At 42.7% G+C, this 46,595-nt stretch carries 32 protein-coding genes; 6 read left to right on the plus strand and 26 right to left on the minus strand.

Features of this window, described 5'->3' with window-relative positions; translation table 11 throughout:
* Positions 1-114 precede the first annotated feature (114 nt).
* The gene (topA, locus tag ACVBJC_RS17770) at positions 115-2,796 is read right to left on the minus strand and encodes a type I DNA topoisomerase (RefSeq protein ID WP_447162075.1); all 2,682 of its coding nucleotides are present in this window, start codon (positions 2,794-2,796) and stop codon (positions 115-117) included.
* Positions 2,797-3,130: 334 nt separating this feature from the next.
* On the opposite strand from topA, the gene astB reads away from it, so the two are divergent.
* The gene (astB, locus tag ACVBJC_RS17775; protein ID WP_447162076.1) at positions 3,131-4,468 is read left to right on the plus strand and encodes an N-succinylarginine dihydrolase; all 1,338 of its coding nucleotides are present in this window, start codon (positions 3,131-3,133) and stop codon (positions 4,466-4,468) included.
* Positions 4,469-4,546: 78 nt separating this feature from the next.
* On the opposite strand, the gene ACVBJC_RS17780 is transcribed toward astB, so the two are convergent.
* Positions 4,547-7,858 carry an invasin gene (locus ACVBJC_RS17780; RefSeq protein ID WP_447162077.1) on the minus strand — a complete coding sequence of 1,104 codons (3,312 nt, stop codon included), beginning with the start codon at positions 7,856-7,858 and terminating at the stop codon, positions 4,547-4,549.
* Positions 7,859-8,075: 217 nt separating this feature from the next.
* Here ACVBJC_RS17780 and ACVBJC_RS17785 point away from each other — a divergent pair, with 217 nt between their 5' ends.
* Positions 8,076-9,404 (plus strand): dicarboxylate/amino acid:cation symporter, encoded by a 1,329-nt coding sequence (locus ACVBJC_RS17785; protein WP_447162078.1) that lies wholly within the window; start codon positions 8,076-8,078, stop codon positions 9,402-9,404.
* 480 nt (positions 9,405-9,884) lie between these two features.
* On the opposite strand, the gene ACVBJC_RS17790 is transcribed toward ACVBJC_RS17785, so the two are convergent.
* From ACVBJC_RS17790 to ACVBJC_RS17820, 7 genes are all read right to left on the minus strand, one after another.
* Positions 9,885-11,189 (minus strand): inosine/guanosine kinase, encoded by a 1,305-nt coding sequence (locus tag ACVBJC_RS17790; RefSeq protein WP_447162079.1) that lies wholly within the window; start codon positions 11,187-11,189, stop codon positions 9,885-9,887.
* 259 nt (positions 11,190-11,448) lie between these two features.
* Positions 11,449-12,444 carry a ferrochelatase gene (gene hemH / locus ACVBJC_RS17795; protein WP_447162080.1) on the minus strand — a complete coding sequence of 332 codons (996 nt, stop codon included), beginning with the start codon at positions 12,442-12,444 and terminating at the stop codon, positions 11,449-11,451.
* 150 nt (positions 12,445-12,594) lie between these two features.
* On the minus strand, positions 12,595-13,239 hold the full coding sequence (adk, locus tag ACVBJC_RS17800; protein ID WP_447162081.1) for an adenylate kinase: 645 nt from the start codon (positions 13,237-13,239) through the stop codon (positions 12,595-12,597).
* Between the two features lie 430 nt (positions 13,240-13,669).
* On the minus strand, positions 13,670-14,515 hold the full coding sequence (locus tag ACVBJC_RS17805) for a co-chaperone YbbN (RefSeq protein WP_447162082.1): 846 nt from the start codon (positions 14,513-14,515) through the stop codon (positions 13,670-13,672).
* An 88-nt stretch (positions 14,516-14,603) separates the two neighbouring features.
* Positions 14,604-16,523, minus strand: coding sequence for a molecular chaperone HtpG (gene htpG / locus ACVBJC_RS17810; RefSeq protein WP_447162083.1), 1,920 nt, complete (start codon positions 16,521-16,523; stop codon positions 14,604-14,606).
* Positions 16,524-16,709: 186 nt separating this feature from the next.
* Positions 16,710-17,309, minus strand: a complete 600-nt coding sequence (gene recR, locus ACVBJC_RS17815; RefSeq protein ID WP_447162084.1) for a recombination mediator RecR — start codon at positions 17,307-17,309, stop codon at positions 16,710-16,712.
* Between the two features lie 236 nt (positions 17,310-17,545).
* Positions 17,546-18,529 carry a DUF4862 family protein gene (locus ACVBJC_RS17820; RefSeq protein WP_447162085.1) on the minus strand — a complete coding sequence of 328 codons (984 nt, stop codon included), beginning with the start codon at positions 18,527-18,529 and terminating at the stop codon, positions 17,546-17,548.
* A 419-nt stretch (positions 18,530-18,948) separates the two neighbouring features.
* On the opposite strand from ACVBJC_RS17820, the gene nagA reads away from it, so the two are divergent.
* Positions 18,949-20,085, plus strand: coding sequence for an N-acetylglucosamine-6-phosphate deacetylase (gene nagA, locus ACVBJC_RS17825; RefSeq protein ID WP_447162086.1), 1,137 nt, complete (start codon positions 18,949-18,951; stop codon positions 20,083-20,085).
* A gap of 18 nt (positions 20,086-20,103) precedes the next feature.
* A complete protein-coding gene (locus tag ACVBJC_RS17830) occupies positions 20,104-21,009 on the plus strand; it encodes a dihydrodipicolinate synthase family protein (protein ID WP_447162087.1) in 906 nt (301 codons plus the stop codon).
* Positions 21,010-21,425: 416 nt separating this feature from the next.
* On the opposite strand, the gene nagB is transcribed toward ACVBJC_RS17830, so the two are convergent.
* The 5 genes from nagB to ACVBJC_RS17855 form a co-directional block, all read right to left on the minus strand.
* Positions 21,426-22,232, minus strand: a complete 807-nt coding sequence (nagB, locus tag ACVBJC_RS17835; protein ID WP_447162088.1) for a glucosamine-6-phosphate deaminase — start codon at positions 22,230-22,232, stop codon at positions 21,426-21,428.
* Positions 22,233-22,374: 142 nt separating this feature from the next.
* The gene (locus ACVBJC_RS17840) at positions 22,375-23,247 is read right to left on the minus strand and encodes an ROK family protein (RefSeq protein WP_447162089.1); all 873 of its coding nucleotides are present in this window, start codon (positions 23,245-23,247) and stop codon (positions 22,375-22,377) included.
* Entirely contained in the window at positions 23,244-23,999 is a 756-nt protein-coding gene (locus ACVBJC_RS17845; RefSeq protein WP_447162090.1) for an N-acetylmannosamine-6-phosphate 2-epimerase, read from the minus strand. Before ACVBJC_RS17845 ends, ACVBJC_RS17840 begins: the two co-directional genes overlap by 4 nt.
* A 23-nt stretch (positions 24,000-24,022) precedes the next feature.
* On the minus strand, positions 24,023-26,701 hold the full coding sequence (locus ACVBJC_RS17850; protein WP_447162091.1) for a sodium:solute symporter family transporter: 2,679 nt from the start codon (positions 26,699-26,701) through the stop codon (positions 24,023-24,025).
* 254 nt (positions 26,702-26,955) lie between these two features.
* The gene (locus tag ACVBJC_RS17855) at positions 26,956-27,660 is read right to left on the minus strand and encodes a transcriptional regulator NanR (protein ID WP_012154766.1); all 705 of its coding nucleotides are present in this window, start codon (positions 27,658-27,660) and stop codon (positions 26,956-26,958) included.
* Positions 27,661-27,860: 200 nt separating this feature from the next.
* On the opposite strand from ACVBJC_RS17855, the gene ACVBJC_RS17860 reads away from it, so the two are divergent.
* The gene (locus ACVBJC_RS17860; protein ID WP_447162092.1) at positions 27,861-28,673 is read left to right on the plus strand and encodes an alpha/beta hydrolase; all 813 of its coding nucleotides are present in this window, start codon (positions 27,861-27,863) and stop codon (positions 28,671-28,673) included.
* A gap of 90 nt (positions 28,674-28,763) precedes the next feature.
* Here the strand turns inward: ACVBJC_RS17860 and ACVBJC_RS17865 are convergent, their stop codons facing one another.
* The 5 genes from ACVBJC_RS17865 to ACVBJC_RS17885 all read right to left on the minus strand — a co-directional run bounded on the left by ACVBJC_RS17865 (position 28,764) and on the right by ACVBJC_RS17885 (position 38,673).
* The gene (locus tag ACVBJC_RS17865) at positions 28,764-31,613 is read right to left on the minus strand and encodes an exo-alpha-sialidase (RefSeq protein ID WP_447162093.1); all 2,850 of its coding nucleotides are present in this window, start codon (positions 31,611-31,613) and stop codon (positions 28,764-28,766) included.
* A 516-nt stretch (positions 31,614-32,129) separates the two neighbouring features.
* The gene (locus ACVBJC_RS17870; RefSeq protein ID WP_447162094.1) at positions 32,130-33,314 is read right to left on the minus strand and encodes a cyclically-permuted mutarotase family protein; all 1,185 of its coding nucleotides are present in this window, start codon (positions 33,312-33,314) and stop codon (positions 32,130-32,132) included.
* Between the two features lie 117 nt (positions 33,315-33,431).
* Entirely contained in the window at positions 33,432-36,326 is a 2,895-nt protein-coding gene (locus ACVBJC_RS17875; protein ID WP_447162095.1) for a TonB-dependent receptor domain-containing protein, read from the minus strand.
* Between the two features lie 569 nt (positions 36,327-36,895).
* On the minus strand, positions 36,896-37,855 hold the full coding sequence (locus tag ACVBJC_RS17880) for a hypothetical protein (RefSeq protein ID WP_447162096.1): 960 nt from the start codon (positions 37,853-37,855) through the stop codon (positions 36,896-36,898).
* Between the two features lie 2 nt (positions 37,856-37,857).
* Positions 37,858-38,673 carry a tetratricopeptide repeat protein gene (locus tag ACVBJC_RS17885; protein WP_447162097.1) on the minus strand — a complete coding sequence of 272 codons (816 nt, stop codon included), beginning with the start codon at positions 38,671-38,673 and terminating at the stop codon, positions 37,858-37,860.
* A 460-nt stretch (positions 38,674-39,133) separates the two neighbouring features.
* Between ACVBJC_RS17885 and ACVBJC_RS17890 the strand changes: the two genes are divergently transcribed.
* Positions 39,134-39,616 (plus strand): acyltransferase, encoded by a 483-nt coding sequence (locus ACVBJC_RS17890; protein ID WP_447162098.1) that lies wholly within the window; start codon positions 39,134-39,136, stop codon positions 39,614-39,616.
* Positions 39,617-39,751: 135 nt separating this feature from the next.
* Here the strand turns inward: ACVBJC_RS17890 and ACVBJC_RS17895 are convergent, their stop codons facing one another.
* The 7 genes from ACVBJC_RS17895 to ACVBJC_RS17925 form a co-directional block, all read right to left on the minus strand.
* Positions 39,752-40,081: a YbaB/EbfC family nucleoid-associated protein gene (locus ACVBJC_RS17895; RefSeq protein ID WP_012154758.1), complete on the minus strand. Its 330-nt coding sequence runs from the start codon at positions 40,079-40,081 to the stop codon at positions 39,752-39,754.
* A gap of 99 nt (positions 40,082-40,180) precedes the next feature.
* Positions 40,181-43,009: a DNA polymerase III subunit gamma/tau gene (gene dnaX, locus ACVBJC_RS17900; RefSeq protein ID WP_447162099.1), complete on the minus strand. Its 2,829-nt coding sequence runs from the start codon at positions 43,007-43,009 to the stop codon at positions 40,181-40,183.
* Between the two features lie 198 nt (positions 43,010-43,207).
* Entirely contained in the window at positions 43,208-43,759 is a 552-nt protein-coding gene (apt, locus tag ACVBJC_RS17905; protein ID WP_447162100.1) for an adenine phosphoribosyltransferase, read from the minus strand.
* Positions 43,760-44,014: 255 nt separating this feature from the next.
* Entirely contained in the window at positions 44,015-44,383 is a 369-nt protein-coding gene (locus ACVBJC_RS17910) for a YbaN family protein (RefSeq protein ID WP_447162101.1), read from the minus strand.
* A gap of 283 nt (positions 44,384-44,666) precedes the next feature.
* Positions 44,667-45,422, minus strand: coding sequence for an HvfC family RiPP maturation protein (locus tag ACVBJC_RS17915; RefSeq protein ID WP_447162102.1), 756 nt, complete (start codon positions 45,420-45,422; stop codon positions 44,667-44,669).
* Positions 45,422-46,273, minus strand: a complete 852-nt coding sequence (locus ACVBJC_RS17920; protein WP_447162103.1) for an HvfB family MNIO-type RiPP peptide maturase — start codon at positions 46,271-46,273, stop codon at positions 45,422-45,424. The genes ACVBJC_RS17915 and ACVBJC_RS17920 overlap by 1 nt, the downstream gene beginning before the upstream one ends.
* Positions 46,274-46,367: 94 nt before the next feature.
* Positions 46,368-46,595: HvfA family oxazolone/thioamide-modified RiPP metallophore (locus ACVBJC_RS17925; RefSeq protein WP_447170444.1), on the minus strand; the 228-nt coding region annotated here is incomplete at its 5' end.

Here is a 46,595-nt window from a genome sequence, read left to right on the forward strand (position 1 = left end):
GTTTAAAAACACTCGGATTTTGCCATCTTATAAAGATCGGTCAACCGATCAATAAACTGCTAAATGATCGGCATTACCGATAATACGGGGCTTTTTTACGGCTTATAAAACAAATTACTCAGCTATTTTCGCCTTAGCTTTTGGTTTAGCTTTGGCCTTAGGCTTAGCCTTAGCTTTTGCCTCTGTAACCCACTTGCCATCAACAAACTTAGATGACCAGCCTGTAGCCTTACCATCAACATCTGTTGCGACATACTGCTCTTTGGTCTTACGACTAAAGCGCACTGATGCTAAGTTACCGTCATCATCTGCCACAGGCGCATCGGCTAGATACTGATACTTAGGCCATAGTAGCTCACGATACTTAATCAGCTCTTCCACTAACGGACCACGTGTCTCTCGTGATTTAGGGAAGGTACTCGCAGCCAGGAAAATACCTGCTGCACCGTCTCGCAATACAAAGTATGCATCCGACTTAGTACATTTAAGCTCTGGTAAGTGAATAGGATCTTCTTTAGGCGGCGCCGCTTCGCCACTCTTGAGCAGTTTACGGGTATTCTTACACTCAGAATTAGTACAACCAAAGTACTTACCAAAACGACCGTTTTTAAGCTCCATATCGTTGCCACAGCGATCGCACTCGATAATCGGACCTTCGTAACCTTTGATCTTAAACTGACCCGCTTCGACTTCGTAACCTTCACACGTAGGGTTGTTACCACACACATGTAGCTTACGCTTTTCATCGATTAAGTAGCTATCCATGGCTGTACCACAAATACCACAACGATGTTTAGCACGCAGCGCTTCCGTTTCAGCATCTTCACCACCTTCACTTATCGCTTCTTCGCCTGGCGTTAAGTTCAAGGTCGTCTTACAACGCTCTTTTGGTGGTAATGCGTAACCTGAACAGCCTAAGAACACGCCCGTTGTACCGGTACGAATGCCCATAGGACGACCACAAGTCGGACACTTAATGTCGTCAGTGATCACCATTTCGTTCGGGCGCATACCGCCCTCTTCTGGTGGCAATTCAGCAAGCTCTAGCTGTTTAGTGAAGTCTTTATAAAAACCATCAAGGACTTTTTTCCACTCAAGCTTACCTTGAGCGACATCATCTAATGTTTGCTCCATGCTTGCAGTGAAATCATAGCTCATCAGATCTTCAAAGCTACCGACTAAACTGTCACTAACAATTTCACCCATCTTCTCAGCGTAGAAACGACGGTTTTCAACTTTCACATAACCACGGTCTTGAATGGTTGAAATAATCGTTGCGTAGGTTGATGGACGACCAATACCGCGCTTTTCTAACTCTTTAACAAGAGAAGCTTCACTGAAACGTGCTGCTGGTTTAGTGAAGTGCTGCTTAGGCAGTAACTCTTTAAGCTTAACAGCATCGCCTTCTGCCACGTATGGCAAGGTGTTATCTTCTTCGTTTTTCTTTTTGACAGCAGTTTGAACACGAGTCCAACCATCAAAACGCAAAGTACGACCCGTCGCTTTTAGCTCATATTCACCGGCTTTAACGGTCAAACGAGTGGCATCGTATTTTGCAGGAGTCATCTGACAAGACACAAACTGACGCCAAATAAGCTCGTAAAGGCGCTGAGCGTCTCGCTCCATGTCAGACAAAGATGCCGCGCTAACTTTTACATTTGAAGGACGAATCGCTTCGTGAGCCTCTTGAGCGCCTTCTTTGCTACCATAACGAATTGGAGATTCTGGCAGATACTTATCGCCATATTCTTTACCAATCATGTCGCGCACATTCTCTAACGCTTCTTGGCTTAAATTTGTAGAGTCGGTACGCATATAAGTAATATGGCCCGCTTCATACAAACGTTGAGCCATCATCATGGTCTTCTTAACGCCATAACCTAAACGCGTACTCGCAGCTTGTTGTAACGTTGAAGTAATATATGGCGCAGACGGCTTACTTGATGTAGCTCTATCTTCACGAGCTGCCACCACAAAGCTTGACTGAGACAGCTGACTAACCGCAGTTTGTGCTTGGGTTTCATTCACTGGGCTAAATGCTTTACCTTGGAACTTGACTACCTGCATTTTCAACAAGTCGTCCGTCAAAGTATTTAGCTCAGCATGCACGTCCCAAAACTCTTCTGGCACAAATGCTTTAATTTCGCTTTCACGCTCAACCACTAGGCGAACAGCCACAGACTGTACACGGCCAGCAGATAAACCACGTGCCACTTTTTTCCACAATAGTGGTGATGCCATAAAACCAACAACACGGTCTAAGAATCGACGTGCTTGCTGTGCATTGACCATATTGGTATCAAGCACTGATGGTTGGCTAAATGCATCTTGAATCGCTGACTTGGTAATTTCGTTAAATACCACGCGTTGATAGCGAGACTCATCACCACCGATTACTTGCTGTAGATGCCAAGCAATTGCCTCTCCCTCTCTATCCAAATCGGTTGCGAGATAGATGTGGTCAGCAGACGCTGCCAGAGTTTGAAGTTCCTTAACGACTTTTTCTTTGCCGGGTAAGGTTTGATAATTGGCTTTCCAGCCTTTTTCCGGGTCTACCCCCATGCGCGCAACTAATGCTTGCTTCGCTTTTAAGCTCTTATACTCAGCCTTCTCCTCTGGAGACATCTTCTTAACTTCAGCTGCTGTCTTACTGACAACTTTAGCGTCTGAACTCGATGATGTAGGCAGATCACGGATGTGACCTACACTCGACTTAACGATGAAATCTTTGCCTAGATATTTATTAATAGTCTTGGCTTTGGCCGGTGATTCGACGATTACTAGCGATTTACCCATAGATTACTTTGCGCCAACGAGTCTCAAAAATCGGAAATTTGGCTCCATATATAGAGGGTTGTGTACAGAGTTTCAAGCTAATCCCTCTTTTATTTGTACTGGAGTATCAATTTTTAACCGTTTTTGAAATAAATGTGAAAAAAATTAGTGCGTATTTAAAAACTAATATTTCATTATTAGTCATCAAGCAAGTATTAGTTGTGCATTTCGATTCAAATTCAGTATTTTTGTCAATTATCGTTCGCTTGTGTGGTACTCACGCTTCAGTATACTGACCACAATAATTACAACTCAGAAAAGATATTACAACCTGAGATACCCTTAAGGATAAAGAATGAAGCATTTTGAAGCGAATTTCGACGGACTCGTTGGGCCAACGCATAATTACGCTGGTTTATCATTTGGTAACGTCGCCTCATTAAATAACGCCGCTGCAACCTCAAGCCCAAAAGATGCCGCGAAGCAAGGGCTCAAAAAAGCAAAGGCCCTCGCTGATCTCGGTTTAGTTCAAGGAATGCTTGCACCTCAAGAACGCCCAGACCTACACACGCTTCGTAGAATCGGTTTTACAGGCACAGATGCAGCGATCCTCTCTAAAGCGGCAAAAGACGCCCCAGCGCTACTACGAGCTTGCTGCAGTGCATCAAGTATGTGGACCGCTAATGCCGCCACAGTCTCTCCAAGCGCAGACACACACGACGGTAAACTCCATTTCACCCCTGCGAACCTTGTCGACAAGCTTCACCGCAGCATTGAACCCATTACAACGGGCAATATACTCCAAGCTACGTTTAACGATAGCCGTTATTTCAAACATCACCAACATCTGCCAGAACATGCCAGCTTTGGTGATGAAGGGGCTGCTAACCATACTCGTCTTTGCCATGAGTACGGACATGCTGGTGTAGAGTTATTTGTTTATGGTCAAGAAGCCACGAACCCATCAGCACCTAGGCCACAAAAATTCCCCGCTCGTCAAACACTAGAAGCGTCGCAAGCTGTCGCCCGCCTACACCAATTAGATGATGATGGCACAGTTTATATTCAGCAAAACCCGGATGTGATTGACCAAGGTGTATTTCACAACGATGTGATTGCCGTCGGCAACCAAAACGTGTTGTTCTACCATGAGCAGGCGTTTTTAAATACTCAGCAAAAGCTCACTGAGATTAAGCGCAAATTTGGTGACTCTGCGCTGCACTTTGTTGAAGTACCAACCTCAAAGGTTGCTATTCAAGATGCCGTAAAGAGTTATCTGTTCAATACCCAAGTCGTTACCTTACCTTCAGGTGAAATGGCAATTATTGCGCCAACTAACTGTCAAGAGAACCCAGCGGTTTTCGCTTACCTTAACGAACTTGTCACTCTTGATACGCCGATTAAGCAAGTGCTTTACTTTGACGTTAAGCAGAGCATGCAAAATGGCGGTGGCCCAGCCTGTTTACGCCTTCGTGTTGCCATGAATCAAGACGAAGTTGCCGCAGTAAACCAGCACACCTTGATGAACGATGGATTATTCACACGCTTAAATCAGTGGGTTGATAAGCATTATCGTGACCGCTTACTCGTTGAAGACTTAGCCGATCCGCAGCTTATCATTGAGTCCCGCACAGCCCTTGATGAGCTAACCCAAATCATGAAGCTAGGCAGTGTGTACCAGTTCCAGAGGTAAATAATGACTAGATGATTTTGCTCCATAAAAAATGCCGCTAAGAAGCGGCATTTTTGTTTTATTAACTCACATTAGTGATTAACCATTATCTTTAACATTAACTGAATAAATAACCGGATCCCCATACTTAGTCTGTACCGTAATTGAAAGTAACCCAGAGGTTTTTTGGTTAGGTGTCCCTTCTCTCCCGAGAGTAAACTGATAAAGCAACGGTTTATTGGAACTATTATTGCCGATAGTGTATGCCTGAGTTGAACTAGCTAATACGCCATTATCAGTCTCCGCGGAAATGGTGGTGCCATTTGACAAGGTATTATTGTTTAAATCTGATACGAATAGATACACCGTTTTAGAAGATAGACCTACATCAACATCTGGAGTGCCTGGGTCATTATCATCATCTACCATTTGTATCGTTAAATCAATTTCAGACACAGGAGTTATATTTCCAGCATCATCAATATCAACCAAACGTCCGTATGGTGTAGAGCCAGACATCACTAACGTCATATTTCTAAATACGTTTAATTGCGCCTGAGCATTATCTATCCCGGTTTGTGTGCAATTTGAAGCAGAAGTTGCCGCACACAAAATACCCGTATAAAAGCCATCTTTATCAGAGAATGTTCCATCATTGTTATAGTCAATAAACTCCTCTTCAACAGCTCCTACTGGTACAGGACTACCACGGTAAACGTCATCTTCGTTATCATCAGTAAAGGCTTCACTGATATCAGTCCAAGGCTCGCCAAAGTCATACTGACCGTTACCATTTAAATCAACAAAACTTTCTTCACCAATCGCATAAGCGGTTACTGTTGAGCGTCCTGGACGAGGTTCAGGAATAATTGATTCAGTTCCATTCAAATATCCAGCTAAAGTGGTTCCAATACATGGTGGAATTGAAGAACCATTAAATTCTGCTGGACAAGTAACTGTCACTCCTTCAAATGGGCGAGGGTTTTGACTCTCCCAACCGACAGAACACGTACCAGTTTTATCTACAGTAAGACAGTTACCACCGATATCTCCACCTTCAGTAGTAAACACAATTGATGTTCCCGCTGGAACTGGATTATTTGAGTGATCAGAAGAACGGATAGTAATAGAGGTAGTTTCGCCATCATGCTCCCAACCTTCAAGGTTCAATACTGTCGAAGATAAGCTAAAGCTATTGTAATCAGCTAATCCTGTTGTCACAGTTAACCCATCTGATACATTGGCAACTATTGGCGAGTCAGTATTTTCACGGTCTTGCCAAACTGCAAAAACTTTCACTGGTGTAGCTATAGTACCAGAATTCACAGTGACACTAATGTCGCCATTTGCATCGGAGTAAGCAACTGCGTATTTATTTAGTGCGCTGATGTTAGTTGGATACTCTGGCTCACCTGGTTTAGGGAAATTTGCGCATTTAATATAATCTACCGCTGATGGAGATGGAGATAAAGTAATCCCTCCAACGTCTGTTGATAGTTCAAAACAAACAAGTTCAGAACCTGCAGCTTGGCCCACTTCATTTAATAATCTAAAAGACACTTTTGATGTTTCTGAACGAGAGCCTGCACCACTTAAACCACCTGATACTTTTATAGCAAGCTCTGATGGAATAGCACTTACAAACTCTATGGCACCAACGCTTACTGGGTTTACAGATATATCTGAAGTTGCACTTACACTCGAAGCACCTGTAATAGCTGACACAGTAACAGTATCCGTACCTTCACAATTAATACTTCTATAAGTAGCAAAGCCTTTGCCTGCATTTGTTACTACAGGAGAATCTATAACAGCTCTACCTGCTGCCATACATTGTGAAGTAAGTTCAAGAGTGAAGGGTTGACTCGTTTCTAACTTCCCACTTGAATTTTTAACTTTAACCTCAATGACTGTTGAGCCGCCAGCAGGTAGCACTCCACTACCTACATATGTAGAAACATCAAGACTGATATCAACTCGTCCGATTTCAAATGCTTTCGTACTAATAATATCTTTTACTTTAAGTGTTAACTCACCAGCACCAACATCACCATTTGCATATAGGTCTAAAACAGCCTTACCATCGGCATTCGTGATTGCTGTACCTGATGCAGGGCTTACACCACCTAAAGTCGTCGCAGCTGTGACTAGTACTTGTTGTAATGCCTGTGTAGTACCAGAACGAGTGACTGTAGCACCAATGATCCCTGGGTTATCATTATTGATATTGTCTGTAACCACACAAACTTCGAAGTTTTTAAGCGTTTTATCCCAAGCAGTAATACCATTACAATTGTAGATATTGAAACTAATCTCAGGACTGGCTTCAACTGGATCTATCTCATCACCCGCTGTTTGAAAGCCTATCACTGCAAAAGTATCGCCATATGAAGCAGTTACTTCTCCAGCCCCTTCAATGCTACCAGCTGACAAGATAATCGATGCCGAGCCTAAGTTATCAGTTAATGCTGTACCAATATTGGGTAAAAATATTCCTAATGTACTAGCGAATCTAACGACTTTCCCTTTAATTGGTGCGCCATCTTTGTCAGTCAAAGTAATATTGATACGACCAGGGTTCTCTGAGCTAATACCACTCGTTTGATTGCCTGAAATATTATCAGTAAGTGATATTGCTATTGTGTTCTCTTCGCCGTCCCCACCAGGAGCATCGCCGATAACGCTATAACTATAATTATCACTTACAATATCATCATTAGACTTGTACTTTGCGATAACTTTACCTGCACCTTTTACAGTTCCCGAAATAATATCTATTCGAGCTTCACCACTTGAATTAGTAAGTGCAGTTCCTGAAGATGGATTAATAATTCCTTCGCCTTCGATAGTAAATTCAATAACTGAGAACTTTACAGGCTTATCTTCTTGAGTAAGAGTAACTATTACTGTACCTGGAGTAGATTGTGATATCTCTCGAAGCTCTTGTTTAGTTGAGTCAACGACAGTTAACGATAATTCAAAAGGCTCAATAGCTGTTCCATCACCAATCATGGTAACCTGCAACGTTTCAGACTCTCCCGAAGAAATTGACGCTGTAACCGTCGCTCCAGTATTTATGGAGCCAGCCCTAAGGTCTATTGATGCTATACCTTCAGAGTCAGTGGAAACCTCACCAGTTCCAGGGGTAAAAACACCATAGGTTGCATTATTTAATGAAAATGAAACCAATGTACTTACAGGAGCCCCATTGGAATCGGTCACCTTTGCAGTAATTGTCGCATTTTCTGCAACCGATATAAGCGAATTTGTCGTGTTTAACTCTATTGAAATTGCAGTTGGGTCAGGAGTAGTTCCACCATCTTCATCTTCAGAAATACTACCTCCACCACTACAACCAACGAGAATAAACGACCATATAAAAGCAATAAAAATGCTATAAGCTGACTTCATTGTCAGACTCCCTGTTACTCAGATTATTATTTTTGATAACTATCAAGCTACCTAGCTACTCACATTACACAATTTTCCCATAACTTTTCCACAATAAACATCTATTTATTTGCAAGAACCCTGCAAAACTTAACTTTTACCCCATTTCCTCGGTGACACTTTCTTGCTAGGCTTTATGACGCAAATTGAAAAGCATAAAAATTATACAGGAAGCACTATGTCTGCTACGAAAACCAAAAAACTCGGCTTAACGAGTAAAATTATTATCGGTATGTTTACCGGTATTATTCTCGGGCTGTTATTACGCAATCTGTTTCCAGAGAGTGACTTTGTCAAAGAGTACATCACAGAGGGTGTGCTCAATGTAATCGGTACCATCTTTATCTCAAGCTTAAAAATGCTTGTTGTTCCTCTTGTTTTTGTTTCATTAGTCTGTGGTACTTGTTCACTGAGTGAGCCTTCTAAAGTGGGTCGACTCGGTGGCAAAACCATCGCGTTTTACTTGTTTACCACTGCGATTGCACTTTCAATGGCCATTTTAGTGGCTATTGCTGTCCACCCAGGTAACGCCAGTATGGTCACTGAAGGCATGCAGTTTGATGTCAAACAGGCACCAAGCCTTTCAGATGTACTGATTAACCTTGTCCCCACTAACCCACTGCATGCAATGAGTGAAGGTAATATGCTGCAGATCATCATATTTGCGGTGATCTTCGGTTTTGCTATCTCGCATATTGGCGAGCGTGGCGCACGTGTTGCAGCGCTGTTTAACGACCTTAACGAAGTGATCATGCGTGTTGTTACGCTAATCATGCAGCTTGCTCCATATGGTGTGTTTGCCTTGATGGCAAAACTTGCTCTAACACTGGGCATGGAAACCTTTGGTAGCGTGGTTAAATACTTCTTCGTAGTGCTTGGCGTATTACTTATCCATGCGTTTGTTGTTTACCCTGTGTTGCTTAAAGTATTCTCGGGACTTAATCCATTCACCTTTATCCGTAAAATCCGCGACGTACAGCTATTTGCCTTCAGTACGGCAAGTTCAAATGCCACATTGCCTGTGACGATTGAGACTGCAGAGCACCGTATGGGCGTTGACAATAAGATTGCCTCTTTCACCTTGCCACTAGGTGCGACCATTAACATGGATGGCACCGCAATTATGCAAGGTGTTGCAACCGTCTTTATTGCTCAAGTATTTGGTATCGAGCTAACCATCACCGATTACGCTATGGTTGTGGTAACAGCAACCCTTGCCTCTATCGGTACTGCTGGTGTGCCTGGTGTGGGTCTAATCATGCTTGCTATGGTACTAAACCAAGTAGGCCTTCCTGTTGAAGGTATCGCATTGATTATTGGTGTGGATAGATTGCTTGATATGGTCCGTACTGCGGTTAACGTCACTGGCGATACAGTCGCGACAGTGGTGATTGCCAAGTCTGAAAATGAATTTAACGAAGAAATCTTCAACAATACTCAAGCGGGTAAAGTCGCTCCTGGCTTTAACGCTCAAGTTCATGCTGAAGAAATGAACTTGAACAAATAAACATATTCGTTCAACCTAAAAAGGTAGCCTAACGGATCAATGCCGATCGTTTAAGCGTAAAATGAGAAATTAGCTAATATTCTAAAACGTTTAAAAGCAAAGAACCCAGTGAAAGCTGGGTTCTTTCATTGTAAGCCTTTAATCGAATCGCGGGATATAGGCTTATCCGAATAGCATTAATCCTAATGGATGCCTTTTTACTTTCTATTTACTGGCTAACTCGTCAGGTTGCAACCTTTACGGCATAGCATTGCCAATGCTGGCCCATTAGCTACAGCGATTGCTCAGTAGAATTGAGTTTCTTTAATCCTCTCGAAGGTACGCCGCCAACCATACAGTCTACCGGTACATTCTTAATGTATTCGCTCATATCATTAATTGTTTAAATTAAAATGATAGATTCAAAAAAGGCATAACTCGAATTAACCAAGTTATGCCTTTCAAAAAGATGTCGCTATTAGGCCATAAAGGCCGCTGTGCTTATCTTTCCCAGTACGACTCTTCTAAGCTATCTTCACGCTCTGGTAAGCCGCGAGAAAGTCTTGGGCTATGCTGCGCGAGTACTTCATAAGCAACGCGGTTTGCGTACTTACAAATTTGCGAGAACGACGAATAACACAGGCCATCACGCTTGTGCTTGCTCGAACCTGGCACATTGGTCTTATGGAAAGTGTTAGACGCTAAATCATGCAATAGCGCCGCTAATGCACCATCACCGGCGCCGTTAGTATTACGAATAATTTCTGGGCCGCCCATATAAGGTGAAATATGTGCGTACACCTTTAATGGTGATTCACAATCTACTTTTAATTTAGGACGTGAAAACTCATAACGGTTAAACTCTGGAATAGAGCCCGGTAGCAGAGTGTGGCTGGTTTCGCGCTTTTCAGAATCTTCAGTGTAACCCGCGGTATAAAGCCCTAAAGGACCCGCCGTTGTTAACACCATGTCACACCACTCAAGCGCTGCTTCACTGGCTTGCAGTGGATCGCTAAAGCCAGTTAACGCTTCACCTTCATCTTCATTCATCGCCAAAATGGTCACATGTTCGTTAATGAACTCCTGCCACCATTTAGGATCTTCTTCAATGAGGAAACGCGTACCAAGCGTTAACACCACAGGCACTTCAGCTTCTTTAGCATAGTTAATCGCCGTCATTGCCGCGTCAGTGATCTGATCGTCACCACTTGCGCGCATCAAATACGCGGTTAAGATCAACGCAGAGCCACCTTGAACCACTTCTTTATCGATATATTCCGGCGTCATTTTGTCCATTGAGCCTTTGCTGATAGCAAAAGTACGCTCGCCGCACTCAGAGATCAGCGTGAAGCAACGACCAATTGGGCCAGCGACTGGCTGAAGGTAGTTCAAATCGACTTTAGAAGAGGTATTACACAGGTAACGATAAGCATAACTGCCAATTTCAATGTTTTGGCTCATAACGCCAAACAGTACTGAGCGGTCGTCAGCTAAAATAGAATAGTTATGAACCGTATTACCAATGGTGCCACCCGCGAACTCGTCACTGATAAGCTCTTGTTGTTTCAACTCGGTATAAAGCGCGTGTGCTCTATCATCATCGATTAAAGTTGAGTTGCCTTTAGGTAACTCATATCGAGTCAATAGCTCATCTTCCACTTTCGCCTCAATATCTACAAGCGTCTGATCGATACCAGAGATGTAGGTTGAAATTGGCAGAGGCTGTTGGATCAACTGCGCAAGCAGAGGATCACGATTTTTAACGGGAAAATAGTGTTTAGACTTACGCTGACCTGGAAACTTCATATAGAGCTCTCTTTCATTCGGCATCCATGCAAAATATAAATTAAAACGGGTAAGTTATCTCAAGTTGTTTATTCTAATTCGAATAAACAAACTCTGCATCTCTAGCGACTAACGCGATAAAAATTTTGTCTTCAACGTTATAGCCTAGTCAAAAACCAAGCCTATAAGATAGATTCAAAAGGCTAGATGCACGAAAAGGTGGGCGATTTTACCACAACCCTCCTCTTTCGCTAGCTGAAATCACCCAATACAGCAGAAATTAATGCCAACCTTGAGTTTGTTTTTGAACAATTTGGGCTAATAGTTGAATATGTTGCTCTGAATCATTCAAACAAGCAATAAACTCGTAACGTTCACCACCAGCAGACAGAAACGCCTCTTTGCCTTCTTCAGCGATCTCTTCGAGTGTTTCCAAGCAATCACAAGAGAATGCTGGGCACATAATATCCACTGATTTTATCCCTTGCTTGGGTAAGTCCTCTAATAACTGATCAGTTGCTGGAGAGATCCATTGCTCTTTTCCAAATTGCGATTGAAAACAAACTCGCCATTGCTCTGCTGTTAATTCAAGTTGTTCAGCCAACAGTTCAGCGGTTCGTTGGCATTGCTGTTGATAAGGGTCGCCTTCGGTCACGTAGCGCAGCGGTACGCCATGAAACGACATCAATAACACTTCTGCCTGGCCTTTGGCCTGCCAATGGTTTTTAACCGACTGCGCTAAGGCTTGGATATAGGCGGGATGATCAAAGTACTGCTTATTCATACGCATTTCTGGGATATTACGCTCAGCTTTTAATAGCTCGGCTAGCGCATCATAGACCGGCGCAACAGTAGAGCAGGAATATTGAGCGTAAAGCGGCAGAACGAAAACCTTATCAACGCCTTGAGACGTTAAGTTATCAAGGCCTGTCTGCAGTGATGGATTGCCATAACTCATGCCTAATTCAACAGGAATAGATTGTCCAAGCGTCTCTTTTAATAACATCTTGAGTTTATCGCGCTGTTTCTGGCTTATCACCATTAGTGGCGAGCCATCTTCCCACCAAATAGATTGATAGAGTTTAGCGACTTTTGACGGGCGGGTGTTCAATATGATGCCGTTTAAAATCGGCTTCCAGATCCACGGTGATAAATCGACCACGCGAGGGTCACTTAAAAACTGTTTTAGGAATTTTTTAACATCAGCAGCAGTTGGTGAATCAGGCGTACCTAAGTTTACTAACAACACGCCAAATGGAGGCACAGAGTCACTCACATGAATTCTCTTTTTAGTAAGATATTCACGTCAGGCTATCACTGCAAAACGCATAAAAAAAGCCCATTTAAATGGGCTTTTTCAAATATGAGAACTAGCTCATAAACACATATTTACTCGAGTATTTTTTATACTCTGTAAGCGTTGTTTTTAGCCAAGAACCGTAACGATCTCTTCGCTAACAGTCGCTACAGACTGAGTGCCGTCAAACTTGTTATAAGTCACGTCACCTTTAGCTGCAATTGCGCCGTAGTATTCTACTAATGGCTTAGTTTGCTCGTGATAAATATCAAGACGCTTACGTACTGTAGACTCTTCATCGTCAGGACGGATTGCTAAATCTTCACCAGTTACGTCATCTTTACCTTCAACCTTTGGTTGATTAAAAACGATGTGGTAAACACGGCCAGAACCAGAATGAACACGACGACCGCTCATGCGCTTAACGATCTCTTCGTCAGGCACGTCGATTTCAATCACGTGATCAAGTGCAATACCGCTTGAAGCCATAGCATCTGCTTGCGGAATAGTGCGTGGGAAGCCGTCTAATAGGAAACCTTTAGCACAATCATCTTGTGCTACACGCTCTTTTACTAAGCCAATGATTAGCTCATCAGAAACCAACTGGCCAGCGTCCATGACTTTCTTAGCTTCTAAGCCAAGTGGAGTGCCAGCTTTTACCGCTGCACGTAGCATGTCGCCTGTTGAAATTTGAGGAATACCGTACTTTTCCATGATGAATTGGGCTTGGGTACCTTTACCGGCACCTGGGGCACCTAATAGCATAATGCGCATCTGAATCTTCCTCTTAATTTCGCACTGTGATACCAACATCCGCCTAGAATAAGCAAAAAGCTGTCTAGTCGATGGGTATTGTTATGTTTAGGGCGGCGATCTTCGCATAAATAGCCGCTATTTTGAAGCTATTTTCATTCGACTTTAGCATCAGTCATAATAAAAATCTTTGATACTAGGGCTGTTAATCTTTCGAGCTTAGCTTTTGTTCGGATCCAATCGTTTTAGTGCAAGGCATAAACAATGATGATTAGCTAGCTAAGCAAAAAGCGTGTAACGCAGCAATAGAACGATTGAAGCGCCGCGCTTCTTGGCTATTTTACTGCGTTATAGGCTATATGTGGAGAATGGCTAAGCGGCATAACCTTTACCTTATCAAATAGCCAATAAACAGCGGCAAAAGTAACCGTGAAAGGTCAACCATCACCAATCAGTAAAGTAAAGTGTAGAGTTTACGTCTGTATTGATTAGCTAAGCTATTGCCTTGCCCTAACGCGGTTAAAATCTCTAAAAAAAGTCCCTTTACCTTGCCATCTAATGCGGAAACATCTTTTTGCAGCGGTGCAAACAACAAAGCTAATGCTTCATCGTTACGTCCTGCTTGATGCAATGCTTTCGCTAACTCAACTGCTAAGGCTAAGTTATCAGGGGCATTGTCTACATCTTGTTGCAGCTTTCTAATCTCGGGCGTATCGGCAGCATCTAACGCTAAAGCTAACTTTGCCTTGAGACTTTGATAATAACTGTCTTGATCAGCCAGGCCTACAGAGTCGAGTAAACCTTGAGCATCTTCAAGTACACCCAGTGACAGATAAACATCGGCTAATGCTAACGCGATTTCTGGCAGTTGCTTGTCGCTATACGCCTCTTTTAACAAAGGCAAAGCGCCAATGGCATTTTGCTCGGCTAAAAATACACGTGCTTGATTAAGCTTAAGTTGCCACTCAGCGGGTAGATGCTTATCTAGCATCTCTAATATTTGCGGCGCTTCTTGTACACCAGCAAAACCATCAACCGGTTTACCTTCATGCAAAACTAGGGTGGTTGGCAAACTTTGGATCTGGAAATAATTAGCAATTTCCATTTCTGTTTCACAGTTAACTTTAGCGAGTACAAAACGGCCCGCTTGCTGCTGTGCAATATTCTCAAGGGTCTGCATCAAGGCTAAGCTCTCAGGGCTTTGACTCGCCCAAAAGGCCATCACAACGACCTGCTCCATCGAAGCATCGACTACTTGTTGAATATTTTCTTTAGTCAGTTCTAGAATCGATTCCATAACTTTCCTTTAGCTTTCGCCTGAACTTATACCAATCTGGACCATAAAAAAGAGGCAGTGTTACTGCCTCTTTAATCATAGCTGCTAATTACTTAACGTTAGCTAGTAGCATTTGGTTCATTAGCTTAATAAACGCAGATGGGTCAGCTAGGCTGCCTTTTTCCGACAACAATGCTTGCTGTAATAATAGCTCTGACCACTGTGCAAATTGCTGCTCGTCTTGCTCGTCATTTAAACGTGCTACTAGAGGGTGCTCAGGGTTTAGCTCAAATGTTGGCTTAGACTCAGGTACATCTTGCCCTGCTGCTTGCATAAGCTTAATCATTTGCGTTGACATCTCGCCTTCACCAGCAACCACACATGCAGGAGTATCAGTTAGGCGGGTCGTCACTTTAACCGCAGACACTTTATCACCTAAGCTGTCTTTAACGCGCTTAACTAAGCCTTCTGACTCAGTTTCAAGTTTCTCTTGTGCTTCTTTCTCACCCGCATCTTCAAGCTCACCCAGTTCAAGATCACCACGTGTAACTGAATGTAACTTCTTACCGTCAAATTCAGTTAAGTGATTAATCAACCACTCATCGATACGCTCTGACATCAACAGCACTTCGATGCCCTTCTTACGCAGTAATTCAAGGTGTGGGCTGTTTGCAGCAGCTTCATAGCTGTCGGCGACAATGAAATAGATCTTAGACTGACCTTCTTTCATACGTTCAACATAATCTGCCAGTGATACATTGGCAGTCGCTTCACCGGTATGCGTCGATGCAAAACGTAATAGGCCAGCGATACGTTCTTTGTTAGCAAAATCTTCAGCTGGGCCTTCTTTTAGCACTTGGCCAAATTCGGTCCAAAAAGACTGATATTTTTCAGCATCATTCTTAGCAAGCTTTTCAAGCATGCCCAGTACACGCTTAGTTACAGCAGTGCGCAGTGCCGTGGTGACTTTATTATCTTGTAAAATCTCACGAGATACGTTCAGAGGTAAGTCGTTTGAGTCGATAAGGCCCTGCACAAAACGTAAGTAACTTGGCATAAACTGCTCTGCATCGTCCATCACAAATACACGTTGCACAAACAGCTTTAGACCATGTTTACGGTCGCGATTCCACATATCCCAAGGCGCTTTAGCCGGAACATAAAGTAAACTCGTGTATTCTTGCTTACCTTCTACACGGTTGTGACTCCAAAGTAATGGGTCAGCAAAATCATGAGAAAGGTATTTGTAAAACTCTTTGTACTCTTCCTCTGACACATCGCTCTTGTTACGAGTCCAAAGTGCTGTAGCCTTGTTGATAGGCTTCCAGCTACCTTCAACTGCTGGCGTTGCTTCAGCGCCCTCTTCTGTTGCTTCAACCGCAGGCGTGCCTTCTTCATACATCTCTACCGGTACAGAGATATGATCTGAGTACTTAGTGATGATTGAACGTAGGCGATGGTCATCTGCAAACTCTTGCTCATCTGCACGCAGATGTAATGTGATTTCAGTACCCCGGTTTTGCTTAGAGATAGTCTCAACGGTAAAGTCACCTTCACCGGCAGATTCCCAAAGTACCGCTTCATCAACGCTATGGCCAGCAGCACGAGTGCGAACAGTTACGCGATCTGCAACGATAAAGGCTGAGTAGAAACCCACACCGAACTGGCCAATTAATTGCGAGTCTTTTGACTCATCGCCAGACATGTTCTTAAAAAATTCTGCAGTACCCGATTTTGCGATTGTACCTAGATGCTCAATCACACCGTCGCGGGTCATACCGATACCGTTATCTTCGATAGTAACAGTACCTTTTTCTTTATCAGCGCTAATGCGAACTCGTAGCTCGCCATCACCTTCATAAAGGTCATCGTTTGTTAGGGCTTCATAGCGTAGTTTATCTGCCGCGTCTGCCGCGTTAGATACCAACTCACGCAAAAAGATCTCTTTATTCGAGTACAAAGAGTGGATCATCAAATGCAGTAGTTGTTTGACTTCAGTTTGAAAGCCGTGCGTCTCTTGTTGTGACATGAAATGTTCCCTTTAAAAATCAGTTTAAATAAAGCTTACAAATAAGATGGGGTTATAAAATGGCTTTTCAAGGGAGAAATGCTGCATTGGTTTTAATTGCACAAAAAAAAACCAGTCTGCGACAATGCGTTGACTGGGTTTAATTGCGTTTCTTATATGCACTTCATCATGCAAAGCACACAAACATTAAATCGGTAAACGTCCGTTAAAAGAAAGCGCTAACGTGGTGCTATCAACATACTCCAGCTCACCGCCGACGGGTACACCATGGGCAATTCGGCTAACGGTTAGTTGGTGACGCTTTGCCATATCGGCGATATAGTGCGCAGTGGCGTCACCCTCAACAGTGGGATTGGTCGCTAAAATAAGCTCATTGATATCACCTGACGCTAAATGCTGCTCAAGTAGCGCCAGCCCTAACTCTTCAGGGCCAACACCGTCAAGCGGAGATAAGTGCCCTAATAAGACAAAGTACCGCCCAGAAAAATGACCGCCAGCCTCAATTGCCAACACATCCGCAGGAGTTTCAACTACGCAAATCACATCTGAATGACCACGCTTTGTACTGACACAAATTGGGCAGTAAGTTTCCTCGGTGAAAGTACGACATGACTGACAATGTCCGACATCTGACATCGCTTTAGCTAGCGAGTCAGCAAGTTTAGATCCCGCTTTACGGTCACGCTCTAACAGCTGAAACGCCATTCTTTGGGCAGATTTTGGGCCAACACCAGGTAAACAACGAAGTGACTGAATGAGCTCATCAACGAGTGGACTAAATTTCATTTAACGTTCCGCATAACAAGGTGCTGCACACCTCTAAAATTGAATTAAATAGCCAAAGGAAAAAGCTTTGCTAAATAGATTGGTTGGGGATGTTAACATAGAAAGCCTGAATTTGAGCGTGATTTCACGTTAAATAAAACCAGACATACTCTCTAAAATCCCCACCGCTTCACGGCTAAATTTGCCGTTAAAAACACTTAACTTTAATTAGAAATCTAACAGCTCCTAGTCCCATTTTAAGAAACTGACGTTCCATTTGGTTCTAAAGCATGATCCAACAAGGTCAGTAAACTTTTTATATATGAAACACGTTGCTCAACATCGGCTCGGTTTGGTTGCAAAGAAATTTTACCGCCGATAAAGCTCAAGCTGTGCGGTTGACACGCCTGCAATGAATTTGCGATCTCTTTAAAGGTCAATAATGAACCTTCGGCATAACTTGGAATATAGAGATCTTTAGCAGGAGGCATGTGGGTATCCTTCCACTTGCCATACGGCCCTTCAATATCACTGGCTCCAGAAAATATAATGCCTTTCAGTAATCCGCTCTGCTTAGCCAATTCAATGTGCTGTAAAGGTCCGTTAGTACTGCGAGCCTCAATTGCCGAACGCCCCCAATTAATACTAATACCTAGGTCACTCTGTAGTTTACTATTAACGTATTGTGCAGCCGAGATCTCATCTTCTAAACGCATAAATCCTTTTTCTGCATCTTGGCCTTCTATATAGGCATCACAATGCTCAATAACCAGTTTTGCTCCGTGCCAATCCCACGACAACATTGTCTCTAATGAATATTGTAAGGCTGTAACAGACGATGTTGAATTTTTTGATATTTTGGGAGCCGTATGAATCTTAAGAAAACTTACCGCCTCCCGTCCAAGATGATTATTTAATGTAATAATCGCTTGTTGAGCCTGCTGATAAAAAACTAATGCGGCTTGTCTACCGGCTTCATTTGTTGACGCTATACCGAAGTGGGGATTACTCGCTAACTGTCCCATCACTCCTGGAATAGAGGTAAATACAAACTGCCAGTCCTTACTGACATTACTTAAAAACCATTCATCATCATAAGGATGTAACTTACCGACAAAAGGATGTTCAATACCAATAATGTTTTCTTCGGACTTTAAATGTTGATAATACTGTGTCTCAAGCCCAGGCTCCCAACCTGCAGCCGAAGGAGCAGTAGCATATGCGCCAACAATATATTCCATCAATCGTTTTCCTTATCATAATAAAAACCTAACAGGTATACCTATTACACCACCATGTAAGTATAGATGCAATTTTGTTTATGGACATTCGTTTGCATAGCTAGTACTGCTATGCCTCAATAGCATCACAGCTTGCACATCAATATCTAGTTTAACTAATCAGCCTGCGGGTTTGACCCTCACAGAGATAACATCAATCCAAAATAGACTCGTGCGCAATTCACTCCCCAACAAGCATAAGCCACATCAACACGAAACTTTTCTTTGACAAAAAACAAACAACTGGTACATTGGTATAACAGGTTGACGAGATACCTGTTATGACAGGTAGCGCAACTGGCTAACCTTACACTCACTCAGCGCCGGATCATAGAACCGCATCAAGTGGGATTGTCTTCAGCAATAGAGCCTAATAAATCATGATTACGACAGTGATAGCCGAGCAAGTATTTAATGGTAGAGAGATCTTGGAAGATCAGCCAATCACTTTCCAAGATGGTAAAGTGATTGCTTTTGATAGCGTAAACAACGCAAAAGAATTCAAAATTTCAGGATTATTAACCCCAGGCTTTATTGACGTTCAAGTTAATGGTGGTGGCGGCTATTTGTTTAATCAGCAAACTCACTTAACGGCTCTCGAAGCTATGGTGCATGCCCACAGTCGTTATGGCACCACTGGGTTACTTCCAACGCTAATTACCAGTGATTTAAACACATTAAACAATGCCGCAAATACTATCGCTGACGCCATTAAAAAACGGCTTCCAGGCGTTATAGGTGTTCACTTTGAAGGACCTCATATCAGCGAGCCCAAAAAAGGGATCCACAATAGCCAGCACATAAGGGCCCTAAGTGATCAAGAAATGGCAGTGTATTGCCGTAACGACCTAGGTATAAAAGTGGTCACCATCGCACCAGAGTGTGTGACAACAGAGCAAGTAAAATCGCTAATAGCACACAATGTTAAAGTATGTTTAGGCCACTCCAATGCGAGCTTTGAACTCACTCAAACAGCGCTCGATACTGGCGCAATCGGGTTTACTCATCTATTTAATGCAATGTCGCCACTCACATCCCGAGACCCCAATATGCTAGGCGCTGCACTTCTTGATAAGAATAGCTGGTGTGGCCTTATCTTAGACGGCCATCACGTGCACCCTGCAACGGCAAAGCTTGCTACCAAAGTTAAAAGCAATGGAAAAATGATGTTAGTGACTGATGCAATGTCTACCATTGGTAGCAACCAACAAACATTTGAGTTTGATGGTCATCAAATACAACTCAGCACTAATAAGTTAACCAGCCAAACCGGTCAATTAGCAGGCTCTGCATTAGATATGATAACGGCGGTCAACAACGCCCAAACTATGCTAGATATTTCACTAGAAGAGTCTCTAAGAATGGCAAGTGTGTATCCAGCAGACTTTCTCGGCATTAATACAGCCACGCAATTACTTGCAATAGGCGCTAATGCAGACTTCACCGTACTTGAAAAGAGTAACCAAACAAGTTTACACGTAAACCAAACATGGATTGATGGCAAACAAATATTTTAATTTAAATAAAGGATTACCATGAAAAAACTAACTGGATTAATCGCAGCACCGCATACTCCATTTGATATTAATGGTGATGTTAATCTGCCTGTTATCGATCAAATTGCCGCACTGCTCATCAAACAAAATGTTAAAGGTGTTTATATTTGCGGCACAACAGGCGAAGGCCTCAATTGCTCCGTCAATGAGCGAAAAGCGGTAGCAGAGCGCTGGGTTAATGCCGCACAAGGTAAACTAAGTATTACAGTTCATACTGGTGCCCTATCCATTGTTGACACGCTAGAGCTAACTAAGCACGCCGACACTCTTGATGTATTTGCAACATCCGTTATTGCACCTTGCTTTTTTAAACCCAGTTCAGTCGATTGCCTTGTCAAATACTGCGCAACCGTCGCGGCCGCGGCGCCAAGTAAAGCTTTTTATTACTACCACTCAGGAATGTCGAATGTCATGTTTGATATGGAACAGTTTCTTATCAAAGCAGATAAAGTCATTGATAACCTTGCAGGTATAAAATTTAACCATGTCGACTTATATGAGTTTCAGCGCTGTAAGCGAGTAGCCAATGGTAAATTCGATATTCCATTTGGTGTCGATGAGTCACTGCCAGGCGGGCTCGCAGTAGGCGCTATCGGCGCTGTTGGTAGTACTTATAATTACGCAGCCTCGCTGTATTTGGACATAATTGATGCGTTTAACAAAGGAGAGCAACAAACTGTCACTCACTTAATGAATAAGGTTATTGGCCTTATTCGACCTCTTGTGCAATATGGCGGAGTCGCGGCAGGGAAAGCGGCAATGCAACTACATGGGATTGATGTTGGCGATCCTCGCTTGCCAATTAGAGCTCTATCACCACAAGAAAAAGAGGAGGTCATCGTGCAAATGAAAGCCGCCGGCTTTATGGAGCATACAGCTTCATAACGCCATGATGCTGATGCTATCGCTTATTTCTTACTTATATTTATGTTTAAAGGCCAAGTCGGTAGCTTTAACCACCCCATTTGGCCAACCCAATAAGTAATAGTAAGCCGAACTCGTTAACACCTAGATTTCCTTAGACTTTCGATATATAGCAAAACACCAATATTTTGCCGATATTTTAAGTGTTTTATAGTGAGGTCGCATTTAATGCACTATATATCAAACCATCATCATCTTGATGATGGTTTTTCTTTATCTATACCGACTCAATTTAAAATTGATTTATCCCCCCCCTCTTTAAACTCATAGAGTTGACTCTCTTTCGATTGATTATTCTTATTTTGCGGCAATAAAAAAAGCCATATTAAACAATATGGCTTTATAAAGAAGCACTCAAATTAACTGCCGCACACAAGCTAGCACATTGTTAATAGTCCGTGACTATCAGTCACTTTTTGCTGCTCTTTATCGGCCCACAAAAAGTAATCTTGTTCAGTTAGCTCGCTAGCGGCGGCCTTATCGATAAGAATAACCGCATGCTGATGTAACTGTAGCGCTGATGCGGGACACATGGCATTTAATGGTCCGGTGATCATTTGCTTCACTGCCGACGCTTTATTTTTTCCTGTAGCCATCAACAACACATAACTAGCTTCTAAAATAGTGGCAATCCCCATAGTCATAGCCATTGTTGGTTGAAATTCACCTTGACCAAATAAACGGCTGTTATCTGTTAACGTTTGCTTGGTTAAAGTTTTTATTCTGGTGCGTGATGACAGACTCGATGTTGGCTCGTTAAAACCTATATGACCATTTGCACCTATGCCCAATATTTGCAGATCTATTCCACCTTTATCTTTTATCTTTTGCTCATACGCCTGGCCTTGGAGGCGAGGATTTTGCTCTGAGCTACATGTAGGTAAATACGTCCGACTAGGCGCAATATCAACATGATCAAATAAATGCTTTTGCATAAAAGTACGGTAACTTTGAGGATTCTCAGCCGCAATATTGTGGTACTCATCAAGATTAAATGTGGTGATATCGGCAAAGCTTAAGTCGCCATGTCGATATTGCTCCACCAGAAGCTCATATAGACTAATTGGCGTGCTTCCGGTAGCTAAACCTAAAACTGCCGCAGGCTTTTGTTTAATGACTTCTGTTACCCATTGCGCTGACTTTTCGGCAACTTGCTCTGGGGTATCTAAAATAATTACTTGCATATCAATTCCAATATCAAGGTAAAACACAGGCATCCATTAATCACAATATCAAGGTAAAACACAGGCATCCATTAATCACAATATCAAGGTAAAACACTGGCATCATTAATCACAATATCAAAAGGTAAAACACTGGCATCTATTAATCACAACCAATTACCGAACCGGCATACAAAGCTGCACCAATAAGGTCGGCATGCTCTCCAGAGACAGGGGCAACGAGTTCGACGTGGTAGATTTTAGGAAGTGCCTTTAATTTGGTTTTTATTCGCTCTTGAAATAAGTTTGTAGAGCCGACACTGCCGCCTAACACCACGATACGCGTTCCTGTTAAGGCTCTAATGTTAGCGATAAGCTCAACAATGGTATCAGTTGCCTGCTCTAGTAACTGGGCTATTTCTGGATGGGATAAATGCTCATTAAAAACGGTTTTGCAGCTAACACCTTTATTTAAAATAGTTGACGCTTGATTAGCGATAGCCGTCCCTGAAGATAGGGCCTCGACACAGTTAAACCTGCCACAATGACACTCTATTGCAGGCAAACCTGACCGACTCACTGACATATGCCCAATGTGCGCACAAAATCCATCATCAGCCATCACTAACTTGCCATTTTGAACAATGCCACCACCCACACCGGTTGAAACGGTAATGTAGGCCAAAGTATTGTCTGACCTATCAGGCCTTAAGGTATATTCAGCCCAGGCTGCAGCGGCAGCATCGTTTAACATAACAACAGGTAAACCAAAGCCTATTTCAAGTTGCTGCTTTAGCGGTAGCGAATCGTTTGCAGATAAAAAGTTAACTCGCTCTGCTCCCACAAGCCCAGTACAGGCTACCGCAATCGTAAATGCCTGCTCTGCCCAACCTTCACATAAGTTAACAAGGTAACTTGCAAGGTTAGCTAAGTCTTGATGGATAATTGAATCAACTTTCCTGAGTTCAATGACTTTAGTCCCCTTGATTAACGCAGCCGATATCTTGGTGCCGCCAACATCAATTGCGATAATCATGTAGCCAAGGCTCCTATACCGTCTTGGGCATTTTCACTTGCCAGTACACTGGTATTACCGCCCGCTTCAACGCCAGCCACAAACCACTGAGTAATGTGTTCCACACGTGTAATAGCTGATCCAACAGTAACGGAAAACGCACCAAGCTCTATGGCACATGCTGCCCGCTCAGGAGAGTTATAACGCCCTTCTGCAATTACATTCAGCCCCTGACTTACCCAGCGGCTCACCAAGTTATAATCAGGCTCAAAAGGAGGGGCTGAGTTATCGGTGTAACCAGACAATGTACTGCCAATAAAAGTGCAGCCATGTTGAGCCAGCATTAAGCCAACCTCATAATCAGCACAATCTGCCATAGCAACACAACCTGCCATGTGGATTGCCTCTAATAGCTGTAACATTGATGCAGGGCGGCTCCTGTCTGTTCCATCAAATGCAATAATACTTGCGCCAGCCTTTGCTAACGCATTGACATCATCAACATATGGCGTGATACGCACAGCGCTATCAGCTAAATCTCTTTTTATAATACCGACAATTGGCACAGGGCTTACCTTGGCCACCGCCCGTACATTCTCGACACCTTCGATTCTTAACCCTTTGGCTCCACCATTCACGGCAGCCAGCGCCATAGCCACAACGTGCTCAACCTTGTCCATCGGACCATCATCTACTGGCTGACAAGAAACAATCAAAGAGTGCTTCATCGACAATAATAATTGCTTTTCTAACTCTCTATTTACCACTGACATATCCCCTTGTTAAAGCCTGATGTTTACGATGGTTTGATGGCGACTGAGTCCATTGTGTAAAGTGTTAATCCAGTTAAGTCTTTATTCGCTGCTTTCGTGTTTTGTGTCAGTAAGCTGGCAACGTAGCCAAACACTAAACAAGACACTATTCCTATCGTGGCGTACAAGTAACCATTCGCCCATCCCAACTGCCAAGCTGAAACCATGGTTGCAACGCCAGCTAAAATTCCGACTATCGCGCCAAATGAGTTGGCTTTTTTAGTCAATGCCCCTAGTACAAATAAACCTCCTAACGCCCCCATAAACATGCCAATGACCTTAAAATACGCCTCCATTAAGGAGCGAATTTCAGGGTCAATAAAGATAAGGCCCGCTAAGGTTCCCAATACGCCCATAATGAACGTCAGCCAACGTGCGGCGCTCATATAGCCTTGTTCTGTTTTTACTAAATTAAAGGGGCGTATAAAGTCTGTCACAAGAGTCGTGGCAATGGAGTTCATGCTAGTTGACACGGTAGATTGTGCGGCGGCGAATATCCCGGCCACAATCAAGCCTGCTAGCCCCACGGGCAGCTCTGTTGCAATAAAGGTTGGGAATATTTGATCTATTTGAATTGTAGGATCTAACTTCTCAGGATGGGTTTGGTAAAACGCATACAGCCCAGTACCAATACAGAAAAACAATAGCGCTGCAGGCGCGGCAATAATGGCATTTGCCCAGATAGAACGACTGGCTTCTTTCGGGTTCTTAGTCACCATGTAACGCTGCACTACGGCTTGATCTGCCGTATAACTTGATAGATTCTGGCCAATACCACCAATTACAACGACCCAAATAGACAAGGTAGTTATGCTATCGAGGCTAAAATCAACATCCACCATGGTAAATTTATTATCCGTAAGACCAATACTAATAAACTCAGCCATACCTCCGTCTAACCCTGCAATGATGACGATAAAGCACAGCACTGCACCAATAAGTAACACTATGGTTTGTAAGGTATCAGTCCAAATCACTGCCTCAATTCCACCCATAGTGCAATAGATGAGACAAAGAACTCCCATTATCAATACGCTCTCACTCGGAGATAACGGCGTAACAGCAGACAAAGCTAATGCAGTAAGTGCCATAACAATACCCATGCGTCCTACATGGAATAGCGTAAATAAACCACTAGCAAATAATCTGACGCTCATATTGAAGCGTTTTGAAAGGTATTCGTAGGCGCTCGTTGCATCAATCTGACGGAAAAACGGCATAGCAACATAAATCGCAATAGGGGCGACAGCAATGATCATCCAGATCCCCAATAACAATAGCCAGTTGCTCTGAAAAACCACCGCGGGTAACGCAACGTAAGTTAACGAACTCAACATGGTGGCATAAATTGAGCAAGCAGCGGCCCACCAAGGAATCGATTGACCACCACGAAAATAATCATTAGTGGTTCTATTTTTGAAAACGAAGAACAAGCCAACCAAAACGACAAATACTAAATATGTCACTAGTACCGTCATGTTGATCCAACCAAAATCCTTAGCTGGTCGCTTTAATGATGCTTGCCATAATGTAGATGCAGAGCGGTTATCAAGACTAGGGCTTAGTGCATAAACATAACCGTTTGCAGTCATGGTGCTTTCAGTGATCCCGCCACTAAAATCGGCTGGAGTATTGCGATTATCATTCGCCGTTAAATATTGCGTCCAACTATTAGTTATCGCATTAAATGCTAAAGTATCGCCCTTATCGGTAAAGGCGAGTATGTGTGAATGGCCGAATGTTGCCAGGCTATTTACTTGCTGATTAAAGTCATTATTCGTCTCTGAAATGTCGCCGAGTTTTTGCCATTGATTAGCGAGAGTTTCAATGGCTGGATTAAACTTCCAAAAAGCCGTTAAGGGCAGAGGAATATGGCTTGAATTCGGCTCTTGGTTTAATAGACGATAGCCCCCTATCGCATATATTTTTTCACCACTGCCATCATTTTGAACCGCTAACTGCACACCATTTTGATAAGTGGTACTTTCACTTGGTAATGCAGGTAAAGCGCGCCAAGCGCTCTTGGCTGCGAAGCGTTCAAAATCAAATTGATTGTTTGAAAGCAAATTTTTACCTGCTGTTAACGCGCTCAAATCCAAAGCGAAAAACTGGTTATTTGCATCCATCCCCGTTAATACATACACAGTGTTTTCGACAATGACAGCTGATGGCGATTTTACGGCGACGGGGAGTGGCGGTAATAAAAAACTCTCTAATACAGAAGCGCTCTGTTGCCATACCAGTAGATTGACTCGATTCGATGCTTGCTGCGCATTAATGCCACCAATAACAAGTGTCCCCCCAGCAAAAGGAGCAGTAGCCGCATAGGCTCTATTGCCATCGTTCGCCGATAAAGAAGTCGGTACCACTGCACTATCGGCGGTAACAATATAAACAAGCTGAGATTGCTTAGCGGTTAGCAGCATGTTTTCAACGATTAATGGTTGCTCTTGAGTGAACGATTGAGTGAACGGCTCAAACTCCAACCCAGAGGAGATAATAACATGCTCACCTTGCTCACCTATGAACGCACCAGCACCTAAACGAAATGGTCCAGAGAGCTCCGTCTCGATCTTTTGCCAGCTGACAAACGTTTCAGCGACGGCAAGTAGCGGCATCATTAACATCAAACAGAATGCTAACTTTATTAGTTTGTTGGTCATATGTTTCAAATATTAGTGGTTAGCTGTATACCTGTTATACCACCATGGAAACATCAGGGCCACAAAAAACAACAATTAATTTAACACTAAAGCAACCTCGCGCTTCGATTTTCAAAAGCGCTCAAACTGCGCGCAATAAAAAAGGGCTATCGTAAGATAGCCCTTAGAATGAATAATTCATGTTTTAATTAAGCTCAAAAATAGATAAGCAGCCTTTACTGAAAAGACTGCTTGAGCATGAAAATATTTCTCTACTAATCGTAATACTTATCAAATACATATTGTATGTGTTGAGTTAACTTTTTATCCGCTCCCTCTACATCACGATTTTTAATGCATTCTAAAATATCGACATGGTCTTGATGGCTTTTAGCGTTTAACTCTTTAACGTTGGTTTTAGCCGGTCTAGCATCAATAACCCAATCAACTAGCGCTTGGTGAATGGCCAAAAAAATGGGATTACCAGGTATTGATGCTATGACATGGTGAAAATAGATATCGGTTTTTTTAAATTGGCTTTCGTTATCTATTGCTTTGCCATTTAATGCGACCGCTTTTTCTAACTCTTCAATTTGTTCACTTGTTGCAAACTCAGCCGCATGGCGCACTAAGCTCGATTCAAAGAAGCTTCTTAGCTGATCAAAATATTGCAATCCGTTAGGCTGCGATAGAAAGTCTTTTGACATTCCAGATAGCTCAGAAATAATGGTTTCAGGAGAAGGTCTACTCACACGAGTTCGTTCACCGCTGCTAATTTTAACTAAGCCTTTGCGTGCAAGTGCTGACAAGGCATCGCGAATTGAAGGCCTGCCCACTCCAAATGCCGCCATTAACTCTCTTTCAGACGGCAGCGCTTCACCTTCGGCTATTTCACCTTGGCGTATCATCTGTTCCAATTCTTCTTCAACGGTTTCTGAAAGTTTTTTTCGTTCAACAGGACGTTTAATAGTAATTGGCATTCGAAGTTCCTTTAGCACCTAACAAGTTTTATACCTATCTAGCTATCATACCAGTGGTGCTATGAATGTATACACAATTATCCCAAATAGATGCCACATCGATAGCAAAAGTAAACTTTGGGCTTACTTTCATTAAACATTGATCCTTTGGTACACCTATTATACCGTTGAGTGATTATCAACCACACCAGTTCAAGACTATGAATAAGCATCAGCTAAAAAAAGTGTATTATGGCAACGATAGTCAGCAGTTTGCCCACCTTTATACACCGAGTCATAAAGAGAAACTAACAGCTGTTGTTATCGTGATTCATGGTGGTTATTGGAAGGATAATCATACTCTTGAAACATATGCTACCAGTGCCATTGTTGATTACTTGCAAGGCTTTAATGTCGCAATATGGAACTTAGAATATCGTCGCATGGATAGTGTAGGCGACAATATCAAAGCGCCATGGCCCGCAACATTTAAGGATATTGCAGCAGGCATAGACATGCTTCAACATATTAGCCTTGAGGAGGGTTTGGACTTAAGGCGGATCCTATTAATCGGGCATTCTGCCGGCGGACATTTGGCAACTTGGGCGGCTTCTAGATCGAAGATATCTCCAAGCAGTCCCCTCTTCAGCCCACAAGCACTTGCTATTCGAAACGTTATTTCTATTAGCGGCATACTAGATTTAACCGCAGCCGATGATCTTGAACAGCCTCAGCAAATACATAGGCTAATGGGAGGCACGGTAAAAGATTTTCCTGAGCGTTACCAAGCATGCAACCCAAGCGACTTACCCGCAATGCACCTTAACCTAACATTAGTGCATGGTGAGCTCGACACTTGTGTCAAAATTGCTCAGCTCAAGCGCTATAAAGACCAAACAAGCCAAGATATAAAGCAAATTAGCATACCAAATGCAGATCATTTCTCGATGTTACCCCATAAGGGGGACTGGCAAGAGTCTCACTGGGCGGTTATCAAACAGCTTATAGCAGATGAAATCGACGCCTTAGCTTAACGGCTCGAAATGTAGACTGTTAGCCATACTTATAGCTAACAGCCTAGGTTTCTATTTCATAGCCATGGATAGCACTGTAAAACAGCCAGCTTACTGCCGCTCAAGGCTGCTCAGCTCAAAGTTTAGAAACTTCAATAGCGTGCTTCCCGTCGCCTCATAAATCACACCAATAGAGCCGTCATTTAGCCTTACCACATCAGAATAGGCACTCATGCCATAAACTAATTGATAAGGAGTGCCAAAATTAGTCCCTTCATCTGTACTGACCCAAATCCCCAAGTTATTACGATTAGGGCCTGATGTTGTACCTATGGGCGCAGTAGCAATGATAAGATCTTCAGCATTTCCCGCTCTTATCGCTGAAAATCGAGTGAGCCCAATATCAACCTTAGAAACAGCCAAGTCATGACTTGTTTGCGTCCATGTGATCCCGCCATCATGACTCAAGAAGTGATAACGAGTACCTGCTGCGCCTCCATCATTGCGAGCGGACAATAATAATGTTCCATCATTAAGCTCAACCATATCAGCTTCGGTCGGTCCAGAAACAGGCGTAAACTCACCTTTATGCCAAGTTAAGCCATTGTCGTCACTAAACACTGTCGCAACATAAAACAGGCTATTACCAGCACGCACTATGGCTGGAAAAATCATTCTGCCATTGTGTTCACCTTGAGCTGAAGTCTGCCATTGCAATTGGATCCCTTGCCCTGGACCTGGGTTTATTGAACGCCAAGTCGGATCTTTAACTTGCGAAGTAACATCGACTGCGGCGGACCATGTCAGTCCATTATCAATACTTTTTTTATAGTACAAATAGTTAGCATCACCCGGGGCGACACAGTTACCATTTTGTGCACACAAGTCTGGCCACTGCACATAAAACACATAAACCGTATTTGTCGATTTATCAACAAATGGACGGGGATCTGAATAATCAAACGCTGGATCTTGATGAATAATCTGCACAGGTAGCCAGCTACGTCCATTATCAATTGAACGTTTTAAAGAGATGTTAATCTGACCCACTTGCCCAGGATCTCCACCACTTGGACGGCCTTCAATAAACGCCAGTATTGAGCCATCTGCAGATTGGACCATGGAAGGTATTCGATAATGACTCATACCATCATCGCCTTCTTGATCTCCTTGAAAAACAATACTTTCAAAGATAGCCGGACCACTACCAAAGGTCTCAAAGTTGACATAACGGTAATTGGCAACACCATTTGTGCCAGAAGAGCCATTACCCCACACTATGACATTCTGACTGGTAGCGGAACCAGCCCAAGTTTCGATTGCAATACCGTCAAAATAAAACGTCGCTAAGCTCGTTTCAACATCGTAAATCACTTCATAGGTATGGTACTTATCCGCACCAGTCATCGGCACTAATGTATGACTACTGCCTCCCTCCAACGCTGCGACTAAGTCACCATTGCCATTGATACTTAACAAAGCTAAAAAGCGTTTATTACCATTTGCGTAGTAATCAGAAATCGCACTGCCCGACACAATTCGACTCGTGGTGGTCATTTTCCAGCCTAAGGTTGTCGCATCTCGATTAACTTGCACGCTAGGCTGTATTTCCCACTCAGCTCGGCCATTAATACCACTAGCCTGCCAAGCAGCTTGACCTTGTTCGTTGACTAAACTGCCTGCGCCAGAGTCCGCACTATCATTTGTCCAGCCAGCCAAGAGGGGATCGGTATTGAGGTTACTATCAAAAGTCGCCACCACAGTCGATAACCGAGTGAGAGCCTCAGCTTGCTCTGCCGTCAGTATATTGTCATAAATACGGGTTTCATCTATGCTGCCGCTGAAATACCATTGGCCACCATTACTATCATGGTTACGACCAATATTCATGCTATCTAACCCCGCAATGGCGCTAAGAAAGCTAGTTGCATTACCACTGAATGCTAACCGGCCATCGACATAGATTTGGGTACCGTTTGCATCCACCATAATCAGTGCTTTGTGCTCTTGATTATTATTGAATGTGGTGACGGTTTTTGAGTCATTGACAAAACTGCCGTTCTCTCGAGCATGCACCCGTAACGTGCCATCACCATTAATCAGTATTGCAAATTCACTTGAACCTTCGGCTGAATTGGAAGCACTAAAAAGAGTTGCTGTTGTCCCCGTGGCTTTAAACTTGGTAAATATGCTACCTCGGGCCAGCTGCTGTACAGATGCAAGTTCAGTATCAACCGATATAAATTGGCTTTCGCCATCAAAAGTGATCCCAGATGAGTCCCACGTTGCAATAATCTTAGCTTCTTCAGGTACTGTTTCGCTGAGCGTCTCAAAGGCGACAGTTCTATAATAAGCAATACCATTAATGTTTGATGAACCATTTCCCCATGCAAGCATATTTTGATTGCTGGCCTCACCAACCCAAGCAGGATCAATTATCACTCCATCAAAGCTGAAACTAGCAAGTTGAGTAAGTGGATCATACTCAACCACGTATTGATGATAGCTATCCGCTCCCGTTCCTGAAACTAATGTATGTTCTCCTCCCCCAACTAGGTTTACGACTAAATCTCCCGACGCACTAATACTCAATATTGGTAGAAAACGTAAAGCACCATTTGCGTAGTAATCAGTGATATAGCCGCCAGACTCAACGCGACTAGTCCAGCTCATTCGCCAACCTTTTAGACTAGCCTCATTATTAAGCTCGGTAGTTGGAAGCATATTCCATTGCGCTCTGCCGCTGCTTCCCGTTGACTTCCAACTTGCGGCATTTAAATCTTGCACTACTGTTCCCGTAGCTTGCCCCGAAAGGAAATCACTCCAACCTTGGCTCGTTGGGCTTGTTTCATGCATCGCATCAAAATTTGCGACCAATGTGTTTGCTTGCGCATATCCACTACTAAAGCCCATGGAGCATAAAGCAATAAATAGCGCTGTTAATCTAATTGTTCTCAGCATAATGTCACCTTTATAAATTAAGTGTTATCCATGACAAAGCCAGCAATAAGTGGCTGATAATCTAAAGGTTCTTTACTCAAGCTATACATCCTGAACCACTTTAACGCTACAAACAGCTTAAGTACCCATGTTCTTATCTTATTGAAGTCTTACGCGAACTCAGTGAGTCCTGTAGTAGCGACTCAAATATCTGATCCACGGTTTTACATATCAACCTGTCACACCACCAATACAAACATGTGTGCAAAAATTGGACAAGAACTTTATGGTATAATAGTATAACTAGATAATTGGTAGTGCTAGTGATAGTCGTAGGAGTTAATATTGCTGGGTACAGGAAAGCGGCTTACAAGTTACACCTTCAAATAAGGTGCAACTAGGTAAACCATTGTAGAAAGCTTTAACTAATTTAAGTGATTATTGGTTTAGCAAGTTGAGGGGATAAGCGAGTCTCAGATCCAGGCTCTGCTAATAAATATCAATGTACTAAACAAGATAATGAAATAGACGACAGTTTTATTGAACAGGTTCAATAGTGGCTTGATACACATTAGGGGTACGGATAACCGGCCTTATCTCGCCAGAGATCCAATATATTTGGTTATCTTTTTGCGATATAGCAAGGGGCCCCGCTCCCCCCGTAAAAGGCACCTCCTTACTTAAAGTTGACCAGTTATCTTTATTGAGATCATAAATAAGCTGTTGGCGGCTAAAATTAACCTCTTGCTCATTCAAACTAAAATAATATTGTTTGAACTTAGATAGCCTATCCTGTGAGCTAGTCGCCAATTGAAAAATAGCATCGTTAAACACTTGCCTGTTTACACCACCAAGTAAAATGAATTGCTCATCATTAATCACCGCAACCCCTCCACCAGCGACAGAATAGGGTTGGTCTTTAACTGTAACCGGTGTAAGTGTTCTCCAGCTTAGTGCTTCAAAGTCAAACGCATAAGCGTCGGTTAGAACATAACGTCCTTTTCCTGCCTGCATATTTGCACCACCAAATACATAAAATTGTTTGTGATACTTTATGGAAGGGAAATCGGTTCTCGCAAGCCCCGGGATTGGCGCTATCTTATCTTTATTGATGCATTTTTGCTGTTTCAAAGAAAACTGACACACAGCATTACTCACTACGCCGTTATGCTTACCAGCAAATAAAAACAGTGAATCGTCTTGCCAGGCCGCCGCGCCAGAATCCCAAGTAAAAGGCAGTTGATTAACAGCATTCACCACAGGTTGAGAATTATCATCTAGTGTCAGCTTTAGAATAGAGTCGAAGGCTTGGTCGTTATTTTTACCTCCAACAAGATACAGACTATTGCCAACAATGACAGTTGCACCATGCCCTCTTGCGGAGGGTAATTGCCCATGAGCTACTAGCTTAAATTGATTACTTGCGGTATCAAATACAAAAATATCTGAATAATACTGCTTAACCCCCTTATCAAAAAAAGGGTGGCCCTTAGGAAAATTAGCCCCACCAGCAACCACAAGGTAATCACCGACAAATGCGCTATAGGCACCAGCTATACCGATAGATTGATTAAAGCCTTTAGGAGCTGGAAGTTGCCCTGCTTTTACCCAACTCACCTTGGCCTGAACAGGTACTTTTGTTTGACTTTCCACAGCTAACACTGGCCCACAAACAAGCGCGACAAATAGCATAAGTAGGAAAAATAACTGAGTAGGCTTCAAGCGGGACTCCTTAACTTTTAAGTAAAATAAAACCTAATCAACATTGATTAGGTTTTAGGACATTACACCGACAACAAGGCATTTATTGTTATAAAAAGAGCATGCCTTTCCCAGCTATTAGAATGTCAATTTAACACCAGCAAAGATTTGACGACCAATAACATCATAAGCTTGAGGCGTAGTATTGGTACCGACTGCCGCACTCGTCGCCTGAATATCTGGCTGCTCATCAAATAAGTTATTTGAGCCAAGATAAACATTAACAGCATCATTTATTTGGTAGCTAGCTCTAAGATCAACATAGTAAACCGCATCCATAGTGTTTAGATCATCCGACAGCGTCGTTTCACCAAGCACACCCTTAGTTTCAGAGCGGTAAGTCAACTGTGCATATAAGTTAAAAGCATCAGTAATGTCATAAGAGGCATTCATCGTATAACGATACTCAGGGAATAAGGTTTTTCCTAGATTATCAATTTTACCAGTAGGAGTATCAATCTCATATTCACCGAGATAGTTAGCGATTAAATTTAAGTGTAAATCCTCAAGCGAGTAACCTATCTCAAGATCTAAACCGCTAGTTGAAATGGTATCGGCATTAATTGATGTAGAGTAAATATTTAGAATAGGCCCATCTTTAACATCCCTAATCACCTTCCCACCACAGCTTGCATCAAATTCTGATGGGTCAGCATCATAACAACGCTCAACCATAATATCGGGAGTGATTGTCGTTATTCCATTTTCAATTTCAATATCATAATAATCGAGTGAAACGTAAAGGTTATCCAGTGGTGTAACAACAAAACCTAAAGTTAATGAATCTGCAGTTTCTTCTTCTAAATCTGGTGAGCCGCTTTGTAATACAAGTGTATTATTGGTTTCAGAGCCTACCAATACATATTCACCATTTGGGTCGGTAGCCATTCGGTTTGCAATAGCCGAAATAGAACTACAGTTAACATCTCTATTCGACGTCCCTGAACTGCTCGCTCCATTACAAACATCAATCGTTGGGTTAGCAACACTGGTGGTACCGGTAGAGAATATATCGTTGATATTCGGCGCTCGAACAGAGCTAGATTGGCTACCACGAAGACGAATTACATCATTAATGGGTGCATCTAGACCGAGTCGATAAGTTGATGTGGTACCGATTGTAGAGTAGTCGCCCACACGGCCCGCTAAACTCACATTCAGCCAGTCAGCAACTGGAATATAAAGCTCACCAAAAACTTCGGCGACATCAAAACTACCGTCAATAGGTTGCACCGCGCCTTCGCGTGTAATGCCTAACTGACGAAAACTATCTGGGTTTTCAACTGCGGACTCTTTACGGTATTCAAGACCTGCAGCAAATCCCATATTATCGTGACCAACAGATAAATCTAACTCTCCAGATACAACACTGTTAATAACAAATTGTTCAACTTTACCCGTTTGACCAGTGCTAACAGCAAGATACTTCATTGCTTCATCAGAAAATCCGACAATCCCGGCTTGGCCTGCCAAACTGTCAGTAGTACCAAATGGATTCACAGGTAAACAACCGTAAATTCTAGCTATTTCATCGGCACACTGATAACCACCATTGCCATCGTCTTCAATCGTCACAGCCTGTTGCATATGAGGGATACTAAAGTCACCGCTATTTTGCTGTTGTTGCGAAGTGATGCCATAAGTAGCACTCGTTTTCCAGTCCAAATCATTATCAAAATAATAGTTATAGCTACCTGCAATACGGAAAGTCTCACGGTGATTTTCAGTTGTTCGATTACCAAACTCATAGGTACGTCTATTCGTCGATACACCATCAAGAGAAGTATTATCACCCATGACAGCAAGAAGCTGCTGTCCAGCACTACTGCCTACGAAGAAGGGACTCGTTGCTACATCGATACCTGTAGTACCACCATCTCCTTTTCTAAAGATATTGTTTACAACGTCAATTGGCGCTTCTTCTAAATCAACACTGGCTTTTGTCTGTGAGTAGTTTAGCTCTACTTTTAAATCTGAATTTTCAGATACATCGAAACTCATCCCGGAAGCGACATTGAAGCGTTGGAACGGGGTAACTAAAGTACGATTAGCATGTTGATTATCCCAGTCAGATTCGCCCATAGGTTGGAAATTGCCGTCAAGCAAAGGCTGATTGGTATTAAATGGGTCCCCATTACCAAATATTTTTAGATCACCATAACCGAGTGATGCTCCATCAACATGACCAGGGCCATCTCGTCTAGCTATAGAGTCCCTGATGCCATCACCATTGGTATCAAGAAATCTCATTTCATATCTGGAAAAGTCTCTTTCTGACGAGTTTAAAGCCTCTTGATTGGAGTAGCCTACAGAAACCCATGCATTTCCTTCATCAAAGTTCTGACCATAGGTAAAGTCAATGTTCTGTCTCTCTGCTCCCCCTTCAGAAGAATCGGCCGCAAAAGCATTGATTTCCAAACCTTCGTAATTCTGTTTAGTGATAATATTAATAACACCAGCAATGGCATCAGAGCCGTAAATAGCAGATTGCCCGCCAGTTAGTACATCTACGCGCTCAATAATCGCTGGCGGGATCGAGTTTAAATCAACACCATAACCTGTATTTGCAGAAACTCCTGAGACATAACGACGACCATTCACTAATACTAAGGTTCGAGCAGTGCCTAAGTTACGAAGTGAAGTAGTCGAAACACCAACGTTACTACCTGCGCCACCAAGAGAAACATTATCACTTGAACCATTAATCGATGCAGTCACGGAAGGGACTTTATTTAATACATCACCAAGAGATATTGCCGCCACTCCTTCAATGCTGTCTCTTCCTATTTCAGTAATCGGCGATGATGATGAAGCGTTAGCGGAACCGTTAAAAATGTTTGAACCCGTTACAGCAATTCGTTCAACGTTGTTACTTTCTTGCTCCGCGTCATTTGCTATAGCTGCAGAACTAAATAATCCAGCAATACATAATGACAGTGCGCTGCGGCAAAACATCCTTTGATTGGTATTCATAACTTCCCTCTCTGAGTTTTATAGTTTTAATTCAATGTGCAACTGTTTCTGATGTAACTAACCTTTGAATCGATAAATTCTAGTGCAACTAATCTCTAGCTATCCCAACATTATGCAGTCAACCTATCATACCAGTATACACGTAGCAACATTAACAACATAAAAACAAACAAGATGATTACCAATGCGCAACATCGCAGAGTGATGCTACGCTAAAAAAGAGCGCTAAACAAAAAACCAAATATACTTACAAACTAAACATTTTCAATTAGTTATTTGGCTTTGAATATATAAAGCAGATATTTGAACCATAGGCGAAATGCATAGGAAGCATTTTCATGAACTGAATTGATTAAAAGCAGATTTAAAATAAAAGTAGCGGTTCTAACAGATAAATTAAACTGTGTGAGGTAGCTGATATCGCTAATAAGCGCTTATCCATCAGGAAACCATCAAGACTTGAATCACAAGTCTGATACGCTGATGAAACAGTTTTGAAGGGCCAATAATAACTTAGGAAAAAGTGAAAAGTGCAGACTAAATAAATACCCTAAGGATCTTAAGTGCGACTATTTAAGCTCGATGGCTTTTACCTTAAAAGCAATAACCGATGACTCTCCCAGTGCAACAGCTTTCATACTAGGATGAATAATCTTCCAATAAGCTCTATCCTCCAAGCAGACAGTCCCTGAGAAGTGTTCGATGTTAACGCCGCCCTTACAGTTTTTCCCCCAATAATCTTGGTTTTTATCAGAAAAAGTAATGTCTAGCTCTGCAGGCTTGGCGTTGATAACATGCAATAAATTACAGCCACCAGCAACCAGTGCAAAGCTCAAGACTATATTACCCACTAATATGCCAAACACTTGTTTAGTCGTGCTCTGGCCGACTTGCTCTGCACGCTCTCTGCCTTTCTGCGACAAGGCCTTAAGCAGCAATATGGGCAGCGTAAGAGCATAAATCACGCCCCCAGCAATGTAGGCTGAATTAAAAATATCATCATGCCAAATCACATCAGATAAAAAGATGAAAGACAATAAGCCCAGACAAGCTGCTGTGATATAGGCGCCCCCCAAATACTTGAGCAACAAACTAAATCGGGAACTTTTAGGAAAGTAGTGTTCAACAAACTTGCCCTCACTCTCACTCAAGAGCCGCTGCAGATGCAACTCAAGCTCGCTAAAACTGACAAAGCCAAACTCCTTTTGACGCTCAAGCCCACCTTTATTGCTCGTATAATACAGGGCTAATAAACCTTCGTCTTTACTCAAAAAATCATAAGTGAAGGTGATCTCACTGCCTTTGACCCCAGCTTGAACAATCAGCATTGGCATGGTCAGCGCTTCAGTTGAATTATCGCCTTTAACTTGCTCACCCTTGGCTACAGCGCCTTCAGATACACTCTCATCAAAGATAGCAGTGTCTCGTATCTCTTTGAGTCGGTGCTTTAATGTGGTACGGCTTGCCACCGCGCCCATCTGCTGTGTTTGACCACTGGCGCACTCCAGTGACATCGAATGTATCTTCATGACTAAAATACCTGCTCTAAGAGTGCACTAATCTGGTTATTGTTCTCTGAGTCCCAGCGATGCTTAGTATTGCTGTTTCTATAGGTTTGGTCAGCAATGGCTTTTTCTTGCGCTGTCAAATGATCTGCGGCTTGTTTAACTAGGCTGCGAGCCTGAGAAAAATCATTACCTCTAGCGTAACGTGCCCAAAGGTAAGCTTGGCTGAAATCGCCTAGGTTATAGTAATAGACAGCCAAATTATGCTGCGCTGCAGGAAAAGAATGTGCTGCGGACTTTTCTATCCAGAATAATGACTTTATCTGGTTTTGAGGCACGTAATGTCCAAAGTGATACAACAAGCTCAAATAATATTGAGCAAAAGCATTATCGCTATTTTTGCTAAACCAATGATACGCCTGCTGGTAATTGTTAGCTGTAGTCAAATCGTAAAAATAAAGTGTAGCGAGTGATAACTGACTACCGACATCACCTAACTGTGCTGAAGGCGTAAAAAATGCCCTCGCTTCGGGATAGCGCTTATTCTTAAATAGAATAAAACCCAGATCTCGAGCCTCTTCAGCTGGGATACGTTCGCTGTATTTTTCGATACCACTTAAGTTAATAGGCGGCGCGCCAAACAGCGCATTAAAGATGACAATAACGATGAAGATGACTAAGGAAAACCCCAGTCCTTTTAGCTTTTGTTTCACTCTGTCTTTCCAAGTCGAAAAGTGCGTCAAGGCCAACGCATCGAAGGGCAGTTTATCGGCAAGAGTCTGCCATATTGCTATTGAGCCCGCAAGACTAAAGCCAAATGCAGTACCAAGAACAAAGAACAATAAAAAACGAAAAGCCAGTGATATTGACTAAAATAATAAGCATTACCAGTTAAAGCCTGACACCTCAGAGCGAAAAGCCAGTTTAATCATTAAAATCATATGCATATTCCTTGTATACTAATATTTATCCATTTAGTGCTTAACCGCCGAGGTAAAGTCAAAGCCATTGTAGATCAAAGTCTGCAGAATAACTCCTTGCCACTCACTGAAGGTTCATGTAAAAAACACTCCTTTTTTGCAGTATCCAAGCTGCTGACACCCATATCGTCCATATCAATGCAACTCATATAACTAATGCCTAGTAGACACGTCTGTTAATCATTGCTTCATGATTATCACGAGCTGCTCTCGCTCATCTAGTGTAAGTATTCGGAAAATAAGTATGTGTAAAAAAATGAGTCTTCGTCGAAAGCTGAAAGCACTCTCTATTAAGCTTTTCTGTAAAAGAAAGAAGATTACAATGAATGGTACGCCATCTTTCAGTGGTGGATGGCCCAATATTCACAATAAAGGCGCTATGCACCTTGGTAGACAATGCTGCTTTCGGTCTTTTCGCTTACATCAAAATATTACAGTACAAGCAGGAGCTTTTTTAGAAATAGGCGATGGTTCATTTTTTAATGACGGGGTCAATATTTGCGCGACTCAATCTATTAAAATAGGTCATCACACCAAGATAGGCGATATGACATATATTTTTGATACTGATTTCCATCAATTAACGCCTGACAGAGAGATAAAGAAAGGCCCTGTTATCATTGGAAATAATGTATGGGTAGGTGCAAATTCGATGATCCTAGCAGGCTCTTCTATTGGCGACAACTCAGTCATAGCTGCAGGTTCGATAGTGGTTGATAAAATACCACCAAATTGCTTAGCGGCTGGTACACCGGCAAAAGTGATAAAATCACTGAATATTCCTGATGGTTGGTTGAGACAGTAAGGTCCAGACACAAAAAAGCTCAAGCAAATTGCTTGAGCTTTTTTTGTTTTTAATCGCTGGGATTTGGCTACTAACTATTCGTTGGCCGCCTCCAATCCAATGGCGTAAATACACCATTAAAACAGCAACTTAAAACTAGAACGGCATCTTCATGCCTGGTGGTAGTTGCATACCGCCGGTCACTTCAGCCATTTTCTCTTTTTGATTCTCTTCTACACGGCGCGCAGCATCATTACAAGCGGCTGCGATAAGATCTTCTAGCATCTCTTTGTCGTCTTCAAGCAGGCTTGCGTCGATATCAACTTTACGTACGCTGTGAGAACCTGTCATAGTGACTTTAACTAGGCCTGCACCAGCTTCACCAGTGACTTCCATACGTGCGATCTCTTCTTGCACTTTAGCCATTTTATCTTGCATCATCTGGGCTTGCTTCATCAAGTTGCCCATACCGCCTTTTCCAAACATACTCTAATTCTCTTCTATTATTTATCACAACAAATAAAGTGGGCTAATTTTACTAAAAAAACAGTGATTAGCAATGAAAGCTGAAATTCAATTGTAAAATTATGACTCAGTTAACCGCTTAAAGTTCGCAATATTGATCAACTCAATCAGTTTCCCCTTCTGAACCAGCAACTCTGGTTCATAGGTTAACGAGTCAGCCGTCATCTGTGCGCCCATATTTTGCGTAAGCCAACGCACGTTATCATCGGTCATTAAATCATGATGCGCTTGGATTAAAATTTCTTTATGAAAGCGTCTTCTCACCTCAAGCGGGGTTTCTCTATCATTGTCCACCCCTACCGACACACTGATACTACACGGCTCACCTAAGGCATTTGTCATCGCCTCTTCAAGCTGTTTAATCGCGATGTCAGCGCCTAAATGCTTCTGATCTGGCTTAAGCAGTAATGATAACGGCTGTTCAAACTGATGACACACAGAGTTGACTGCTAGCTGCCGCACTCGGCCGCCAACTTCAAGCTCTGACATAAACCGATACCATTTCAAATCGACCACATTGCCCGTTAGCTCACCACTGGGTAATGTTGGTAAGTTTAGCTCAGCATCCTGAACAGGAGATGAATCAAGTGCCGTTTGTATCGCGCTCACCTCTTCTCGCTTAGCGACAACCTCTTGAGTTTGACCTTCATCCGTTGTCTTTATCTCACTGTCAGCTTGGGCTATTGCATTTGGCTCATCAAATCGCGCGCAAGTGTCTTGCTCATGTGGCTCTTCCCATGGCGGCCGGTCAATCACCTCTGATTTGGCCTCTGTGCCAGCTAAATTCTGGCCTTCACTTGATTCTGGGCTCTGCTGCGAGCTGATTTCGCTCTCCTTAACAGCAGGCTGCTTTCTTACTGGAGGCGTAAAAGGTTTACGACCTTCTAAGGACTTTTTTGAGGATTCCTCCTTAGGTTCATCCTCTCCTAGTCCCTCAAGTAATGTCGCTCGGGCTGCTAAGACCGCATCCAAGATATCATCACTTCCCGTAGGATCAGCACTTCCAGCATTTTGCTCTGGTAATGTTGGTGATTGGGCTAACTGCGCTTCACTGGTGTGACTTTCAAACTGATTTGCATTCTGGCTAGTTAGTTCTGTTTGATAACTTGATGAGGCATGCTCAAAACCATAATCGTTATCTTCGCCATCCTCACTGTGACCATAAGCGCCTGCATAATCAGCATATGAGGCGAGATCATCGTCAGCTTGTTCTACATCACCCTGTTCAGAGGCATGTTGAACAGCATCATCAGGTAGCCTAGTTTGTGCAACTTGAGCTTGATGTGAACCACTTTGCGCCACATTGTCTTGTGCATTTGCCTGACTGTCTGAATGAGTATCTGAATGACTGCTTGATGGAGTCTTTAATTGAGGATCAGGTTGAATGCTTGACTGCTCGCCAGGCAGTACTTGCTCTGTAGCATCTTTAAAGCCCTGCCCTTCAGCCTGGCTCATGATGACTGCCATTTCACTATTTAAGCTATCAAGCTGCTCATCCTGCATGTCAGCAACTGCATGTTTAGCCGTTGACGCTTGTGAGCTCTGGTCAGCGGGTTCTTGATGCTCATTGTTCGTTTGAGCTGTAGATACATCCGCAGCAGGAACACCATCTACTTTAACTGGAGCGACTTCACTGTCGGTAACTCTACCGGCAGCGCTATTTTCAGGCTCTGGCGCATGCTGAGTTACAGCTTGATGAGTCGTATCTGTCGTAACGGCAGGCTTATTGGTAACTTGCACAGATGATGTGTTTACCTCTGGCAATGCAATATCAGACTTAGTCGCTACGGCCCAGCGAGTCACAGGCTTTTCGGGTACGAAAGTGACGGCACGAAGTAACGCCATCTCGAGTCCGGACTTAGGATCTGGCGCATGGGGCAAGTCTTTACGACCCGTTAATAACAACTGGTAATATAGTTGAACTTGTTCTGCGGATAATTGCTGAGCAAACGCACTGATTTGCTCACTATATAAAGACATTTGCGCAGCTGCTGGTGCAAACTGTGTCAATGTAATTTGGTGCAGAAGCTCTAGTAAGCTGCGAAGTACCTCTTCAGGGTCAGCGCCAAATGACAACACTTTGGCCGTCACTTGCATCAAATCCATAATATCGGCTTTAGCCAATGCTTCTAGCAAGGCTAGAACATGCTTTTCGTCGATACTACCGAGCATCGTTTGCACTTGCTCAAGCTTTACTTGGCCTGCGCCAAATGCAATCGCTTGATCCGTCAGGCTTAATGCATCACGCATACTGCCATTAGCCGCTTTAGCGAGCAGAGTTAATGCTGCATCTTCAAAACTTAATTGCTCTTGGGTCAATATATGCTTTAGCTGAGTGGCTATTTCATCTTGAGTCAAACTCTTCAAGTTAAATTGCAAGCAACGAGAAAGCACTGTCACTGGTAAGCGCTGAGGATCCGTTGTCGCTAATAGGAATTTTACATGCTCTGGGGGCTCTTCAAGAGTTTTTAGCAGTGCATTAAAACTGCTACGCGATAACATGTGTACTTCATCAATAAGGTACACTTTATAGCGACCACGACTCGGCCTGTACTGCACGTTATCTAGCAACTCTCGGGTATCATCAACTTTAGTTCTTGATGCCGCATCGACCTCTATCAAGTCTACAAAACGCCCTTCGGCAATTTCAACACAAGCGGAACACTTACCGCAGGGTGTTGCGGTTACGCCTTGCTCACAATTTAAGCCTTTAGCAAAAAGACGTGCAAGACTGGTTTTACCGACACCGCGTGTACCGGAAAACAGATAGGCATGATGTAATCTTTGCTGAGTGAGCGCATTAGTTAAGGCATGCAAAACATGCGACTGACCAACCATTTGCTCGAATGTGGCAGGGCGCCATTTTCTGGCCAACACCTGATATGACATGGAACTCCCCAACGTGTCATGAATACGGTTTCGGGAGCACGCTCCTCGACATCGTTGAACAATAGCATGCAACGCTTTTACATGCTATCTCAAGCGACTGAGGAGCGATTTTGCGGTGATAAATTCACCTTTTAAGATAAAGAATAAACAACGTTGTCTATTCTTTAAAACCATCATTTATCACTGAGATAGAATGGTTTATTCGCCTTCAAACTCACAAAGGCTTACTAGATTAAGATCCATTGCCTTTAGGCGCTCTTCACCACCTAGATCAGGTAATGAAATAACAAAAGCAGCATCATTAACCGAGCCACCTAAGTTGCGGATCAGTTTCACTGTCGCTTCAATTGTACCGCCTGTAGCAAGTAGGTCATCAATAACCAATACTTTATCGTCAGCAGTAATGGCATCTACATGGATCTCTAACACGTCATGACCGTATTCAAGCTCGTAGCTTTCTGAAATCGTTTCTCTTGGTAATTTACCAGGCTTACGTACAGGGACAAAACCAATACCTAATTCTAGAGCCAAAGGTGCGCCAAATAAGAAGCCGCGCGCTTCGGTACCGACAACCTTAGTAAAACCTTGATCTTTATAGTGCTCCACTAAAAGTCCAATGGTGAGTTTATAGGCTTGTGGATCTTCTAATAAGCTAGTCACATCTCTAAACAGGATCCCTTCTTTAGGGTAGTTAGGGATGGTTTTAATGCTGTTCTTTATTAGTGCCAAGCTGTCAGTATTCATTACCATAATTCTTTACTTAATCTACTTTAGTTTGCAGACATCCCCAGTCCCAATTGGAATAAACCGGTATCGATGTCATCGAAGTGTAAAAATCGGCATCAAGCTTAAGCCGCTTTATAGCGAGTTGCAACCTACTAACGCCAGAAGTGTAATCTCAATCTAGGCAATTTTGCCATTCAATTGTCCTGAAGGAGAAATACCTCTGCAAGAGAGCGATAATAGCGCTTAAATTTCAAGATGATGAGCCAACACAGTGCACTATCACCCGTCAATTTCAGGGATGCTTCTCAGGTAAATAATTAACCCGGCTCCGAGGCAAGCCAGCATCACTTTCACCCAAATTAGCGGTACGATAACAATGCTAGTAACAAAACTGAGGCTGCTGACTAGGTATGCCTTTTTCTTTAAGCTTTTACGAATAGCACCTTGAGCCTGCCAATTTTTAAGTGCATCGGCAAACCAAGGGTGACTCATTAGCCACTGATATAGTCTGTCGCTTGAACGCGCAAAACAATAAGCAGCCAACAAAATAAACGGCACTGTTGGCAATAAAGGTAGCAATATACCTAATAGCCCTAAGACTAGACTACAAAGTCCGATAATCAGAAAAAAGCCACGTTTTAACGCCATTAACCTACCCTAAAAAACCAAAAAGCCACTCGACTTGAGTGGCTAGTATACCTGAGCTTGGCTTAAAGGCGGATTAATTTAAGCCCAAGACCATTAACCAAGATAGGGTAGCCGGTAATGTTGGGATCAACAGTACAAGAATAAAAATAATGAAATAAAAAATATTGAATGGGTCTTTAAACGGCTGACTCATGACTTCCTCTACTTATTATTGCTGACGATATTTATTGATCTAGATCAATTTTCAAAATCATTATAGATGTGGATCACACTAATAGAAAGCCTATTTACCAATAAATTGTTTAATAATACCTTTCTGACTCAGATCTGTGAGTAGCTGTAAACACCCAGCCTTTAAGGCATCAGCGTCGATATGAGTGAATGTTTGTACGAGCCAATCCACCAGTTCAGTGTAACCAAGATTAGTATGTTGCGACATATAAGCAAGCACTTGTGCAGTTAACGGATTTAATTGTAAAAAACAGATCTCTTCATCGAGATCTCGATAGATACAGAAAAACTGCGGTGCTTTACTTGGAGATTTGGGGCGATAGTCAGGACTAATATGTTGTACATCATATGCATACTGCGCAATTTTCGCCGTAGATGACACACTAAGATTGATGGCTTCTAAATTTTGTTCAATGAGGTTAATCAGCTTATGCTCGTGATTATCTTGAGCGACTGCGACCACTAATTCTAACCACTCGTAATGGGCCAACTCCAACATAAACGGCGGATCGATTTTTGTCGTTTTGTATTCCGTTTGCAGGAATAACAAAAACTCTTGAGCTATCTCAATAAAAATGGGGCTATGACAGTCGTGAGTAACAAAAAAGTTTTGCACTATAGCTAACCAATCTTCTTCTTTATAAAGGCTTTTTAGTACTGGAAATGCATTTGACACAAAGCCATCAACATTATTAAAAAATAACTCTCGATATATTTTCATTCGACGAACTTCAATACCGTTAGGAAGCGGCTGAGACGGATCTTTAATGTAATCCATGAAGTTTTTCTGTACGTCGAGAAAGCTCATTAAGCGCTCCTTTTTAAGCTGGCAATATGCCGATTTTGATAATCATGAATTTGATTAATCTCGAGTAACAGCTCATTGGTTTGTGGAATATTAAAATCTCGTTCGAGTAGGGTTGGGTAAACTCCATGACACTCATGGCAGGCATCAAGTAACTTCCACACCGGATCGACAATATCCGCGCCATGAGTGTCTACAATAAGATCTTCAGCCTCTTCATAGTGCCCTGCAATATGTAGATAGGCTATTCGTTCGGTAGGCATGGCTTTTAAAAATTCAACAGCGTCATAACGATGGTTGATAGAGTTAACGTAAATATTATTGACGTCGAGTAGCATTTTACAATCAGCCTCTTGCATAACAGCTAAGACAAATTCAGCCTCAGACATTTCAGCGCCAGGAGCAGCATAAAAAGAAACATTTTCCAATATTAAAGGTCTTTCAATAATGTCCTCTACTTGCTTAACCCTTTTAGCCACATGCATAACGGCTTCAGACGTAAATGGGATAGGCATTAAGTCATACATATGGCCGCTGCCGGAGCAATAGCTTAAGTGTTCTGAGTAGGTCTTGATTTGATGTAAATCTAAAAAGTCTTTGACGTTTTTAACAAACTGCAGATCTAATGGCGCCGGACTGCCGATAGAAAGTGATAAACCGTGGCAGTAAAACTCATGTCTTTCGGTAAGTTCTCTAAATTGACGGCCAAACTTGCCCCCTAGAGTCATCCAGTTTTCTGGTGCGACCTCAAAAAAATTGATTTCACTTGGCACTCCTTGACAAAACTCGTCCAACATTTCTCGTCTAAGGCCTAAGCCAACTTGCCCCTTATTCACCTCATTGCTATTTGTCATACTGCGCGCCTACTATAGGTTTTCATTAACAAATAGGGCCAGCAACTGCTGACCCGGAATTATTTATATCTATGGTGTATATGCCGATTGCAGATTACTTATCCCCGCCGCACTTGCCTTCTTTGGCTTTTTTGTCAGCGCCGCACTTACCTTCTTTGGCTTTCATTTTGTCGCCGCCACATTTACCTTCACCGCACTTGCCTTCTTTGGCTTTCATTTTGTCAGCGCCACACTTACCTTCACCACACTTGCCTTCTTTGGCTTTCATTTTGTCAGCGCCACACTTACCTTCACCACACTTGCCTTCTTTGGCTTTCATTTT

Source organism: Shewanella sp. 0m-6 (assembly GCF_052977325.1).

Coding starts and splice junctions, on each gene's coding strand:
- topA (WP_447162075.1), bottom strand. CDS start 2,796: ATGGGTAAATCGCTAGTAATCGTCGAATCACCGGCCAAAGCCAAGACT.
- astB (WP_447162076.1), top strand. CDS start 3,131: ATGAAGCATTTTGAAGCGAATTTCGACGGACTCGTTGGGCCAACGCAT.
- ACVBJC_RS17780 (WP_447162077.1), bottom strand. CDS start 7,858: ATGAAGTCAGCTTATAGCATTTTTATTGCTTTTATATGGTCGTTTATT.
- ACVBJC_RS17785 (WP_447162078.1), top strand. CDS start 8,076: ATGTCTGCTACGAAAACCAAAAAACTCGGCTTAACGAGTAAAATTATT.
- ACVBJC_RS17790 (WP_447162079.1), bottom strand. CDS start 11,189: ATGAAGTTTCCAGGTCAGCGTAAGTCTAAACACTATTTTCCCGTTAAA.
- adk (WP_447162081.1), bottom strand. CDS start 13,239: ATGCGCATTATGCTATTAGGTGCCCCAGGTGCCGGTAAAGGTACCCAA.
- ACVBJC_RS17805 (WP_447162082.1), bottom strand. CDS start 14,515: ATGGAATCGATTCTAGAACTGACTAAAGAAAATATTCAACAAGTAGTC.
- htpG (WP_447162083.1), bottom strand. CDS start 16,523: ATGTCACAACAAGAGACGCACGGCTTTCAAACTGAAGTCAAACAACTA.
- recR (WP_447162084.1), bottom strand. CDS start 17,309: ATGAAATTTAGTCCACTCGTTGATGAGCTCATTCAGTCACTTCGTTGT.
- ACVBJC_RS17820 (WP_447162085.1), bottom strand. CDS start 18,529: ATGGAATATATTGTTGGCGCATATGCTACTGCTCCTTCGGCTGCAGGT.
- nagA (WP_447162086.1), top strand. CDS start 18,949: ATGATTACGACAGTGATAGCCGAGCAAGTATTTAATGGTAGAGAGATC.
- ACVBJC_RS17830 (WP_447162087.1), top strand. CDS start 20,104: ATGAAAAAACTAACTGGATTAATCGCAGCACCGCATACTCCATTTGAT.
- nagB (WP_447162088.1), bottom strand. CDS start 22,232: ATGCAAGTAATTATTTTAGATACCCCAGAGCAAGTTGCCGAAAAGTCA.
- ACVBJC_RS17840 (WP_447162089.1), bottom strand. CDS start 23,247: ATGATTATCGCAATTGATGTTGGCGGCACCAAGATATCGGCTGCGTTA.
- ACVBJC_RS17845 (WP_447162090.1), bottom strand. CDS start 23,999: ATGTCAGTGGTAAATAGAGAGTTAGAAAAGCAATTATTATTGTCGATG.
- ACVBJC_RS17850 (WP_447162091.1), bottom strand. CDS start 26,701: ATGACCAACAAACTAATAAAGTTAGCATTCTGTTTGATGTTAATGATG.
- ACVBJC_RS17855 (WP_012154766.1), bottom strand. CDS start 27,660: ATGCCAATTACTATTAAACGTCCTGTTGAACGAAAAAAACTTTCAGAA.
- ACVBJC_RS17860 (WP_447162092.1), top strand. CDS start 27,861: ATGAATAAGCATCAGCTAAAAAAAGTGTATTATGGCAACGATAGTCAG.
- ACVBJC_RS17865 (WP_447162093.1), bottom strand. CDS start 31,613: ATGCTGAGAACAATTAGATTAACAGCGCTATTTATTGCTTTATGCTCC.
- ACVBJC_RS17875 (WP_447162095.1), bottom strand. CDS start 36,326: ATGAATACCAATCAAAGGATGTTTTGCCGCAGCGCACTGTCATTATGT.
- ACVBJC_RS17880 (WP_447162096.1), bottom strand. CDS start 37,855: ATGAAGATACATTCGATGTCACTGGAGTGCGCCAGTGGTCAAACACAG.
- ACVBJC_RS17890 (WP_447162098.1), top strand. CDS start 39,134: ATGAATGGTACGCCATCTTTCAGTGGTGGATGGCCCAATATTCACAAT.
- ACVBJC_RS17895 (WP_012154758.1), bottom strand. CDS start 40,081: ATGTTTGGAAAAGGCGGTATGGGCAACTTGATGAAGCAAGCCCAGATG.
- dnaX (WP_447162099.1), bottom strand. CDS start 43,009: ATGTCATATCAGGTGTTGGCCAGAAAATGGCGCCCTGCCACATTCGAG.
- apt (WP_447162100.1), bottom strand. CDS start 43,759: ATGGTAATGAATACTGACAGCTTGGCACTAATAAAGAACAGCATTAAA.
- ACVBJC_RS17910 (WP_447162101.1), bottom strand. CDS start 44,383: ATGGCGTTAAAACGTGGCTTTTTTCTGATTATCGGACTTTGTAGTCTA.
- ACVBJC_RS17915 (WP_447162102.1), bottom strand. CDS start 45,422: ATGAGCTTTCTCGACGTACAGAAAAACTTCATGGATTACATTAAAGAT.
- ACVBJC_RS17920 (WP_447162103.1), bottom strand. CDS start 46,273: ATGACAAATAGCAATGAGGTGAATAAGGGGCAAGTTGGCTTAGGCCTT.